This is a genomic window from Nostoc sp. DedQUE12b, assembly GCF_034530835.1.
In the GTDB taxonomy this organism is placed as follows: Bacteria; Cyanobacteriota; Cyanobacteriia; order Cyanobacteriales; family Nostocaceae; genus Nostoc.
Window position 1 is genome coordinate 1 of sequence record NZ_JAVRCI010000045.1, and the last position, 57671, is coordinate 57671.

Consider the following 57671-nt stretch of genomic DNA (forward strand, 5'->3'; position numbering starts at 1 on the left):
TACTCACTCCCGCTACCAGAATCTTGCCATCGTCTTGCAGGGCAATGCTGTAGGCTATGTCAGTACTGCCCAAGTTAGTAGTGACCTTGCCAGCAGTACCAAAGGTGCTGTCGAGACTACCATTGCTGTTGTAACGTACTACAGCAAAGTTATTATTACTCACTCCCGCTACCAGAATCTTGCCATCGTCTTGTATGACAATGCTTCTAGCAGTGTCGGTGGTATTAGTACCAATATCAGTAGTGACTTTGCCATCACTATCAAAGCTGGCATCAAGAACTACAGGTAGAATTGAAGCGTAGGCTGTTATTACTTCTTGCTCAAACGCTAAACGAGGAACAATAGGCGCTGTAGAAACCTCCAGTTCCCAATCACCACCTAATGCAGCACTCCCTGTCAAATCATCAGAGGCCGCTACTACTGCACCTGTCAATTCGCTCAGACAGCGTATAAACAATACACCTGGCTCGGTTTGAGCGACTTTGCAACCATACAGCAGTAGTTGTGCATCTTCACCCAAAGCATTTGCCCAACCCATAAGTTGGGTTGCGTAACGATTGAGCGTTTCGTTGTTGAGTTGACTGTTGCCCAAATAGATGCACCCAGGTGCGCCGTGGGAAACAATGTGCAGACTATTGACTCCCTGATGAGACTCCAGCACTTGACTAATTTGCTCGATGCCATCTTGGTTGGCATCTAAGACTACAACTGAGGTATCTGGTAATACACCCATTACCAAACTTTGGTAGTCATCAACCTGTGGGTCAATAAAAACTAGGCGAGTAGGATACAAGTCTAAAGTTGGTTTAATATTAATGCTGTGAGATATTTTGTGTATAGTAAGGTTTTTATTGCTACTATGCTTTATCATAATTGTCTAAGAGTAAATCCCTGATATTCAGCAAAAATGAAACTTTTTGCAGATCATTTCTTGTAGTTGCTTTCACTTTCAATGTAGGAATAAAATAAATCCTTTCCCTCGGTAAATCCACTAGTTTAATTAATGAAGATTTAGAAATTTTGGGCATAGAAAGTAGCTGAAACTTTTGATAAAAAAACTCAGTACACATCTATATCCCGACGTTGCATATTTGCGGGATGATTTAGCAACGTCCAAAATTTTCCCCCAGTTTCCTCTGCTTGTCTCAATTCATACCACTGTTCTGCAATAGACCTCTTGCAAAAGTTCTTTTTGCACTCTTGTGGGAAAAGGGAAAAGGTTAAAGGGGAAAGGGAAAAGAACAAACCTTTCCCCCTTTCCCCTTACCCTTTTCCCGACAAATGCCAAGAAGTCTAATGCCCTATTTCCAGATTTCCTGTTCCCTCCCTATACAAGTAAGTTCAGGAATCAAATCGGATTCCTATATGATCCGGTAAGTATCGTCTAAATGAAGAGAGATTTATGACGCAAACAATTTCAATTAACGACTCCGGGCGCTTGCAACTCACGCCGTTAGAAATCCCATCCCGTCTGCTGTTGGGGCCAGGGCCATCTAATGCCCATCCCACAGTTCTCCAAGCGATGAATACTTCACCCGTTGGGCATCTTGACCCAACTTTTCTCGCACTCATGGATGAAATTCAGTCGTTGCTACGCTACGTATGGCAAACAGAAAACTCACTTACCATTGCAGTCAGCGGTACGGGAACAGCTGCAATGGAAGCAACCATCGCCAATGCTGTAGAACCCGGTGATGTAGTTTTAATTGGTGTAGCTGGTTACTTTGGTAATCGCCTTGTGGATATGGCTGGACGTTATGGCGCTGATGTGCGAACCATTACCAAACCTTGGGGACAAGTCTTCAACTTGGATGAACTCCAAACTGCCTTAAAAACTCATCGTCCAACTATCTTAGCTCTAGTTCATGCCGAAACTTCCACGGGCGCACGTCAACCGTTGGAAGGGGTCGCTGATTTGTGTAGTGAATTTGGCACTTTGTTATTAGTGGATACGGTGACAAGTTTGGGCGGCGTCCCCTTGTTTTTGGATGCTTGGGGAGTTGACCTAGCTTATAGCTGTAGCCAAAAAGGGTTAGGTTGCCCACCTGGCGCTTCTCCTTTTACCATGAGTGCGCGTGCAGTTGAGAAATTGCAACAGCGGCGAACGAAAGTTGCAAACTGGTATTTAGATATGTTGTTGCTGGGCAAGTATTGGGGCGCTGAACGCACCTATCACCACACAGCACCCATTAATTTATACTATGCATTGCGGGAAGCACTACGTTTGCTTGCAGAAGAGGGATTAGCCAATTCCTGGCAGCGGCATCAAAAGAACGTAGAATATCTCTGGGAAGGTTTAGAAAATTTAGGACTGAGTATGCACGTTGAGCAAGAGTATAGACTGCCAACGCTTACCACTGTCCGCATTCCACCCGGCGTAGATGGTAAAGCGATCGCTCGACAGTTACTCAATGAACATAATATTGAAATTGGTGGTGGTCTTGGCGAACTCGCGGGTCTTGTTTGGCGCGTGGGATTGATGGGCTTTAATAGTCGAAAGGAAAGCGTTGACCAACTTTTAGCAGCACTGCGGCAGGTTTTGCCTAAGTAGTTTTGATATATGGTGCGTTAACAGTAGCTTAACGCACCTGAGAAAAAGAGCATCGGGCTAACTTCACTGCGAGAAAAAACCAACAACCAGCAGAGGCAAAAGTATTAAGACAGATACAATCAAAACGAGGGTTGCCGGCTCAATTTTAATGTGGTTATTTTGTGGATCGCGCATTTGGCACTATCTCGAACAATAAATATATTAACCAAGCCTAAATGATGGTTACTTTTTTTCCAACCCCAATCAGGTTTAGAAGTGTAAACTTTTTAGCCCATCAGCTTATTTCTTCCAAGGCAATTTAGTCCCCATTTCAGTTAAGGCTGAGAAGATAAGATAAAGAATGAGTAACCCAGCAGCCGCAAAGAAAGCGAGTAAATCGTTATCCATAAATGCCCCACGCTAAAACTTTGCTAATCATAGCGGAATCATTTAATCTTTAGCATTTTTCTGAGTCTGCAATCTTTGATTTTCTGGGTGCAAACTGTACCAGCCATACCAGTGACGAACTGCTAGCCAAACCGCTGAAAGCAAACCCGCTAAACTAAGGGTTAGTCCGCTAAACGGTACTAATAATCCAAAAATAGGTAGCACTGCTCCAGCAATAGTGGCGACGATCGCAGCCAGGGAAGCACTGCGGCTAGCTCCCAATCCCCATGTTAAAATTAGTAAAATGATGGAAATTAAAGTCCAAGCCAACTGAGCATTGATAATGCGAGTTAGATAGGTCAAAGTCAACAGACAAGCAAAGAAAATACTACCAGCGATCGCAATATTTCTAAAACTCATTGGCAGTGACAAATATAACAATAATATCCACCACAAAAATATTGCCGGGGCTAGTAATAAAAGCCGGGGAATGATGCCAGTATGACGAATGGGTTCGGTGTTGGTAAAGACTCCAAAGGGATTTTTGACTGAAACATTATCGTCAAATATCCAAGTAAACTGAGTACTGCGTCCGTTAACTTTAATCTCATTTGGTACAACACCACTAGCAAAATCAGCCGGAGCAAAGTTGGCAATTGCTGTGAGGCGAAAATTAGAAAGCAACTGTCCTGCGGCGCTGTAAACCCAGCGAGGCCCGCCTTGAGCCTGATAAGTAACTCGAAAGGTAGTTTCTTCTCCCGGTTGCAACTGGAAGGGAAAGCCATAGTCTCCCGGATTAGTTTGTTGTAGCCTATTACCGTTACGCTCTACTTTGTAGCCAGCAAGCAGTGTGTAGCCGTTAGGCGGCGATGCTTCAAAAAAGAAATTATTAATATCCTTGAGTTGGTTAACTACTTTATAATCAGCAGTGTATTCCACGCGATAAATTGAACTGCGACCTGGAACATCTACGCTTTGGTCTAGCTTGACTTGAATTTGCGAACCACCCAGCGTTAAAAAGCGGTTAATCTCTCGCGTATCATTGACTTTGACTATTTTGCCATTGGCTTGCGTGGTATAAGAGTATGGTTCCTGGATAGTGTAGCGGACTTGTGGGGCAGATTGTTCGAGCTTTTCACCTGCGACACTTTCAGCTACTTGAGCCACCTTTGTTTGTTCCCAATGGTGATAGCGATTGCTCAAAGTTGAACATAGAAAAAATCCCGGAACTAACAGGACTAATACTAGAGTTAAATGCTGTAATCCCCGCAACAGTTGGGAATAACGAACAGCCCATTCGCCAATGAATATAAATTGTTCCGGCTGGCTGCGACGCAGAGAAAAACTGATAAGTGCGATCGCAACTCCCAAAGCTACCACCAAAAATACTAATAACAGTGAAGCTTTGAGTGCCTGGGTTCCAAATTGAACAAGCTCAACTGGATGCGTCAAATCGGGTAATCCGGGAATACCTTGAGCAGAAGATGACATTGGTTAATTTTTACAGAATTTGGAGAATCAGACCAATAAAATCTCTTAAAAGTTTCTGGGCAATAGTTTTATTTGATACGCAACCAGTTTAAAGAAGTGCTGCGTTGGCGTAGCCAGCCCTCTGTCCCTGACTTGCTCGCCTGGAACTTGGTATAAACACCAAAAACCCGGTCTTTATGACCGGGTTTTTGAGGGAAAACAATGGGGATATATTCCCCGAAGGTTAGTTATAGAGGTTCAGTATAATATCGATGTTCTGATATTTACTACCACGCCATTGTTACCCATTCCGGAAAATTAGCTAAGAATTTTTGACTAGTCTTCTTTGATCTCCTAAAATACAGCAATCTACTACTGGTAGCATCAGCGTGTAGGATTGATAAATATTAATTTTCCGGCTTTTGGCTGATGAACAATGCATTTGGTAGCTGGCAAGAATGGCTAACAGTATTCACCTATCTAGGTTTTACCGTCTTCATTATCTGGCGCGTGTTTATCGCCGAGAAGAATTAAAAAAGCTGCATATCATCTCACCAGGGCCTTTTTGCTCAAAAGGCAAAACAGTCCCAGTTTGTTGAAGCTTGACTCGTTCGCGACAATTGTAAACCTCTGTAGGTCTTTTTATGCCATCTACGCTAACAATTGCTTTGTATTCCCAATAATTTTTGGCACTTCGGCTGATACTGAGAATGCAAATCTGGTGGCGTAGACCGTCGTAAACAGCGTAATTGCGGCATACAGATGCAAAAGCCGGATGTACCACGGAGAAAGGTAGTATTAATAGCAACAGAAATATTATGTATTTAATCCAGCTCATAAAAAATTGTTTAACATTATTTGGAAATATTATTAGATTTTTCAACCCTTTGAGTTGATTCAATTACTTTTCCTAGTTTGACGGACGAGAGATTGCAACCCCATAGCATACAATGCATGAGTTAATTGAACGTGAGTTCGACAAGTCTTATTTGACCTCTCCCCCAACCCCTCTCCGACACGGAGAGGGGAGCAAAAAGCTGAATTTTTCGTTGCTCCTCCCTTTCCGTTTCGGAGAGGGAGGCTGGGAGGGAGAGGTTCATCGAACTCACGTTAATTGAGAAAGTCAGATTACATCTGGCTGGGTTCCCACCATTTGTATCTGTAGTCTGATTTTGGAAAATTGACATAACAACAAATGTGCAAAAAAAGTCAGTCGTAAGGACGATAAAATTGCAACCAAAAACAAAATTTGAGCAATCTGGGATTACACGCTGTTTTGCAGCAATACTGCTCTTTGGTCAAGTGTGGCTACATTTACTCCAAGGGAAAACCTACTATCGCAAGATTTTGCAACATCTTGTTACCGCTGGGCCAGGTTCTATCTCTCCAGTTCTCCTTGTCAGCGGTTTTGCAGGAATGATTTTTACTATTCAAACAGCGAGAGAATTAGTGCGATTTGGGGCTGTTGATGCAGTAGGAGGTGCTTTTGCCTTAGCTTTTTGTAGAGAATTAGCTCCAATTTTGACCGCTAGTATTATGGCGGGACAAGTAGGTTCTGCTTTTGCAGCAGAAATAGGTGCAATGAGAGTTACCGAGCAAATTGATGCACTTTATATGCTCAAAACCGATCCAATTGATTATCTAGTACTTCCTAGAGTAATTGCTTGTTGTTTGATGGTGCCTTTGATGACGATTTTGGCTTTAGTTACGGCATCATTGGCGGAGTTTTTGCCGCATCAAAGTTCTACCAAATTATTCCCGAAACATTTTTAGAATCAGTCAGAAATTTTTTAGAACCGTCAGATTTGTTTATTATTTTGCTAAAAGGGTTTATTTTTGGAGTGCTGGTTGCTGTCATTGGCTGTAGTTGGGGTTTAACTACAAGAGGGGGAGCAAAGGAAGTAGGAGAATCGGCAACAAAAGCAGTTGTTACTAGTTGGGTATCAATTTTTATTATGGATTTTTTCCTCTCTCTACTGCTGTTTGAACAGCCTGCATTTTGAACCCAAGTAAGTATTGAACCAACCCAACTCAGGCATCGCTTCCTTTTTCGGGTATACTTCATCACGTCAGCGGAATTTGAGAATATATGAACTTGTAGATTAGCGCACCCAAAGCTAAACCTCCCAATGAAAAGATAGAGGCAGTCGAAAAAGCTAACCCTTCCCTAAGTCCCGCTCTTTGAAAATCTATCCTGACTAATATAGTCGCTGAAATGATGAGTAAAGTATCAAGAAATACCCGAAACCAGGCAATCATAATAAAGAATAAGAAAGCTGCTAAGACGGCAACGCCGAAAGACCTGGTATTTGATTGCAGAAAAAGGCTGTAATAATATGTCATCTTCGGCCAAGGAGCGGTCAACGTTATGATTAAAAGCAAGATAGCAATTACAGTTGCCACCCACACAAATATAGGAGCACGTGTTTCTGATATTACCCAGCCCAAAGTACTGTAACTCAGCAGTACTAGCGCCAGGGACACCCAAGGAACTCTTTTCAAAATTGACATGGGTTTATATTTCTAGTACAGGGTTAAGGTCTTATCGCATAAATTAAGTGTAGTAACTCAAGACTTTATTTTGCTTGAGGACTTGCTCAGTTTATGATAATTATCCTTCCTTAAGGATATCCCAGTATCAAAGGAGTTTTTTCCGATATGGGTATCTGTGAGACAAGAAACCAGAAGTTCTTAGAGATAAAATTATGTAGATTTTGAATATATGGCTTAAACTAGTAAGTTTAGCATCATATTTTTATAGCTTTAATCAACAGACTTTTATGCTGTTCACAAGAAAGCCAAACAAGTTTGTCGAGAATTGCGGTACAAAGTAGTTAAAGATTTGTAAACTGTTAGCAGCCGAGTAGCCGCGTGTCACATCTTGTTAAGGAATTATCATGAAACAACTTATTATTGCTGAACGCGTATGCCTCATTGGTCATATCGCGTCAAAAGCCTTTGGACTCGTAGGGATGCTACTGGTAGTACCTAATGCCGGAATAATTTTCAACTTATCGCAGGTAGGAGAAACTGCCGTACAGTTAAGTATGGCTGGCGGTGGTGTAGTTGATATCATCTTAGGGACAGTAGCTGTCTCTATTTATGCCTACCGGACGTTGGGATTAGGAACTTGGCTAGCATTTATGCTACCAGCTATGTTTATCTCTTTGGGAAGTGAACTACTGGGAACTAGTACAGGGTTTCCATTTGGTGATTATAGCTACTTGAGTGGCTTGGGTTATAAGATTGGAGGGCTAGTTCCTTTCACAATTCCTTTATCTTGGTTTTATGTTGGGCTGTCGTCTTATGTAATTGCGAGAACTGGTTTGCAAGTGGCTCAAAAACCCAGTTGGGGTCGCCATATTGCTGCGATAGCCGTTGGTGCTTTGCTCTTCACTTGCTGGGACTTTGCCCTTGAACCGGCTATGAGTCAAACTTCTCTGCCCTTCTGGTATTGGGAACAACCAGGAGCTTTCTTTGGAACACCTTACCAAAACTATGTAGGTTGGTTTGGTACTAGCGCTCTGTTTATGAGTGTGGCAGGATTATTGTGGAGAAATGCCTCAATTAAATTAGAGCGATCGCAACTCAATCTGCCATTAGTCGTTTATTTAACTAACTTTGCATTCGCCGCCGGACTCAGCTTGGCAGCCGGATTCTCTATCCCTGTATTACTCGGCTTATTGCTAGGTGTGGTTCCGGCTGTGGTGCTGTGGTCTAGGAGTTCAACCACACCGGCTCAAGTTACTGTTGAGCCAGCAACCAAAGAAGTATCAGTAGCAAAGGTTGAAGTTGCCTTGAAATAAGCCTAGAAATTAGGGAGTCGGGAGTGGGGAGGCAGAGGGAGCAGGGGAGCAGAGGAGCAGAGGAGAAGTTGCAGTAAGTCTTTCCCCTCTGCTTCTATATCCAATCCCATACCCAATGCCCAATGCCCCATACCCAATGACTAATGACTAATGACAACGCTTTGATAGCAGAAAACGCTATCTCTCTTTTGTTGCTACTTATCCAAGTACCAGCAACGGCGATTCTGTTTTCGCGGCTGCTAAAGGGGCCAAGACGCCATCCTCCAATAGAACCACAACAGCCAACACCTGAACTTTTGGGTAAGGTTAGCATAGTTGTTCCTACACTGAACGAAGCACTTCGCATTAGCCCTCTGTTGGCTGGTTTAAGTCAGCAAAGCTATGAAGTTCGGGAAATTATGGTTGTAGACAGCAAATCCAGTGATGGCACCCCCGACTTAGTAAAAGCCTCACAGCAGAAAGATCCGCGCTTTCGCGTGATGACAGATGATCCCTTACCCTCTGGTTGGGTGGGGCGTCCTTGGGCCTTGCATAACGGTTTTCTATATAGCTCCGAGGCAAGTCAATGGTTCTTGGGGCTGGATGCTGATATCCAACCGCATCCTGGTTTAGTTGCTGGTTTAGTGAAGACAGCCGAAGCACAAGGCTATGATTTGGTTTCTCTTTCACCCCAATTCATCCTCAAATATCCTGGGGAGTGCTGGCTACAACCTGCTTTGTTGATGACTTTGCTTTATCGATTTGACCCGGCGGGGATCAATACAGAGCAACCAGAACGGGTAATGGCGAATGGCCAATGTTTTTTGTGTCGTCGCTCCGTTTTAGCTGCTGTGGGTGGTTATAGCAGTGCAAGTAATTCTTTTTGTGATGATGTCACCTTGGCACGCAATATTGCTATCCAAGGTTATAAGGTCGGCTTTTTAGATGGTGCCAAGGTATTAAAGGTACGTATGTATGAAGGGGCGATGGAGACGTGGAAAGAATGGGGGCGGAGTCTCGATCTTAAAGATGCAACTTCTCGCTCTCAGTTGTGGGGAGATTTATGGCTACTCACATCTGTTCAAGGTCTACCCTTTTTAATCGTCCTGACTTTTTTGTTGATTACTCCCACGCTCTCATATTCGTCCACTCCCCCACTCTTGCTGCTGGGACTGAATTTATTCCTGTTGGTGATTCGCTTTGCGATGCTAATAGCGATCGCACCTTCTTACGATCGCACAAACGCTAAAGGCAGCTGGTTGTTCTGGCTTTCCCCTTTGGCTGATCCCTTAGCTGTGCTGCGAATCTTTTTATCTGCATTCCGTACCCCGCGCGAGTGGCGAGGACGCAAGTATAGTGCTGAGTTGTGAGTTGTGAGTGCTGAGTAGAGAGTAGGGAGTGAGCAGTGAAGAGTTTAGAGTGAGGAGTTAAAAATTCAAAACTCAGCACGGGCTAAACGCCCCGCTATCACTAACAGCTACTCAGCACTCAGCACTCAGCACTCAGCACTCCCTACTCCTCTTCGCCTCCTACTTGATCCCCGCGTTCCAATTCCCAAAGAATTTGATTTCCTTCACGGCGTACCCGTGACACTATCCAGTTTCGCCAGCGCCATTGATCTCCACGGCTGGTGACAGCGCTGGCGTGGACATCCATCAAGTCTGCTAACTCAGAACTGGTGATTAAGTAGCCTTTTTCAGAAATTTCGTCAGCTATACGCAGAGTTTCGACCAAGCTGCGGAGTTGCGAAACCCTCATTTCTGGCGGTTTTTCATCGGTTACGGCCGCAGTTGGCCCGGTTGATGGTTCCATAACGGTTATTTCTGGTGCAGAAGTACTGATTTTTTGCGGATTTTGGTTAGTTATTCTAGAGTTTTTTTCATAATCAGCTACTTTTGCTACATTTATTTCATTTGTGGAAGGTAAAGATTTATAAAATTCTGTAGAAGATAATTGTTGTAGAGCAGGGGTTTTGCCACTAGCATAAGTGCGAGCGATCGCATCACAACGTTCGTTACCTATGTTACCAGAATGTCCCCGAACGTATTGCCATTTTACTTGTTGGGTATTGAGTTCATCTAAGATTTCTAAAAGGTCTTGGTTTTGGACGGGTTTACCATCTGACTTTTTCCAGCCTTTATTTTTCCAGCCTTTCACCCATTTGGTAACGCAGTTAATCAAGTATTCGCTATCGGTATGAAGGGTAATCGGTTGGGCTTGTTGAGATGTTTGCAGAAATTGAAGGGCGGCGATCGCAGCTTGCATCTCCATTTTATTATTAGTGGTATGAGGGGATGCATCGCCCATTTCGTGGATTGAGCCGTCGCTGAAGTAAACGACAACACCCCAACCGCCAGGGCCAGGATTACCGGTGCAAGCACCATCGGTGTATATGCTTTGAATTATAGGTTGGGTGGACATGTTTAGGGTATCGAACCGCGAAGGTAAAAGTTATTAGCGGCGAATTTTTTAACAATATCCAGGCTATTATACTGATAAATTTTTACTTTAGTTCTGAAATCGCTTTGATGCTGCCTCTTACTCACTCTTACTGATTACTCAGAACGATAAGCAATGCGGAGACTTTGGATTAAAATCACCAGAGATGCGATCGCCATTAACCCGCCCCAAAACCAGTAAGGTAAAAGCAAATATCGCTGCATTTGCGCTGTATCAGAAATTCCCAGGGAGCCAGCAGAACTACTAAATAGATAATCAAGTTGATGATACGTACTTACACAAGCTTGTACACCCAAAAATTGAATGACAAACCCTTGTGTCCAACGAGGTGCTCTTAAGGCAATACCTAAGATTATTAAACCTAGTAAGGGAATTGCCACCAATCCAAACCAGGAACGCACCCAAATTAATGTGGAAAACAGCAAAAAACCTCCCAAAATTTTCAAACAGAGGGTTGCTGCTGTAAAACTGCGGGAAGCCAGAATTAAAGCTGCACCAGCAAGAGGTGGCCCCATTGGCCCGGCTGCGGCGATTATTGCCGGGCCAATTGGCCCGAATGACGACCGGATGCCATAAGTTGCGACACCAGAACCATTGCTAAAAATCTGCAACTTCTGAAACTGTCCCCCTAATAGCAGTGCCATTAAGCCGTGACCCATTTCATGAAACCAAGTTGCCAGAATTGTAAATGGGTATAAGATATAATCCCCTCCTGGTACTTGCCACAATAAAGCAGTGGCGATCGCTGCTGCAACTAGCCAGGTTAGTCCCATGCGTTCAACAACTGGCGGGGCTTCTTTGGTCAGCAAGGTTTCAAAATTTTTGTTTGATTCCCTCATAGGTCACTCATTGGCAGTGTATTTCCATCCATCCTAGTGTAATTGTTAAGGTAATGGAGTTGCTAGACAATGCAACAATTCGCACATCAAAGCGACGGCTGTCAACTATGGCGCTATCAAGAACAACATAGTTACCCGTCGCTTATCTGATGCAGTTCATTTGTTTCTCCTCCAAAATGGATGCCGGAGGATGGGCAGAAAATACTTAGACTGATGTCACAATTTAGCAAGAATCAGTTAAGCAAGTTGAAAGAGGAATGTCATCAAGTCTCCTTTACCCAAGCTGATGCGATCGCCTGGTCGCAAGCGATGACGGTTCCCTGGTAAAAGTGGCAAATTATTGATGTAAGTGCCATTAGAACTTCCCACATCCTCTACATAATGGGCATCCCCCTCGACGCGAATATCTGCATGAATCCGCGAGACAATTTCGGAATTGGGAAATCCTGAAACATCTATATCTGGAGGAATCCGGTCATTGGGCTTGCCGATATGAATCACAGAGAAATTTTGCGGCAATTCAATTAAGCGATCGCTTTGAACGTGGAGTAACCGCGCTGTAACCTGCTGCAATTGCGTTCTGGCAGCAGTTGCAGTTGGTGCTGGTGCTGCTGGCGGGGATACTTCGGCTTCAGAGGCTGGTGCTGGCTCCACAGGTGGTGGAGTCGGAATACTACTTTGTCCAGAGACTACGGGTTGAGCTACAACGGTTGACGCTGCCTCTGGGGGACTACTGACTGTAACAGGTAACTGTGGCGCTGGTTCTGGCGGAACTTCCACCTCTGTTGGTGGTAAAGATGATTCGGGAGGACGGGAGTTGGTAGAACCGCTCATTCCCAAGGCATCTGGTTGTAAAAGTTCTAATAGTGGATCGGGTGGAACTAACGCTGGTACTTCCACGGGAATATTGGGAGTGACTGTTGTAGCTACTGCGGGATGAACGTGTGGAACTCCTGCGGAGTGAAGGTTATAGCCACACTGACCACAGAATGCAGCATCTGCCTGCACAGTTGCCCCACAACTGGGACAATTAGTAGTCGCAGGTAACGGTGTATAACAAGCTTCACACTGAACAGCGCCGTCAGGGTTGGGATGATTGCAATTAGGGCAGACGATCATCGATATTTAGCCTTTGTTCAAGATCATCATAAATATAGTTAGGACTGGCAAGCAGAGGGCGGCCCTAGCTTTAGATTCTAGCAATTACTGCTAATGGAACAATGAATTGGACACTCTTATGCGGGAAAGGAAAGCAGGGGAAGCAGAGGGGTAGGGGAGCAGAGGAGCAGAGGGGCAGGGGAGCAGAGGAGCAGAGGGGCAGGGGAAATAATAGTAACTCCTAACTAACTCCTAACTCCTAACTCCTAACTCAGCACTCAGCACTCAGCACTCAGCACTCCCAATTCCCCATTCTTCAATGTTGAAGTTCCAAACCTGCTGCCGCATCCAGCAGCCACCAAAGTTCTCCTTGGGGCTTAATTAAGCGGGATGGGTAAGTGAAGTCATCAGCTACAGGTGCAAAGACTTGAGCTAAAGCTGGTCGTTTATTAGCACCAGCAACCAGAAAAATCACGCTACGAGCAGAGTTGATGAAGGGATATGTGAAACTTATCCTGGGGTTTCCGTCTTTGTTACCCACAGTTATAAGGCGATCGCGTACTTTAAGAGCCTCTGTATGGGGAAACAAAGATGCGGTGTGTGCATCATCACCCATTCCTAGTAATACTACATCCAAGGAGGGAAACTCGACCCCAGAAGAATGGAAAAATTCTTTGAGATGTTGTTCATACTTGGCAGCAGCCAGTTCTGGATTGGCTTCTAAAGTTGGTACGGGGTGAATGTTAGCCGCTGGGATGTCAACGCGATCTAGCCACGCACGACGCGTCATCAGTTCATTGCTATCGGGGTGATCTGGTGGTACGTAACGCTCATCTCCCCAGAATATATGAATTTTATCCCAAGGTAGTTTTTGAGTAGCAATTGCTTCGTATAACGGTTTAGGTGTACTGCCACCAGACAAGGCGATGGTAAACCGCCCACGCTGCTCAATCGCAGTTTCTAACTTGGACAGAATTAATTCTAGCGCTCGTGCAACCAGCGTCGGTTGATCCGGTAGAACTTCAACGGTTTTATTCATGGCTTCATCATCATATTGCTGGCTTCTGGCAATACAATACCGAACTTATTACAATCCCCCTTTTTAACTTTTGAAACATTTAACATCGTGGATTAAGTAGACTGGAAAAACATAGATTTCCTTATCACTTTCAAGGGTAAGTTTTCAGTAGTCAGTCATACTAACTACTGTCATGATTATTTTTATTTACATCCAGTTACTGGATACTTTGTTGATTAACACCATAAAGGATACATTTATTAATTCTTATTAAAAATTAATAAAACTAATTAATCACAAACAACGTTTCCCAGTTAGGGATCGCTTCACGTTGGGCAATTAACAATTCCTGAATTCCTTTTTGGGCGACATCTAGCAGTTGATCTAGCTGAGTGCGGCTAAAGCTGCCTTCTTCGGCTGTTCCCTGGACTTCAATGATTCCCAGATGGTGATTCATCACCACATTAAAATCTACCGTTGCAGCCACATCTTCAATATAGTCTAAATCCAAAAATGGCTCTCCCTCCAGTAATCCTACGGAAACTGCTGCTACCTGTCCACACAAAGGCGATCGCTCTAATACGCCCTCTTGCAATAATTTAGAGACTGCATGAGCCAACGCCACAAACGAGCCTGTAATGGCTGTTGTTCGAGTTCCGGCATCTGCTTGTAACACATCAGCATCCACAGTCAGGGTACGTTCTCCCAGTGCTTCAAAATCCACTGCTGCGCGTAAGCTACGTCCAATTAGACGTTGAATTTCTTGCGTCCGTCCAGATAATTTCAATAATTCCCTTTCTTGGCGTTTTTGGGTAGCTGATGGTAACATCCGATACTCAGCAGTTAGCCAGCCTTTACCAGTTCCTTCAAGAAACTTTGGAACTCCCTTATTAACACTAACAGTACAAAGTACTTGCGTATCACCGCATCTTGCAAGAACAGAACCGGGGGCAAAGCGGGTGAAACTGGGGTGAAAGCTAATCGGACGTAGTTCATAAGAAATCCGACCGTCAGGACGCTGCCAAGCCATTGGAGTTGCCTCAAGTTTTACAATACTGCCTTAAGATTACTTTAGTGTTATTGGGCATTGGGCATTGGAAAGAATTCTTCCTAACTCCTCACTCAGCACTCAGCACTCAGCACTTCTCACTCAGCACTCAGCACTCCTCACTCAGCACTCTTCAAGGAACTGAAAGCAGAGTCAAAATATTTTGCTGTACCATTTCTGGTGATTGGTCGCCGTTGATGGTCAACAAGCAGCGACGACGGTCGTAATATTCTAGGATGGGAATGGTGCGATCGTAGAATAATTCTACACGGCGCTGTACGATTTCTGGTTGGTCATCTGGTAGCGATCGCCCCAAGGATCGACTAACCATAACTGCTTCCGGGACTTGGAGATAAATTGCCCAATCTAGCTTTTGCCCTAAATCATCCAATAAAAAATCTAATTCTTCAGCTTGGAAGGCAGTACGGGGATAGCCTTCTAACACCCAATCGCAATTAATATCCGGTTGTCTGAGGCGAATTCGGATCAATTCAATGATCATTTCGTCTGGAACTAACTCCCCTTTTTGCATGTAGGGTCGTGCGTGGTAGCCTAGTTCACTCAAGCTAGCGTAAACCGAAAGAGAAGTCCGGGGATCGGCTTCCAACCATCGAAATTCCGGCAGGGGCTGATTGCCAGATATTGCTTCTCGTAAAATCTCACCTGTGGAAATCAGAGGAATATCAAAGTATCTGCAAAGCCTCTGTGCTTGAGTGCTTTTCCCCGATCCTGAACCTCCCAGAATCACCAATCTCACAACGATTTACTCCTCATCGTGTCAAATTCACTACTAGCTAAGTCTGTTTTGCCCAAACAACCGACAAATTTAACATTTAGCGATTTTTAGGCGTTGTGCCTAGCTTTTTTAAATAATTGGAACTAGAGATTTTATGTTTTCATTTTTACAACTCATTACAGAGGAAAGACGAAAACTTACAGCAGTTAGCGGTTTTATAAACTACATCTAGAGACGTTATATGCAAAGTCTCTACAGGCTTTCGGGTTTTGTCTATGTACTTCATTTACCTGAAATCTGCTGTAAATCAAGCAGAACTCTTGACTTCAATACAAACCTAGTGTTGACTAAGAATGCAATTTGCCAAATCCACCATACCTGTGAAAAACAGATTGATTATACAGGCAAATTTGTCAGTTTTACTGCCAGTAATAACCCTTTACTTATTGTATTTTTTTGAACTTAACTTTATGGTTGCCCAGCTAGAAACTCAAAGTATCAATTCAACCCCAACTCTACCATATCCAGTTGAAGGTCTAGTACAAGTTTTCACTAGCTCACATCGTAACTTTTTTACGAGCGTGATGGCTCAATCACTGAGAATAGCTGGACAAGGAACCCCAGTATTAATAGTACAGTTTCTCAAAGGAGGTATCCGCCAAGGACAAGATCGACCTATACAATTAGGACAAAATTTAGATTGGATTCGGTGTGATTTGCCTCGTTGTATCGATACACCACATTTAGACGATACAGAAAATCAAGCCTTACAAAAGCTGTGGCAGTATACACAACAAGTTGTGTGTGCGAGTAAGTATTCTCTCGTGGTGTTAGATGAGTTAAGTTTAGCGATTAACTTTGGTTTAATTCCTGAAACAGAAGTTTTAGCGTTTTTGGCAAAACGCCCTCCCCACGTCGATATTATTCTCACAGGGCCAGAGATGCCAAAATCCCTCTTAGATGTAGCAGATCAAATTACAGAAATCCGTCGGAGTTATCGACCTTAAACAAAAGACTCAATTCAGGATATCCTAGTAATTCCGTTTGAATTAGCTGTGAAGTTGTGATTAAAAACGATATCTGGATTACTGAAATGGCTCAACAGGGTTTAATTTCACCCTTTGAGCCAAGTTTAATCCGAAAAGTGCAAAAAGATGGATCGGTAGCAGTTAAACATGTAATTAGCTACGGTTTATCTTCTTATGGCTACGATATACGCCTTTCTTCGGCCGAGTTCCGCATTTTTCGTCACATTCCCGGAACTGTGGTCGATCCCAAAAACTTTAATCCTCAAAATCTGGAGCCAACAGCACTGCATACCGATGCTAATGGCAGTTATTTTATTTTACCTGCTCATTCCTATGGACTTGGGGTTGCTCTAGAAAAACTAGAGGTTCCTGAGAATATTACTGTAATTTGTATTGGAAAATCTACGTATGCACGTTGTGGCATAATAGCAAACCTAACGCCTGCTGAGGCTGCATGGCGAGGTCATTTAACTTTAGAATTTTCCAATTCTTCTAGCGCAGACTGTCGCATTTACGCTCATGAAGGAGTGGTGCAATTGCTATTTTTAGAAGGCGAACCCTGCGCTATTAGTTATGAAGCAAGACAGGGGAAATATCAGGATCAGCTAGAGATTGTAACTCTAGCTAAAGTCTAAGTGACAAGAAACTAATCTTGCCTTACTTAGATCCTGCTTTGCTAACTATTGTGCGATCGCTCTAAATCATACCCAAAAATCAAAGTGCGATCGCTTGCTTTATCCCACTGCAAATTCTGTCAGCTTTCGCATATAAGGAGGCTGATAAGCCAGCACTATATCTTGCTTAGGAATACCATACTCTATTAATTCATTAGCCACGCCAATCTCAGTCCCATCATACTGAATCCAAATCTTACCATCTCGAATATCTAGATGAATTAAACAGCCATAAACTCGACAGCGATTTTCCCACCCCGTATTCACAACTTGATAATGATTTTGTTGCACATCAAAAATAGTTTGTCGTTCGATTTCACCATAGGCAGGTTTAATCTGAGCATGAATTGTCAAAACTTGCTGGATGATTTGTCTATACTTTGCTAGTTTATCCATCGTACAATTACCTCATTTTCCGGGTCAAATACTAGCAGTTTCAATTGATATTCATGAATACTCAGTTGTGGCAATTGCCGTGAGAAAAAATCTTCATAAGTTGCTAGCGGAACTGCTAAATAGAGAACTCGCTCTGGTTCTTTTAGTTTTAGTGCAACTCGATAATTTAAACATTGTCCTAAAGCTGTATGAAATTCTTAAATTGCAGAAGGAGCAACAAAACTCTTGATTTCTACAGCAATTATTTCGTCTTGTTTTTGGGCAGCGATTAACCGTTCTGCACCCAGATAAATTTGCAATTGTCCATCTGCTAAATGAATAGACAGTGGATCGTGTGTAATTGTCCAGCCATCTTTTTGCAAAGCCAATCTAACTAAATTATGGAAAATATCTCTTGCAGACATTCATTAAAATTTTAAGTGTAATAACTCGAAAATTTTATAGTCTAAACTTTCATCATATTCTAGCTCTCAGGCAGGAGTTGGTGCGATCGCTTGCTTTATCCTACAAAACATTCCGTAACTCTTGAATTGTATTTGCTACAACAATCTTGCGTAAAATCTCTTTCAATTGTCCTAAGTCAGAAATTTGCGAAATTTCCGACATCAACTCCAAACCATCGCTGCCAAATTTCGCCTCTAAACTTGTTTCGATGCTAGAGGTTATTCCACGTACTTCTCCTCTTGCTTCTCCTCTTGCTTCTCCTCTTGCTTCTCCTCGTGCTTCTCCTTCTGCTTCTCCTCGTGCTAGTCCTTCACGTAAAATTTCTTGATACCAAGGTGACTCTCTTAAGACTGTCATATCCCACCTCATGATCTCCTGAACTAAAGTACTTTCTAATACAAAGGTTGCAAAAAATGCCAGAACTGTCTCAAGTTGATTTAATTGCTCGTCAGCACGCAGCATTCGCAATGCTTCCCTAATTGTAGACTCGTTTTCTCCGCCTTTAAGAATTGGTACAAAGGGAAGCAGCGACGGTAACGGCGTCTCAAAAGCAATATTTACGTCAACTTCCCAGAGATTGATTACGCGGTAATCTTGAATTGCTCTTAAACCGATAAAATTTGATGCAAAGCTTGTAGGTATTTCACTGTTGCTGATTTTGAGAATGTTAATCAGTACAGGGTAGGTTTGTAGTTTATATTTCTCTTCCGCAAGAGCCGCATAAGCACGCATCCGACGCGGCATTTCTGATGTGTGGCGTAATTGTAACTCATTGAGGATGAGAAATTTCCCATATTGGGGACTTTCAGCCTGAATTACAACATCGCTTTGTCGGCTAATCCATTGAAATTCTGTATTTAAGATTTCGCCTGTAACAATGTCGGGAATTCCTGTTACCCATTTTGCCCAATTATTTGGTGCAAGGCTGATTAATTTTTTAGTGCTAATATCGACAGCTTTGTTCATCAAAAAAAATAGATGCGATCACCCTAAATTAAACCCAGTAAATCCGAGGATAATCGCTTCGCCTTATCCTACCGCAAATTATGTCAACTTTCAGCCATTATCTAAGGTGCTAACCTGGCTTTACCTAGACGCTGCTTTTCATACCATTGTGCGATCGCAGGTGCCCAATCTTCAAAATGAGGCCACATCATTTCACATAACTTTTGAATTTCCAGTTGAGCATCTTTCTTATTTCTCAGGTCACAAAAATGTAAGAAAGACCTTAAATTGAAACTAACTACAAAATGCTGGCGATAGTCAAAAGGCACTTTACCTCTAGCGTGTTCTTCAGACATTCCACCCTCAAAATCAGCTTTATATCGTTTAGCTGCTTCTAAACACCACTCCAAATCTGCTGCTCGTTGCTCTAGTGAATAGTGATACTTTTTACCTTGCCTATCAGTGTAATAACCAACAGGACGTAGATAAAAAACATCTTCTATGTCTTTCTTACCTTCTACTACGTCAATAAATTGGTTGCCTGTATACCTAAAAGATTGTACATCAAATGATACAGAAACGCGATGAGTCCGCGCCTGCTGCATCACACTGTGGGGAAAGTAGCCACAATTGAAAACAATCTGGGGATGCTCTAAAGGCCCATAGTGTCCCCTCTCACCCGCTAAAAGCCGCTTAACAATAACTTCACCGCTTTGTGATTCCGAGGGCCAGGAGTCGCGCTCATCAAACACGAACCCATCGGTATAGTCCTGGTGCATCGCGGCATAAATCACCTGCTGCGGATTTGGTGTTTTGGCAATAACCTCTACTCGAAATCGATGCATTAGCTGTTGGGGAATGGATTGGTGACTGGGATTGCTTAGACAGAGTACTTAGACATGGCTTTGAACTCGATTCATCATCATATCTCTTCTCTGGCTTGGACTTCTACTCGATTAGATGAAGATACTTTACAAATGTTAATAATTTTGTTACAGTTATTTACATAAACAGAAGACAGGAAAAAATCCATGCGTACAAGCACTGCTATCATTGACGACCAAGGCAAACTGAACAACTTTGCGATCGAGCCAAAAGTATATATAGATGAGCAAGGCGATCGCACTGGTTTTACTCCTTATGCAGAAATGCTCAATGGTCGTTTAGCAATGATTGGTTTTGTCTCTCTGATAGCATTAGAAGTATTCACAGGACACGGTATTGTTGGTGTTTTGGCAAGTCTGTAAAAACTAATTTATTTAACATAACTCTCAAAAAATCATCAGAGACGGTAAATTTACCGTCTCTTATTTTATGGAAAACTTAGTGCTAGAGTGAAAATATACTGATAACAAAAACCGTTAATTATCAGCGTAAAAATATTGGGTGAACTATGGCTTTAACTGCTTCAACTATGTTGCCGCTAGGCACTAAAGCGCCAGATTTTAATCTACCGGAAGTAGTATCTGGAAAAGCAACTTCACTTTCTACCTTTGCAGATAAAAAAGCACTGTTGGTAATGTTTATTTGTCGGCATTGCCCGTTTGTAAAACACGTCCAAAACGAATTAGTGCAGTTAGGAAGAGATTATTTTACAAGTGATTTAGCGATCGTTGCTATTAGTGCTAACGATGCAAAAAATTACCCAGATGATGCGCCAGAGTCGTTACAAGCATTTGTTACAGAACAAGGGTTTAATTTCACCTTATGCTACGACGAGAGCCAAGAAACGGCGAAGGCTTACACAGCAGCTTGCACACCAGATTTTTTTATATTTGATGACCAACGCCAACTTGTGTATCGAGGACAATTAGATGATAGCCGCCCCAGTAACGGTAAACCTGTAACAGGTGCAGATTTACGCGCAGCTATTGAAGCAGTGCTAGCGGGTAAACCTGTTACAAGTGAGCAAAAGCCGAGTGTTGGTTGCAATATTAAATGGAAACCAGGAAACCAACCCAGTTATTTTGGTTAAGAAAGATTAGGCATCGAGATTAGGGGAGAGGTGACAGGTGACAGGTGATAGGGAATAATCTATACCCTGTAAGCTGTACCTTGTTATCTTCTTCACTCCCCACACCTATCAATGTTTAATTTCCAAATTCAGTATGTAGCATCCTAATTGGACTTTTTCCGCCCACAATTCATATTCCAGCCGCAAATTTTCTGGCAAAGGATGTCCGCTGAGAGTTAAGGTACGAGTAAAATTTCGTAAACGAATCGGGTCGTTAGGTTGCAATGACTCAGTTGGCAACCAATAGCGACTAATGCCATAAACGCCCTGTTCCCAAAAGTGACGGTAACTCACTTGAGCGTTACCTTGCATAGTCATGATGACTCGATAAGGGGAAATCTCCAGCCATAAAATTCTAGGACTGTTAGGGGCGTAAGCTTTGCTCTTACTTTGGGGAAGTGTGTCTTCTGGACTTATGACACTCTCTACTTCGCAGCTAATTAAAGGCGGTGCGGTCATCAATAAATGGAATCGATTGGTATCTTTTTGATACAATGTCGCGGCAGTTTCGACAACAGACCAGATCGGTAGGTCAGTGGAAATAAGTGATAAGCACACGGGCTTGCGGTGATGGGTCAGCATGGGAGCGATAAGGGCTAAAAGCTATTGAACAAAGTGAAATGAACACTCTAGCTGTCTAATAGGTCGGGCTAAGAAACTAAATAGTAAAGCAGGCTTAATATTAATGAATCCGTTGATTTGTTAATAAGCTACACAAATCTAGATGAAACAGGTAGAATGTCAGCTTACACAGCAAAAATGGTACTTTTATCTAGAGAGAGCTAATTCGTAAGTAAAGCTTGTAAATATTCTAAGGCTATAGCCTCAAAACAGTGGCAGTCGTTTTAGATGCTAAAAACCTTCTTCAGAGAGACTTACCGTAGATTGGAGTAAGTTTCATACAGCCAAAAGCAATAGGATACTAGGAAGGAAGTCACCAGAAGCGACAAACTAAGTCGCTGATCAACTTCCAGTGTATTCAAATGCCAGTGTATCCTAATGTCGGCTTCTGTTATATCCGTAGAAACTCACGAAAATCTTTCTCAGCAAAATATTGCTGAGTAAAAAGTAAAATTCATTGAGTCAGCAATACTTTGGTCTGCCCATTACGCGTCTCGCAGAGGCTGAAGCTTCATAAAAAATCATTCTGATTTATTTTTATTCATTACCGATGCCATTGCACCTGTGAACAAGTCATGAGTGTTACAGGCTGGTACTTATTTGGGAATACTTTTATAGGAGTGATGAGAAAGGCGATCGCACTAATAATTGGTTGACATATCAGTAATCATTGGCTTTGAAAAAGGACAAAAAAAGTGGCTCTGCAACCAGCAGAACCACCAAAGTTTTCACAAATCTGTTATAAATTAACGAACTGCCCCTTGAGTAGAAACAGTATCAATTGGTTTCATCAGGTACAGCCGCAATAACTGCCAGCCGTTGGAGATGTAAAGTGGCAGTTTTTGGAAGAATTGCAGGAATTTGGGAGTGCTGGAGTTAGCGATCGCACCCAACTTCTCATTATTGCTTATACAAACATCCAAGCGATCGTAAAACTCAGGATTCTCGACATCCAGCATCAGTGGGAATACCCGACCTGCGTTTTCGTTGGTCTTCTTAATTACATGGATATCGTATTCTCGCGCATCCAATCCCAGGGTGGCATAAAAGTCCTTGCGTTGGATGTCATTGAGATACATGGTCGCAAACACCGACAATAGGAAGAACCGACTCCACAGCCGTGCTTTCCAATCATTCAACATTTGCGGCTGGGATTTCATCACCGCATCAAAGAAATCGCCGTGACGGTTTTCATCCTGACACCAGTTTTCAAAGAACCGGAAGATTGGATAAACCCGGTCTTCGGGATGTGCTTCTAAATGGCGATAAATGGTGATGTAGCGCCAATAACCGATCTTCTCAGAAAGATAAGTAGCGTAGAAGATGAATTTCGGTTTAAAGAAGGTATAACTGCGACTCTTAGTCAAAAACCCTAAATCTAGGGACAGATTAAAGTCCGACAAAGCTTTGTTCAAAAAGCCAGCGTGACGCGCTTCATCCCGTGACATCAGGTTAAAACACTCAGCTAAGACGGGGTTTTTGCCTTTCAAGCGACGACCAAGTTCTTTATACAGCAAAAAGCCGGAAAACTCTGCCGTACAGGAACGTTCTAGAAATTCAACGAACAACTTGCGAGTTTCACCGTCAATATGATCCCAGGATTGTTCAAACTCGGCATCCCGAACAAAGTGATGGCGGTTGTAGTCAGTGCGGAACTCTTCGAGAATGGCTTGTAACTCGTCTTCGTTGACGGAGATATCCATCCGGGCCATTTCATCAAAATCGGTAGTATAAAACCGAGGTGTTAACAGGGTTTCTTTTGCCGGGACTTTAATCCCTGGCCGGATTTCTTCAAAGCCTGGTTTTTTGAGGGAATCTACCATGTCTTGATTTCTCTTTCGTCTTTATTATCTTAAGTAGACCTTTCGGGTGACGTTCCTACGTCCCTACCGCTACGGTAGCGGCAGTTCCTTATGGGGAAACCCCGTTGGCGCTATCCTCTCCCTTTGGGAGAAGACCGGGCTGTCTTACCAGAAATGCTCTGGCAAACCGTAACAGCCCACAATAATCCAATTGTATAAAGTTCAGTCTACCAAGGTGCGGGTGAGAAATTTCTAAGCAAAACATTAAGAGTTGCAACAATCATTCAATATTTGCGGAATCAAAAATCGCGGATTGGTAGTCAAATAAATATAGTTCAGCAAGCAGCATTATCTCGTTCAAGTGGAGTAGCACTCACCTCTTGATTCTCAAAGCATTAGTATCTCAGTAATTTTCTGTGGTTGTTACTACAATAAATTCATGGGGTTCTATTAATACGTTGGGCAGCTTAAAACTAACAATCCATGAGTAGCATAATTACTGAAAAATCTAAGTACTTTAGTTATTTTTTGCATCTTTCTCAATAATTATAGATTAGACAATGCCCACAACTTCAAATCAGAACAGCAGTGTCTATTACAAAAATTGTTAGAAAGCAACTGGTGCAAGATGTGAGTCTAGCTATTAGCACTTAGTATAAAAAACAGTCCGAAAAAACCATCTTAAACAACAAAAGTAAATCCAAAAGGTTGAAAACAAGATGAATCTTGAAAACAATCAGCAGCATAAAGACCGACTTCTTGTCTCTTATATCTTGTGTGCAGTCGGATTTATCGGGGTAGGAGGATTGCAGCGTTTCTATAATGGCAAGATCGGAACTGGTTTGTTATGGCTGTTGACTGGTGGTGTGTTTGGTATAGGGCAGTTTGTGGATTTGTTCTTTATCCCCAACATAGTTGACGAATACGAACACAACTTGAGATTAAAAGCGGGTGTATCTCCCTTTGGTGTGCCGTTGAATCAAGCAGTGGTTACTTCTCAAGTCCATCGTCCAACAGGCAACCAACTCATGGTGAAACTGATTGAAGCGGCGGAAAGCAAGGGTGGTGTTTTAACTGTCACTCAAGGCGTAAAGTTCACGGGAGCTAGCTTTGCTGAAGTGGAAGCTACTCTCAAAGAGATGTACAAATCAGGTTATGTAAAAATTGATAACGACCCCAATACTGGAGCCGTTACCTACCATTTCCACGAGCTTTAATTATTAGTCATTTGTCCTTTGTCATTTGTCATTTGTCATTTGTTAAAAACCAATGACCAATGACCAATGACTAATTTCTACCTAACCACTTTTGACCGTCCAAGCGCTGAACTAAGCCATATACCAACAAATCGAGGGTAATTTTGCGCTCATCGATTAAGAATGACTCAAGAGTACTAGGTTTTTTGCCTTCATTACAAGAAAATCCCTTTTTTCCTTGAATATCTTCATCGGGGAAATACAAGTTAAACTGTCGCTTACCAATTTCTGACCAACTGCCGGTAATTTGCCAGCATTCTTCAGCGGATTCAAAGCCAGTGATTGGCATCTTCTGCTTGGCAAAAGACACCTCTAAATCTTGCACACCTTTTTGAGCGATCGCTTTTTGTAAAGCTGGCAAGTAGTCTTGCTCAATGAACTCTACGAATGGCTTGTCTTCAACAGATGGGGCTTTTTCCTTTTTGGCGGCTTTAGCTGCGGCGGGTTTTTCTCCCTTGGGTGATGCAGCAGCTGGTTTAGCAGCATTGGGATTATCTTCGGGGTTTGCGGCTTTAGGATCTGGCGCGTTGGCAGTAGGAATATCTGTGGCTTCGGGTGAGTCTGTACTAGGAGCGTGTTCTTCAGCCACACTGGGAGCTTGCTTGTCGACAGTGCTGGGAGCTACTTCTCCCGCTTGATTGTGATTGGTTGGGTCTGCCATTGCTCAGGTCAATCCTTTAATCTAGCTTTGGGAGCGATCGCTCACCTTGTTGTATCGAGTATTTTTATTTTGACATACTACTACTGCAAGGCGGAATTCGTAAATCGTAATTCTTAGACTATGACGGCCAAAAATTCCCCTATGCCTAAACCGAAACCTCCCATATTCATCATGGTTTCTGTTGGAGGTTGAAGGATAATAGTTAGGATAACGCCAACAAAAGCTGCGATCGCACCAAAAAATTCCCAAATATTTACCCGTTTTCTCAATACCAGACTGATAGAGCCAAAGTTAGAGGCGGTTCCAAGCGTCCCACCAAGATGACATTGTTCACCCCTGTGAGTGCCAGTGCCTGGAAAATTAAGCCAGGGGCTAACGCTCCTGATAAAATAGCTACTGCTGTTAGACTAGCCCAATTTTTCCTTGAGAGTTGTTTCACATTCGCTTATTGTTCGCATTACGATGTGATTGTTGCCATTAAGAAAGGTAAGGTAACTAAATTTGAACACAGCGAAGTGAAGTAATAATAAATCCAGTTTCTAATTAATATTTTGCTAAAACTAGAGGAGCGATTTTATTGCATATAGGTTGCAATATATGAAGAAAAGCCCGGAGTCACGGAAGTGTCTCCGGCTTTATGCTGTGCATTTACGCTTGAGCGAAACTCTGATTTAGTCCTTCTCAAAAAAATATTAATTTTATGGAATATCGGGTCAAATGGAAAAGTTAAAATATGAAACTTTTTTGCTCTTAAACTCTTATTTAATTATTTTCGCTTTAGGTATTTTACAATGAGGCTTTTAAAAGCGATCGCCTGCGAACAAAAATTGTTTAATAGCTATTAAAGCAATTATTCTATGCTACCTCATAGGTCGGTAGCAGTTCCAGATTAAGGTAGTTAATTATTTTCCTTTTTTGAAAGAATATAAATACTATATAATACAGTGAAAAAACTTAGCAAAAACTAAATCTTAACCAAGATGCTATTCAACCTTAATGATTAGGAGAAATATTCTTAACATTATTCAAATATACTCTTGCTAAGATAACTCCAAACACAGATTACAAACTGATTTTTTGACTTTTAACGGGCAAATGAAAGATACTTAACTCTCGATTCATTGTAATCAAGTTTTGAAATAATGGCTTCCAAAAAAATGTGTGAAAGTGTAGCTAAATGTAGTTTTGAGATTTCTACATTCGACATCAAGTTCTCACATATCCTAATTTCACAACTTGAGCAAATAGTAATTCCAAGAATCTTGAGTTAAGTTTTCCTAGCCTGTTTACAGTCAAAAGTTTAGTAGTATTTCAGTTTTGCAAACTTCTCGGCTATATAAGCAAAGTAAGATAACGCAAACTAATCTTAAATCTCACCCTAGCAAAGTTAGCTTTGTTTGTGTCGTACAAGCTTTTAGTCAGATAGCAATTTGCATATTTGGAGTGTTCCCAAAAGTTTTACAGTTTGAATAAGGATAAAATTCTCATGGCTCTTTACGGCTATACGATTGGAGATGCGGATATCAACCCTAACCAAGGTGGAGAACAATTCGCAGTTTACCGCTTTCCCATAAGCTCCTTCAATGCTACTCCCCAAAAAGTAGGCGAAATCAATGCTGGGAATATTCCGAACGCAGACCTAGAAGGTTTGGGAACTAACCCCACTACCGGAAGGGCAAGTGCAATTAACGAAGCACGTGCCTCTGGTTCTACAACAGCTGGTTCTGTTATTCGGGTAAATAATGTAGATCAGCCTTTTGCTCCAGCTAGTGCCTCACCTACACCTACACCATCTGACCTACGTCGTTTTGGGTTTGACTCAGGTGCTGACTTTGGACGTGACTATTCAGTAGCTGGTCAGCCAATTGTTCTGTACAACATTTCAGGAAATAATAGCAGCAGTAATGGAGGTAGCTCTCTTTATAAAGTTACTACAGCTAATCCTGGAACTATTAGCCTTGTAGACGGCTTTGGGCCAGCTACTACTGCTGCACAAAGACAAGGAACTCAAGCTACCAACCCTGGAAAATTTGCCGATGGATTAGCTATCGACAATCTCAATCCTGGTAGAACTCGCGCTCTTGCTAGTGATTTCAGCACTGCTGATGGAGATGGAGCGCAGCTTTACAAAGTTGATTTGCTCACTGGTGAGCTATCTGCGCCGATTACTGTGAGAAATTCATCAGGGCAAGCTCTGAGTGTTAACGCAGATTCTGGATTGGCGTTTACTAACAGCGGATCTCAAGGATTGTTCGCTTTCCTGGAAACTGGTGCCGTCTATCAAATCACAGGCTACCAAGATGAACTTGCTGCATCAGGTCTAGGTTTAGGCAGTGCCACGGGTACTAATGGGGCTGGCTTTGCAACCGCCACCTTAGTTGGTAACGTTAATTTACCAAGTGCTGCAAGTGGAGCTATTGATTATGAAGGCTTTACGATTGTTAATGAATAACAGTCGTTGGTAGGATACTCTTTCTTCAACTCTTGTAAAAGTAGTTTTTATAAGAGTTGAAGAACGGAGCTAAAGATAAAAAAAGTTTTATTTGCCAAACTACCTGTACTTTTTGTCAAGACTAACTAAATTTTTATTTTGAAATTTATAAAAAAAGAATACATACGTCAGTCGCCATAATTCAGAATTGGGTAACGGAGTTTGTAGTAAGCACTCTAGTCCTTAGATAAGGGCTACCACCATTTAAAGTTCTATTCGATGAGCCATTAGAGCCTAAAGTTAACGTTTCTCTCAAAATTAATTTATTGTTATCACTCGATAGACAAATATCTGTTCCTTCAATGACTTTCTTTAAAAATTTTGCCAACTTGTAACCATGTTGTTTTCTTTTTTGGTCAAAGTTTGGAATATTATCTTTCAATATATGGTAAATCTGATTTACATAAATACCACCTTCTTTAAGCTGACTTAATTGCTCGATATTTTGCTTTAAATCTTGCAAAACTTTATTAGTTACTATTAAAATATCATCATTTAATAAACTTTCGCTAGTTACTTCATTAATGGAAATATCCTCTATTGTTACCTGGGGAGTAGGTATAGGTATAAAGCAATCGCAAACAGACTTGAGAATACGATTAATTTGTCCTTCATAAGCGCATCCAATTACAGCCTTCCCATATTCATGAAGCTTTTTAGCTAAAGCGGCAAATGCACCATCACCTGATACAATAACAAAAACTTGCAGCATAGGACGACTTTGGGCTAATTCCATAATATCAATGGCTAGTTGCATATCTGCTGCATTCCGTTTGTGACTATAATCAAAAATTTGAATTGCTTCGATGCCAAGTTCTTGAATCTCATTCTTGAGTGGTCTTAATCGAGAATCACTCCAGTCAGCATAAGCGCATTGGATAGCTATTTTATTAACTAGGGTAGTGTTTTCCAGATTTATTTGAATTTCTTTTAGAGAAAAATTCAAGTTAGGGTTGTTTCTACCCATTGTTAAGTTTTCAATATCATAAAAAATAGCTGTATTGAACTGCCCAGTTTTAGGTGAAATGTTAGCTGTAGTAGGAAACTGCTCTACACGAATCTGACGTTCCTTTAAGTCTTTCAACTCAGCTATTAAAGATATTATCTCTATCCTTGATTCGGAATTACCTTCTTTCTGTTTTAACTCTGTAATTGTTGTTTTTAAGTCATTGACTTGCAGCTTTGCTTGTTGTAACTCTTCTTGTAATTGCTCAGTTAATATATTGATTTGAGTCTGGTTTTGGATAGTCTGTTCCCGAAGTTCCCCAATGGTTTTGGAAAGAATTTGCTGGCGTTGCTGATAAGCTATTACCAAAGCTTTCTGGACGACATCCGATTCTTGGGGGAAAGCCTGACGGGTACAGACTTGCAAAACTGTTTCATAACCTGCGATTGCAATTTCTAAATTACTAGCAATGTTCCCTTGTTCAAACTCTTGAATAATAGTACTCAGTTTAATAATAACTCTAGCTAAATTAATAGCAATGGTAGGTTCTTTGGCAAAGCGATCGCTTACCCATTTTCGCAACTTTAAAGCTAAATTCTCGTTGAGTTTACTTAAGTTATGTTGCAGAATTGGATATACTTCCTGATTTTGATAAGTCGTTCTTAATAAATTAATCAAGAAGTCTTCCTCCTGGTTAGCAGCTTTATTTTGCATAGCTAAATCCCTGACAATACACATTTAAGTTTAGTATTCCCAAGTTTTCAAGCTATTTAACAATTAAAGCGGCGTAATCCAATAAGTAATGCCTCTAAGAGCTTGTTTTTTAAAACCAAACAGAGGTAAGTTTTCTTCAGATAAACCCACATAAGTCCAATGTGGAACATCGTTTTCTACAGTTTGAAACCAACCATTTTGATTAAGAGCTTTTCTCTGCTCTTTACTACCTATGCGTAAATCAATGGCTAATCCCCAGAGATGTTGTGAAGTTCCGGGGGGTGCAACTAAACCGAGAATTTTTGTTTCTTTACCTTGTTGAACATTTGCTAAAACTCGATCGTTAGCATACTTGTGCCAAAATCTTAAATTCGTGTTGAAAGTGCGAGTACAATCACCAGAACCATAACCAGATTTTAGCGGAATTTGTTGCTGGACTCGCGCTTTATTTAAAGCATCAGCCGCCGATTTTTGTAAATAACAGTCGTTAGTACCATTAACATGACCCATTGTTAAAGTAGCTTGAAACTCTTTGGTTTCTTGTTCATTAACAAAGATATTTTTTTGTGGCAATTTAATCCCAATATCTGGATTTACGAATACTGCACCATAGCTTCGCAGCAAAGTATATTCATAAGTACCAGGCTGGGGAATTGTAGATAATTTTCTAGCGATCGCAGATAAAAAGCGCTGTTGAGGATTTAATTTAGGATCGGGAATAAATGGTTCTGATGTTGTATTTTTATAGGTATTTATACAAGGTAATGAATTATTAATCAAGCATTCTTGTAATGGTTGAGCAGTTATAGCAACTTTGTGGTGGGTAATCTCATTGCTAGCTACTAATACGAAAATCATCAATATCACTATAGTGATGAAACTTGTCTTTCTAATAAACCTAGTAATGTTTTTTTGATTTCTGAGGGTGAGTTTCATTTTTAACTAATTGCTTGGTGATTATAAAATTAATAAATTTTTGAAAAACTTTTATTATTGATAAATTAAAATTACAGATTATCTATCAGCGTTGAGCTATAGTTTCATCCAAGTTAAAGAAAATATCTACTATATCCCAGCTATAAATTCATTTGTGTTGACTAACGATATGAACAATAGCTGCAATTGACAAACCGGAATGTTGTCACAAATTGAAAAATAATATTTTCAATTACTAATAAATTTAAAAAAATAGAACCTTGGCTTGAATTAAGTACTAGTAAGTTTGATAACTTTTTTATCAGAAAGTTACATCCATGAAACCACTGGAACAGCTAAAATTGATAAAGAACTCTAAGCTTGCCGATCCTGTAAGTATGACCATGCACAATTCCGTTGAATTCCAAGACGCTTTTGATGTCATAGTCGTCGGTGCAGGTCACTCCGGTTGCGAAGCAGCTCTTGCCTCTGCACGCCTCGGTTGTCGTACCCTGTTATTGACGCTCAATTTGGATAAAATCGCTTGGCAACCTTGTAACCCAGCAGTGGGTGGTCCGGCGAAATCCCAATTGACCCATGAGGTAGACGCACTCGGCGGGGAAATTGGTAAAGTAGCAGACCGCACCTACTTACAAAAACGTATCCTCAACTCTTCACGGGGGCCTGCTGTTTGGGCATTACGCGCCCAGACTGATAAGCGCGAATATGCAGCGGTGATGAAAAATATTGTTGAGAACCAAGAAAACTTGACAATCCGTGAAAGTATGGCAACAGATTTGGTGTTGGGCGCTAATGATGAAGTCATTGGTGTTGAAACTTATTTTGGTGTAGGGTTCCAATGTAAAGCAGTCATCTTAACAACTGGCACCTTCCTGGGAGGCAAAATTTGGGTTGGTAACAAATCAATGCCAGCCGGACGGGCTGGGGAATTTGCGGCTGAAGGATTGACACAAACCCTAAATCGCTTGGGATTTGAAACCGGCAGACTTAAAACTGGAACTCCAGCACGGGTAGATAAGCGATCGGTAGATTATGGTAAAATGCTCATCCAGCCAGGAGATGAAGATGTGCGCTGGTTTAGCTTTGACCCACATGTGTGGGTAGAACGGGAACAGATGCCTTGCTACATCACCCGCACAACCGCCGAAACCCATCGTTTAATTCAGGATAATTTGCACCTGTCGCCAGTTTATGGCGGTTGGGTGGAAGCGAAAGGGCCGCGTTATTGTCCCAGTATTGAAGATAAGATTGTCCGCTTTGCCGATAAAGAAAGCCACCAAATCTTTATTGAACCGGAAGGAAGAGATATACCCGAACTGTATATCCAAGGATTTTCTACAGGGTTGCCAGAAAATTTGCAGTTGCAAATGTTGCGGACTCTCCCTGGTTTGGAAAAATGTGTGATGCTGCGTCCCGCTTATGCAGTGGAATATGACTACTTACCAGCAACTCAGTGTTACCCCACACTGATGACCAAAAAGATTGCCGGACTGTTTTGTGCTGGGCAGATTAACGGCACCACAGGTTATGAAGAAGCTGCTGCTCAAGGGCTGGTGGCAGGAATTAACGCCGCTCGATTTGTTCGCTCTCAAGAAATGATTGTCTTTGCCCGCGAGCAAAGTTATATTGGGACGCTAGTTGATGACCTGTGTACAAAAGACCTACGAGAACCTTACCGGATGCTCACCAGCAGGTCAGAGTACCGATTGCTATTGCGTTCTGACAATGCCGACCAACGTCTGACACCCTTGGGAAGGGAGATTGGTTTAATTGACGATCGCCGCTGGGATATGTTTACTCAAAAACAGGGTAATATCACCACAGAAAAACAAAGATTGCAAGCCACACGAGTTAAAGAACATGATGAAATTGGAATAGCGATCGCATCTGATACCCAACAAGCAATTAAAGGTTCGATTACCCTCAACGACTTGTTGCGGCGTCCAGGATTACATTACGTTGACCTCGACAGGTTCGGACTGGGAAACCCCAACCTCAACCGGGCCGAGAAAGAAGGTGCAGAAATTGACATCAAGTATTCTGGCTATCTCGCTAGGCAACAAAATCAAATTGACCAAATTGCCCGCCAAGCTCACCGCCAGTTACCTGGGGATTTAGACTACACAACAATTGATACTCTTTCTAAAGAGGCACGGGAAAAGCTGACTCACATAAAACCACTCACCCTTGGTCAAGCTGCACGTATAGGTGGTGTAAACCCAGCCGATATTAACGCCTTATTATTATATCTAGAATTGCGTAGAACCAAGAGCCAGTCAGAGTTTCCAGCGTTAGCTTAACACAAGCTTGATAAAGACTGAGTATAGTAGTAGGGAGAGAGATTGGTATGATAGATGACATAACTATTAGTACTGGCATCATCAACAATCCCCAGATGGAAGTTGAGTTTAATACCAACACTCAATCAACTTATCTCAATAAGATAGGGGATTGGATGTTTCATTATTCAGGAGGCAGGAGGCAGGAGTAACCCACGCAGCACAACTGCATAGGATTGGAGCAAGACCGGAGGCAAAGCGGCTCCACTCTTTGTATCTTGCCTGCACATCTCAATACAATTCTTCTTTTGAATCAGGGTAATCACTCAAGGCTAAAGTTTTTATTCATACTTATTTCTTTTAGTAAGAACTGCCTCTACTTGCTGCCTCCTCTGATAATCCTAATTTCCAGGCAGTCTCAATGAAATAAGTTTCACCACCAAGTATGAAAGAGGGACTGGGGACTGTAAACTGGGAACTGGTATTTTTACTCAGCACTCAGCACTCAGCACTCAGCACTTTCAAGCCAGTAGGGGTGGCGTTTCCTCGTCCAAGCAACAACCCAGAACGTCTATGTTACAAGAAGCCAGCACCCGTCTCATAGTACCAGAACCATCAGAAGACTTAATCACCAACGAGCCTTGGTCGATAGAAAACTATGCTGATGGCCTAATGGATGAACTCTTTGCCGATATCGACTACATTCTGGATGCTAGTGGTAATCTACCTTCTCAAACTGTTAAACACAGTAGTCAGAACAAGTCGAGCCACTCTGTTGCTGGAGTTTCCGCCCAAGCTCAACGCCAATCGCCTCCAGAATACGTGCCTCTGCAAACAGTTACGATACCACAGATTATCTTACCAAACACCCTGAACCAAGGAGTACAGTCAGTTGCTCAAAATAACCACAAGCAATTGAGTACCGTTGTATTTGACACCTCTACTGTTAAATCAGTTAGTAGAAAGCGTCAAAAAACTAGTTCGGTTTTGGGCAAACTGCTGATTGTAGGAACAACTTTAGGCGTGGCGATCGCTAGCACGATCTACTTGGTGCAGTCTGGAGTCGTATATCTTTTAAATAACAAATTGCCTGAGTCAGCGCTTCTATTGCCGCAATCGCAGTCACGGTTGCCCGTAAAAACGGAAATAGAGGCAGAATTAGTTGACTATATGCTCCAATCGCTGGCTGTTATAGATAAGCAAGGAGCAAAGAGCAATCAAAAATCTTTCAATCCAGGATTCTCCAGTCAGGCAAATACTAACCAAATAGCCCTTGGTCGTGAGCAAAGAACTGGTAATCTACCAGCACTTCCACTTTTAGCTAATAATACACCACCAGCCCCCAACCGTTCTGGAAGCGTTGTTGAGCGCATCTACGTCCCCGTTTATCAAGCGCCGTCACCAATGCGCTACGCCCTTCCAGCCATTCCGGGGACTCCCACACTTTTACCACAAGTTGCCAGTGCGTTACGGGTATCTCAACCTAATGTTGTCAAAACTGCCCTGAATACAGTGCAACAAGCTGCCAAGCCTGTAACTGTCAATATGTTAGCTGCGGCTGTACGAGCCGAACTCAAACCGATGGCAGCAAAAACTGCACCCATTACCGTGCGGCAAACACCCAAACCTCTGCCTGCATTACCAGTAGTTCCATTGCGTGCTGCACTCGCACCAGAGTCAGAACCAACTATTACCCAGGAACAAGTATATCCGGCAACTGCGATCGCAGTAGCTCCAAGTAATACCTTAGAGGGATTGCTAGAGTTGGGCAACAAATCTGCCGCTTTGTTTAAAATTGATGGTGTGACTCGCCGCATCAATATGGGTGAAAGTATCGGCTCCAGCGGTTGGACACTAGTAGATGTCAGTAATGGCGAAGCAGTCATCCGACGTAATGGCGAAGTGCGCTCGATTTATGCAGGACAGAAACTATAAATTTTTTAACCATTAATAGTACTGCGACCAGCAATAGTTGATTGAAATAATTTGATTGCGTCAAATATTCCTCTGTCTGCACTATTAGGATTGCCTGCTGATATATAGCCTAACTAATGCGATCGCGTTCTAATACCTTTAAGATTATCAGCTTTATTGATAGCAAGATCGCTTTTACCTCCAGCATATTCTAGTAAATATTAACTGAGATTACTTATTTGATAATTTGCCGATTTATTTTGGTAAATTTTCTACTTTCAATGCCAACTTGTGTAAATACTTAAAAATGCAATCGTTTAATAAATAATTCGCCAAGCTTTTACCGTCCCTTTACCAATTTCGCTATCAACAGTTTGACCTCCTTCTAAGACTAGTCTGATATTTAAGTTCTCATCTGAAGCATTTTTCAAAGCAGTGGCTAATTCTTTACTGATAGCAAATGTGCCATTGGAACCATCTAATTGAAAAACTTTTTCTCTGACCTTGAGCAAAAGTTTATCGACTTTTTTGGTCGTGACAAATCTAAGATAGTCAGGTCTGGGATACACACGACCTGCGGTGTAGAAAGAAGACCTTGCTTGACCCGAATTTACTGTTACGAGTACTCGAATGCTCGAAGGAGTCCACAAACTAATAACTTGCTTTGAACCCTCACGGTACAAATAGCCACCTAAAGAATTGCGATCGAAAACTCCAACAAACTCCCCTTCGAAGGGGTCAACAATTCTTACGGCTTTCGACCAAGGCACATCCATTTCGGGGGACAGTCCAGCCGATTTGACCATTGGCAAATCGCTTGATGCTTGAGCAAGAATAGCTATTTCTTGAACAGTTAAAGCAGCACAAACTTCAGGGGAAATTACAGCCAAGCTAGCCCCAAAAAGAAGAACTGGAATTGTTTGCGGTAACTTCATGATAAGTTAGGGGTATAATCTTCAAATGGTTCTTAGTGCAAAACAGTTTGCCTCACTTCAATTGGTTCACCCGTCAAACTAAAAGGACGAACTTCGGTAATTTTTACCTTCACTAACTGCCCTTTGAGTTCTTTGATGTCACCGCTAAAAAAGGTCAAACGATTACCGCCAGTGCGTCCCATTACCTGGGTTGGATCTTTAGGATTTTGGTCTTCTACTAAAACTTCTTCAATGCGTCCAAAGTAACGTTGCGATCGCTCTGCTACTTTCAAGTTTCCCAGATGATTGAGCCGTTGCAGGCGATCGCTTTTAATTTCTTCACTCAGTTGATTGTCCCACAAAGCGGCTGGTGTCCCTGGACGCGGCGAATATGCTGCTGTGTTCAACATATCAAAGCCAATATCTTCCACCAGTTTCAGAGTATTTTCAAACTGTGCTTCTGTTTCCCCAGGAAAACCGACAATTACATCGGCACTAATAGAAGCATCTGGCATATACCGCCGAATGGTATCAATAATCCGGCGATATTTTTCATGGGTATAACCCCGCGCCATCGCCTTTAAAAGTTCGTTATCCCCAGATTGAAAGGGAATGTGGAAATGTTCGCACACTTTGGGTAACTCAGCACAAGCTTGAATTAATCTCTCGGTAAAATAACGGGGGTGACTAGTAGCAAATCTTAATCTTTCAATCCCCGGCACATCATGCACGTAATAAAGCAAATCTGTAAAATTGTGCAGATGCCGACCTTCTGGTGTCACTCCAGGTAAATCTCTGCCGTAAGCATCAATATTTTGACCGAGTAGAGTAATTTCTTTGTAACCTTGCCGTCCTAATTCTTCCATTTCAGCCCGGATAGCTGACGGCGTGCGAGATTGTTCGACACCGCGCACATTGGGAACTACGCAATAGGTGCAGCGTTCGTTACAGCCGTAAATTACGTTTACCCAAGCGGTGACTGTACTATCTCGTCGCGGCTGGGTGATATCTTCAATAATGTGAACTGCCTCAGTTGCGACAACTTGGTTGCCCTCAAATACTGACTCCAACAAGTCTTTCAGACGGTTGGCGTGTTGTGGCCCCATTACCAAATCTAATTCTGGCACTCGCCGCAACAGCGCTTCTCCTTCTTGCTGGGCAACACAACCAGCAACAATGAGGGTTAAATCAGGCTGCTCATGTTTACGCTTTGCTTGTCTGCCAAGGTAGGAATATACCTTTTGTTCAGCATTATCCCGAATGGTGCAGGTATTGTAGAGAATCACATCTGCATGATTCGGATCTGGACACCACTCAAAGCCCATGTCTTCCAAAACGCCAGCCATGCGCTCTGAGTCAGCTTTATTCATCTGACAACCGAAAGTAGTAATGTGATATTGGCGTTTAGAAGTGGTCATGGGCAATTATGCTGAATCAGCGTAATGTATGTCAGGTTTATTTCTATTCTATAACGCTCTACACTGCTTCAGGAGTGCTGAGTACCTTGGCTCAGATTCCTTTTGATATTTCTAATATAAAAACCTCAAAAAGTTACAAGCTGCAAGCATTAGCGGTGATGAAATTCAACTTCTGTTTCCAGAATTTTAATATCATAGTTGCCAAAGAAATCGTGACCTAGTAGCCCGATGCTTGCTTTTGGGGCGATCGCTACTTGAAGATTATTGGCTGTAACTCCACCTACTGCAATAGATTTTACCTTACTGGTTGAGAATTTTACTTCACTACCATCAGCAATTTGGGCTTGCATTGTACCTGTAGCCTGTAGTTGCAGTGTATTCGCCATATCTTGAGTGATAATGGTTCCACTAGCACCTGTATCTACAATCATTTCAAAGGTTTTTTTATCGTTGAAGGTGACATCAATCACAGGAGTTCCACCAAAACGGCGTTTGATTGAGACTCGAAAAACTTTATTGTTTGAAGGTGCGGCTATGATATTGCCACAAATTCTTCCCAATCCAACGGTTTTACCAGAGGAAGTTATCATGTAACACGCTCCTGGATCGTCTGCTGTCGCCCGATGAGAGAATGCTAAAGATATCAGCGTTGGCATTAGTGTGAGCGCAGCTAGATTAACGCTGGTAATCCAACGCCTCCAAGCATTCTTCATGTTATACTGCTCTCCAATTTTTTTGATTCTTATTAATAGCTAAACTCATCATGCGGCTGTAAAACATGGTATTAAAAGCACAGCTTTTTGATATAAAAAATTAAATATATGTGTTTAATAGGTATTGCAACGGTTTTTTTAGTTTTAAATTACCTGATTTTTTTATAATATGTATCTCAAAAATATGAAATCGCATCTTACTCAATATATCTTACCTAGAATTACTGATTGATAAATTAAAGATTAGGTAAAGACATGATAAAACTACTTAGAGCAGTTTCAATCTGACATCCTAAGAAGTTGGATAAGAGAAATTTGTTAGCTTACTCAAAGTTTACTGCTGCATTTACAGCAGTTGCGATCGCATTTTTTACAGCAACATCTCTTTGTTCTAAGATGATATTTTCACCATCACTACGCGAAGCAACTACACCGCAAATAGCGGCAGCAGCAAAATTATACACTCCTGCCATTTTAAATAGTGTGCCGCATTCCATCTCGTAATTCAAGATATTTAAGCGCCGATATTCTTCTGTAATGCCATGCAGCGATCGCATTAAATTTGGATTTGCTGAATCAGTGCGTTCTTGTCCTTCGTAAAAAGTATCAACTGATGCCGTAATTCCGATGTAATGTTCAACCTTTAATTCTCGTGCAGCTTTAACTAAAGCGACTGTCAAAAAAGGATCGGCTGCGGCTGGATATTCCACTGGTGCAATGTCATTCGCTGCACCTTGGCGACATAATGCTGCACTGCTAATAACAACACTACCGACTGGTATATAAGATTGAATAGAACCGCAAGTTCCAATGCGAATAATTTGCCGAATTCCTATTTGTATCAACTCGTTGACAACAATACTTAATGAAGGCGCACCCATACCACTAGTAGCTGATAAGATGCTGCGACCATTCGGTAAGTATCCTACGTAGCTATTGAGTCCGCGATTTTCTGACAACACGCGTACATCTTGTAAATAAGTTTGAGCAATTAGGTGCGATCGCTCTGGATCGCCAGATAATAGAGCAATGCTGGGAGGCGATGAACCTAAATCGTCTTGCCCAAAGCCAATGTGATAGAAACGTTTACCAGTCATAGAGTTGAGAGTAGCGATCGCCCTACATATTTACCTAAATACTTTTACTGAGGTTTTTCCGTATAAATTACGTTAATTTGAGACGTTAATACCAAACTGACTCAGTGATTCTGTGTTTGCTAAAGCCTTAAAGTCCCAACAAAATCAAAATGTACAAAGCTTATCCGAAGTTTCGCCTATAGGTAAAATCTGGGACAAACATAGAGTTAATACTGATAAAGTTTTCCATTATTACGCTAAAGCAGACGAACATTGCTTTCAGCAGTATGCTTGGCGAGTGAGAATGTGTTCTGAGTTGCTGAAGTTTCAATTAGTGCCAGACGAATCAGAAGGTATTCTCAAGTTAAAGCTATCAGATGCCCGATTCTGTAGGGTTCGTCACTGTCCGGTTTGTCAGTGGCGGCGATCGCTCATGTGGAAAGCAAGAGCTTATAAAATTCTCCCACAGGTTGTTACTGATTACCCCAAGTACCGTTGGCTATTTGTTACTTTGACTGTAAGGAATTGCCAGATTGAGGAACTCAGGGAAAACTTGGATTCGATGAATAAAGCTTTTAAGCGATTCACTGAATTGAAAGCATGGCCTGCGAAAGGTTGGGTGAAGTCCATAGAAGTAACTAAAGGTAGAGATGGAGTCTCAGCACACCCGCATTTACATATTTTGGCAATGGTGCCGCCTTCGTATTTCAGTTATGGCTATCTTTCTCATGCCAAATGGGTAGCGTTCTGGCAGCAGTGCTTACGAATTGATTACCAGCCAATTATTCATACTAGCGCGATCGCTAAACATCATAACCCGTCACGACTCATCCCAGAAATTCTCAAGTATCAAGTGAAGGAGTCAGATTTGGTGGGTGATAGAGAATGGTTTTTAGAGTTAACCCGTCAGCTACATAAAAGTAGAGCGATCGCTGTTGGGGGTATACTCAGGCAATATATGCGCGAATTAGAGGAGAAAAACCAAGACCTCATTAATGAAAGTGAAGAGACAGATGAGGTGAATGGAGAAAGTTTGTATTTCCGATGGGAGCGCAAGTTACAAAGATTTAAATATAGAGTGACATCAGCGATATAATAACAGCCCCATAATCCTTACATGAAAAGGATTACATAAGTTTAGAACTGTAGAAACTGTGGCTTAATCCGGCGAAAGGACAAAGACCAGCGATCAGATACAACTGGAAGTAGTTCATGGAGAATACTAGAATCAAACTGGATAACCTGACCATCTTCAAGGTGATATTCCTGATTATCAATGCGGAAAGTAGCACGTCCAATATTAACTAATGCTACCAGAGGTTCAAAAACGGGGTGGTCACGGTGTTCTATCATGCCACCACCTGGACGATAATGGCAGAGTAAGGCACAATCCCATCCTGGAAGAATGCGATCGCCAAGCCGATTAACCCTCGCATCCCAATTGCCTGGATTAATTACCGCATTAGGCAATAGTATTACCTCATATCCAAACCATTTGTGAGTTCGATCAAAAGCAACCCGACTAGAAGCCATTGACTTCATACTAAATTGATGATTACACCAATCATGAAGACTTTGAATATCGATACGAACGTGTCCAACAGTTTCAACTAAATTCATTATTAACTCCTGAAAGTTTTAACTCTGCAAATCAAACTAATTACACCTACCCTCAGCGCGAAGCGTTCAAAAAAAAATATTTAAAGTCTATTCCACTCCACGACTATTGGAGTACAACTCTTTAATATTCATTCTTACTAGGCGTTAGCCTATTCTTTATTTCTTCAGCGCGAAGCGTTCAAAAGAAAATATTTAAAGTCTATTTCACTCCACGACTATTGGAGTACAACTCTTTATTTATTTTCTTCATATACTTGTAGGCGTTAGCCTAGTTAGCCTATTCTTTCTTTAACTCAAAAAGCACAAAAAAATACCAGCCATCTGCTTTTCAGGTGACTGGTATTTATCAATTGCCTTTACTTGAAGCTAGTAAATAGCTTCGATAATTAAGTGATTTACTAGCTTTTTACGAATGATTTAAGATTTATCTATAAGTGTTTAACTGTCATCTAGCTGGAGTAGCGATCGCCCCAGTAATATAATCCACTAGGACATTTTTTAAACTTTACCTAAAATCTCCTCCTTCCCATATCTGAAGTTGTCTTTCAGCCGCAACTATGCAATTGAGATATTTGGGTGGATAGAGAAAACGATCGTAAGCTAATGCCATCTGTCTAGCAGCTTCAGTGTATGGCACTCGTCCTATTCCCGTACCCAATCCAGGACAGGCAATGGTGTTAATTTTTTGCTTAACGTGTTGATTATGGTGTCGAACTGACAGCAGCATCGCCCACATCGCAATATAAGGAATATCTGTCCCAGCAATAATCATGGGAACTCGCATAGTCGGTGTATGAGCCAAAAAAGGATGTTTGTGATCGCCTGTTTTCACAATCATTGATGTTCCCGCAGGTTGTTCGCCCAAATAATCCTCAAGAATGCGCTGCTGGACTCTTGCCATTAAGTAAGGGCCGAAAAAACGGATAATTGCCGCATCTATGCCACCATCCATCATTCCGAAAGAGTTAGCAGGGCTGACCATACAATCAAAATCTGGCAAGCACTCGAAATAGTTATTCACTATTTCTACATTGGGTAAGTAATTAAAATGCTGTTCAAAGGCTGCACACAACAAAGAGTCGGGAGCTACCAATATCAATTTCAAGCTTTCATTTCCTCCGCTTGAATACCTATTTTAAACGTCAGCGAGGGCGAATATCAACTGTTTATCTGACTTTTCGCGTCAGCTAGAAAGACCCACGAAAAACCTAACCCCCTTCCCGCATCGGGAACTACGGTGTACACACAAGTCTGAAATAGCTGATTAACCAGGGTTTTACCCCACCCTAACCCTCCCCTTGTAAAGGGGAGGGAACCGGATTTTTCTTGTTTCCCCCCTTTACAAGGGGGAACTAAGGGGGGTAATTCGACTTGTGTGTACACCGTAGCGCATCGGGAAGGGGGAAAATTCAAAGTCTCTCTCCTTTTAGGAGAGAGGTTTTCCAGATAGCGTGAAAAGCCAGAACGGTTTTTCTGTATTATCAGCCTTTTATTTTATTTATACTACATATATAATACAAAATATATCACCACTCAGTTGGTGACTGTTTGTAGCTTAAACAAAAGGAAATTTTATGATTCCCCGAACACGCATCCGAAATATTGGTATCTCTGCCCACATCGACTCTGGTAAAACTACGTTGTCAGAGCGAATTCTCTTCTACACGGGCAGAATCCACGCTATTGAGGAAGTGCGGGGAGGCGGTAAGGGTGCAACGATGGATTTTATGCCAGAAGAAAAACTACATGGTATAACCATTACTTCTGCTGCTACCACCTGCCAGTGGCACGATACCCAAATCAACCTGATTGATACACCTGGACACGTAGATTTTACAATTGAAGTGGAACGCGCCCTGCGGGTATTGGATGGGGCAGTGATGGTGCTGTGTGCTGTGGCGGGCGTGCAGTCCCAGTCGATTACGGTGGATCGGCAAATGAAGCGCTACCGTGTGCCGCGTTTGGCGTTCATCAACAAAATGGATCGGACGGGGGCAGATCCATTTCGTGTAGTACAGGGAATACGCGATCGCTTGCAACTAAATGCGGTATTACTCCAGTATCCTATCGGCAGTGAAGACCAATTCCAGGGAGTCATTGACCTGGTAGAAATGACTGCTGACTACTTTGAGGATGAAAACGGGGAAAACTGGGTGAAAAAGCCAATTCCCGAACCTCTTAGAAATGAAGCACAACAGGCACGGGAGAAGTTGCTAGATACTTTGTCACTGTTCTCAGAACCGATGACCGAGATGCTACTGGCGGGTGAGGAGATTCCTAAAGAATTAATTTGGCAAACCATCCGACAGGCAACCTTGAGCCTAGAATTCACACCTGTACTGCTGGGTTCGGCATTCAAAAATAAAGGAGTGCAAAACTTATTGGATGCAGTTGCGCTTTATCTACCATCTCCCGTAGATAGAGAAGTGGTCAAAACCGCAGAGTCGGTTAGTGTCTATCCTAACCCCGATGCTTCCTTGGTGGCATTGGCATTTAAACTCACCGTTGAATCCTTTGGGCAGTTGACCTATACCCGGATTTACTCTGGGACGCTCAAACCCGGCGATACCGTCTACAACTCGCGGACTGAACAGCGAGTGCAAATCGGTCGCTTGGTGAGAATGCACGCCAATAAGCGAGAAGAGGTAAAAGTTGCCGTTGCTGGGGATATTGTGGCTCTGTTGGGTGTGGATTGTGCTTCTGGTGATACATTCTGTTCTGGAGAACCACTGGTATCTCTAGAGAAGATGTTTGTGCCGGAACCAGTAATTACGCTGGCAATTACGCCCAAGAAACAGGAAGATAGCGATCGCCTTTCCAAAGCACTCAATCGCTTTCAAAGGGAAGACCCCACCTTCCGGTTGAGCATCGACCCCGAATCAGGCGCAACTCTGATTTCTGGGATGGGCGAACTCCACTTGGAAATTTACCTGGAGCGCATCCAACGGGAATATAATGCCGAGGTCTACGTCGGTACTCCTGCGGTGGCGTACCGGGAAACCATTAGGCAACAAGCTACCTTTGACTACCGATTCAAGAAACAGTCAGGCGGCCCTGGTCAATACGCTCATATTACTGGATGGATTGAACCCACAGATCAGCCGTTTGTCTTTGAGAATCGAGTGGTTGGAGGCGCGATTCCCAAAGAATATATCCCAGCGTGTGAGAAAGGTTTCCGTGAGGCGATGCAATCAGGACAGCTGGAAGGCTATCCGGTAACTGGGGTGAAAGTCGTTCTGGATGGTGGTTCTTATCACCCAATTGACTCTTCAGAATTGGCTTTCCGGTCAGCATCTCATCAAGCAATTGAGGGTGCGATCGCCAAAGCCAAACCCTACATCCTGGAACCCATCATGCTTGTAGAGGTGGAAACACCCCACGAGTTCATGGGAAGGGTTCAAGGTGACTTATCCTCTCGTCGGGGTTTGTTGTTGGGTTCTGAGACAATGCAGGGATACACGGTGGTTCGAGCCGAAGTACCGCTAGCGCGAATGTTTGGGTATTCTACAGAATTGCGATCGCTTACTTCTGGCATGGCTACTTTTTCAATGGAGTTTGCCTGCTATCGCCAGTCCTAGCATCTTGAAGTAGCTTTTAGGGACACAGTTAGGCTGTGTCCCTTTCAATTATCACAGGAGGTTTTTGTGCCTATTTTGAGAACTCTGCAACCTGGAGATGAAGTATCGCTGGAAGCATTTCTCTTGCAACACACTGATACTTCTATGTTTTTACGCTCTAATTGGCGAGCGGCGGGACTGCTTGACCAAGGTGCCAGATTTCAAGGAACTTACATAGCGGCCTACATAGATGGAACTATAGTGGCAGTTGCAGCCCATTTTTGGAATGGGATGATTGTAGTCCAAGCCCCTGTACATCTGCCAGACGTGGTACAAGCAGTTGTGGCACAATCTGGACGTGCCATCTCTGGAATTAGTGGCCCAGCAGCACAAGTTGAAGCGACAAAAAGTATTTTGGGACTTAGCAACCGACCAACTCAGCTTGATGAGGCTGAGATATTGTTTTCTCTAGCACTGCAAGATTTGCAAATACCTGAAGCTTTAGCATCGGCAAAGGTGCAGTGTCGTTTGCCACATCCAGAAGAGCTGGAGTTACTGGGCGAATGGTGTACTGCTTATAATCTGGAAACTTTAGGACGAAAAGATACTCCCAGTTTAAGACCTGATTGCGATCGCATAATTGAGGCACGTCAAGCTACGGCTATGCATTGGGTTTTGGTAGCAGGAGATACCCCAGTTTCCTACTCTGCTTTCAATGCTAGCTTACCTGATATTGTGCAAATTGGTGGAGTGTGGACACCGCCAGAACTGCGGGGTCAAGGCTACGCCAAAAGTGTGGTAGCAGGCTCATTGTTAGATGCGCGATCGCAGGGGGTAAAACGTGCCATCCTATTTACAGGTGATAATAACCAAGCAGCTCAAGCAGTTTATCGAGGAATTGGCTTTTTGCCTACTGGCGAGAAGTATGGCTTGGTCTTATTTGAAGAGACTTAGGCTTGAGAAATATTGGGTTAAACGTTAGAAGTGCAACACCTTACGCCCTTGCTATCCATTTATATTTCAGCTGTTTCTGGATTTGCTGGAATTGATTTTGTAGTTTTTACCGAATTGATTGTAATACTTGAACTATGAGCCAGTATCGTTTCAAACAGTCATTCTCTGATGATCCCAGCTTAAGCGATAAGCTTTTTGACTTGATAGAAGTCACATTTCCCGGACTCAGCAGTTTAGCAGAATGTGCAAGACAACTAGGTGCATCCTGGGAAACAGCTTCAACTCCGTTTATGCGCTTTCATGATGATATAGCTATTACCCATGTGGGAGTGTTAGAAATTCCCATGCAAATTATGGGACAAAGGCTCACTGTCGGAGGAGTTCATGGAGTAGCTACCCGTGCAGAATTTCGCCGGAGAGGGTATTACCGTGAAGTGATGGAGGAAGTGCTAGGGTATTGCGATCGCCTTTACGAAACCCTGGTACTGACGACACCACAACCGGAGCTTTACTTACCTTTTGGTTTTCGTGTTGTCGAAGAACACATCTTCAAAGTTAAGTGTAACTCTACAGGTGGCACTGATAGGTTCCGAGTACTGAATTTTACCAATACTAGAGATTACACATTGCTACATAGACTTTTAGAAACACGCATTCCTGTCTCTAATATAGTTGGCGTAGTCAACGAAAAACCTGTGTTCTGTGTCAATGAAGGAAGTCGTCCCTTATATTATGCAGAAGATTTAGATTTAATCGCCTGTATGGAGATAGAAGATAACCGACTTCATCTTTTCGATTTAGTGACAACGCAGATATGCCCTTTAAAGAATATTATTAGTAAGATACCTCAACCCATCGAAGAAGTGGTGATTTACTTTAGTCCAGAACTTCTGGATGTCAAAGATGTGCAAGCATTCAGCCATACTTTTGATGAAACTGTGCTGATGGTTCGCGGCAAATTTGCGGCGGAGGGCGAGAAATTTATGCTACCCCGTTCTGCAAGGTGTTGAGTCACTCAAAAACAATTGAATCATAATAGAACTGAAAGTTTCATCATTAGGATTGCTTTATGATGTATCAAACTGACCCGCCGCGATCGCCAAAAGATGTATTGCCAACCATGTACGATCTTCCTAGCGAAGACCCAGAGGAGCCTGGTTTGCCCGATCAGTTTCATTTATTACAACCTCGTCTGTTAGACGAAACCTTTCGTCCACCAAATTATCCAAGCGACGAGATATTTGTTGCTAGCGATCTGAATCTTTATTACGATCCGCGCTATCCACTGTGGTATAAGCGGCCAGATTGGTTTGCTGTTTTAGGTGTTTCCCGTCTCTACGAACAAAGAGATTTACGTTTAAGTTATGTTGTTTGGCAAGAGGGAGTTCATCCTTTTATTGTGGTTGAATTGCTGTCTCCAGGTACTGAAAAGGAAGACCTGGGGCAGACATTGCGAGATATCAAGCAACCACCAGCAAAATGGGAAGTGTATGAGCAGATTCTACGTATTCCTTATTATGTAGTATTTGATCGGTACAAATATAAATTAAGGGTGTTTAAATTAGATGGCGGTCGTTATGCTGAGATAGCACTGTCAGAGTCACGCTTTTGGATACCAGAATTAGAATTAGGCTTGGGTGTTTGGCAGGGACGCTATCAAGATGTAGAACAGCCTTGGTTACGGTGGTATGATTGGACAGGCGGCTGGGTATTGACTTCTACAGAACAAGAAAGTCAACGGGCTGAACAAGAAAGTCAACGGGCTGAACAAGAAAGACAACGGGCTGAACAAGAAAGACAACGGGCCGAACGGTTGATTGCACAATTGCGATCGCTAGGCGTTGAACCTGATATAGATTAACTTTTTGCCTGCCTTATAGCCCTGCAAACCATTCATAGCCCCGATCTTCCCAATAGCCTTTAGTAGGTAACAAATTGCTGACGAATGTAATTTGAGTTACCCACTTGCTTTGCTTGTAGCCCAGTTTAATTGGGGATGCTAGGCGCATGGGCGCACCATTATCAACTGATAAGGGTTGTCCATTCTTTTGATAAGCCATGAGAGTTTGGGGATGTATGGCAGAAGCAAGATCCCAGCTTTCATAGTAGCCATCAGCAGATTTGAAGTAGACATAACGGACGTTTGACTTAGGCTGTACCAGCGCTACTAAATCTCGTAATCGCACACCTCCCCATTGAACGATCGCAGCCCAGCCTTCAACACAGACATGGCGAATTACCATTGAAGTCAAGGGCAGTTTTTGAATATCGGTCATGCTCAATTGCATTGCATTATTGACCTCACCATCAATTATTAAGCGAAACTGTGCCGGATCAATTTGCGGGGTAAAGTCAAAGGTATTTACCAGCAATTTATCTGCTTCTATGGCAGTAACAGGAAATTCAGGTATAGGTTTTTGAGTTAGCAGAAGCGCTTCAAGACTTTGGTTTAATGGCTCAGAGATTTGCCGCAGATTATCTGAGAACAAATTTGTTCCACAGCCACCAAGAAGAAAGCCTACCCCTGAAAGCCCAGATACTTGTAGTAACCGACGACGGGATAGGGTACGTTTGGGAAGAATCAGACTCATAAAACCTCTACAGAAACATAGATTTTACTAATTTGACTAATTCAAGGGTTAAAGCAAAGGTAAAAGTCAATATTTCGCATTTATCTGCCTTGCGATCGTCAACCTAAAGATTGTAAGTTAGTTACACACATAAAAATCCCCACGCATTTATTTTCTACTGATAACGGATATTTAATTTGTCTTAAGCGCTATTTTAAAAACATAAAAAACCTTAATTAGCTACAAATTTCAAATATGTCAAATAACAAAGACTTTTCATCCGAAAAAAGCTCTTCCGTTAAAAATGTCTTGATTATAGGTGTAGCTGGGTATATTGGCGGAGCGCTGTGCCAAAAGTTTTCTCAGACACAAGATTTTGCAGTATTGGCACTTGTGCGTCCGAGTAGTGATATTGAGGGTATAAAGCCTTTCTGCAAGGAAATAATTCGCTCTCAAGAGGTAGCAATTTCCAGTAATGATGTTGCACAAGCAATTCGTAAGCATGATATTACAACAGTAATTAATGTGGCGTGGCACATGCCTCCAGAATCAACCCAAGAAGCTCAATTCGCTTTAGACCGTATAGCATTAGAAGCCGCTTTATACGGTACTAGTGCAGTTTCGCCAGATATTCATGTAATTACAACCAGTGGGAATTTCTCTTTGATTACCGCCAATGGAGGACGAATAACAGAAATACCGCCGCCAAAAGGATATACACTGCCTGAATATTTAGTATGTCTTGACTTACTAGTAGGTGTAAATGTGTTGAAAGATGGGCTAGTAGAAGAATATATCAGTAATGGAGGTAACGCCTCGATTGTCTATCCTTCATCAGTATATGGTTCAGCACCAACTCGTGGCAGTTTCTGGGATTTTGCAATTCAGCAGTTCATTACAAAGAAACCACACCAAGGCTATCAGCCATTTCCACCAGATTTTATGACGGCGTGGATTCATGTTGAAGATTTAGCAGACTGTTACATTGCAGTAGCGCGATTTGGCTCCAAGGGAGGACACTACCTTGCTGCGCCTGAAAATTTTACTATTAGCCAGGTGTCAAAAATGTTTGCCCAGGCTGCTCAAGTAGAATTTATAGCGCCAGTCTTTGAAAACAAAGACAAAGTTATATTTGATGATTCTCATACTAGAGAAGTACTTCAACTTCAATGGAAGTATAAACTGGCTGATGAGATGAAAGGTTGGATAGAGAGAATAAAAGAGTTAGGAACTTATTTTTTAGAGTAAATAAAGGGTAAGTCTAAATAAATGAATCATTAAGGGTTTGACTATTGTATAATCTGCCTTGCGAATCAACCCTCCTTTGCTCCTCAATGTAAGAATTGAAGGCCGTTGAACCATGCTGGAAATTCCTGAATATAAAATTTGGGCAAAAATCCATGAAAGTGCTAATTCACGGGTCTATCGGGGAATTCGTGAACGGGATCATTTGCCTTTAATCTTTAAAATTTTGAAGAAAGACTACCCCACCCGAGAAGAAATTACGCGCTATAAGCTCGAATACGAAATTACGCGCAGTTTATCATTGGAAGGCGTTATCCAGGCTTACGGCTTGCAGCAATATCACAGTACATTTGCGATCATTCTGGAGGATTTTGGAGGGGAATCTTTAACAAAAATTACAGCGGCAAGAAGGTTTTCCTTAACAGAGTTTCTCAAGTTAGCTGTTCAGATCGCTGAGGTTTTAGGTGAAATTCATACCGCAAATATTATTCATAAGGATATTAATCCATCTAATATTGTTTTAAATATAGAAACACAACAACTTAAAATTATTGACTTTGGGATTTCAACCGCCCGATCGCAGGAAAAATTAACTCTCAAAAATCCAACAGTATTAGAGGGAACATTAGCTTACATCTCTCCAGAGCAAACAGGTAGAATGAACCGTTCTCTGGACTACCGAACTGATTTTTACTCTTTAGGTGTCACCTTTTACCAATTATTGACTCATCGGCTGCCGTTTGAATCTAGTGATGCCTTGGAATTGATTCATTACCACCTGGCTCTGGAACCTGTTCCACCCCATGTTATTGATCCAGAAATTCCTGTGATAGTTTCAGAAATTGTCCTGAAACTATTAGCTAAAACAGCAGAGGATCGGTATCAAAGTGCCTGGGGAATTAAAAATGATTTAGAACAGTGTTTAATGGAGCTACAACATAGGGGACGAATTGAGCCTTTTTTGTTAGCGCAACAGGATATTTCTGATAAGTTTCATATCCCGGAAAAACTCTATGGCAGAGAAAGGGAGATTGAGACATTATTAGCAGCATTTGCCAGGGTAGCAGGTAACAGAGATGGAGAGAGGGACGACCTGTCGTCTTCTCAAGTTGAACTGATGCTGATAGCAGGATACTCCGGTATTGGCAAGTCAGTTTTGGTGCAGGAAATTTATAAACCCATTACACAACAACGGGGCTACTTTATTTCGGGCAAATTTGACCAGTATCAGCGCAATATTCCTTACTTTGCGATCGCTCAAGCCTTTGAGTCACTCATCAAACAATTACTGACCGAGGACGACGTACAACTGTGTCAGTGGCGTGACAACCTTTTAACTGCTCTCGCCTCAAACAGTCGCGTCATTACCCAGGTAATTCCAACATTGGAATTAATTGTTGGCAATCAACCAGACGTACCAATTCTACCGCCAACAGAAGCCCAAAATCGCTTTCACCAAGTCTTCCAAAATTTCATTCGCGTCTTTACACAGCCAGAACATCCACTCGTCGTCTTTTTAGATGATCTCCAGTGGGCAGATAATGCCTCGCTGAAGCTAATTCAATTGCTAGCTACCTCCACCGAGAAACAATCGTTGTTGTTGATGGGGGCATACCGGGATAACGAGGTAAATGCAGCCCATCCCCTGATCCAGATGGTCGAGGAAATTCGCCAAGGTGAAGGAGTAGTAAACCAACTTTCTCTCGCAGCATTGAGCCTACCTGATATCAATCAGCTGATTGCAGATACATTACACTGCCAACCAGAAGATTCGCTGCCCTTAGCGGAACTGGTGCAACTAAAAACTGGTGGAAATCCCTTTTTCATCAATGAATTTTTGAAATCTCTCTACACGGAAGGGTTACTGGAATTTGATCGCCAAACAAATAAATGGCAATGGTCGATAGAGCAAATTCACAATCAAGGAATTACCGATAATATTGTGGAGTTGATGGCAGGCAAGATTCAAAAGCTCAACATTCAGACGCAGCAAATGTTACAGCTATCTGCCTGCATTGGCAACTCTTTTGATCTGGAAACCCTGGCATTTGCGGCTGAACTATCTCAACGGGAAGCCGCCCAAGCATTAGGAGTAGCGATCGCTCAAGGGTTGATTCTGCCCATGAGCAATGCTTACAAATCGGTTGAGTTGGATGTGCCCCTTCCTGACTGTCCTGCAATAGAATACAAATTTGCTCACGATCGCATTCAGCAGGCAGCCTATTCCCTGATGCCAGAAGCTAGGCAAAGAATCATCCACCTGCAACTTGGAAAATGCTTGCTACAAAATACTCCAGTCGAGCAACGAGAACAAAAGATTTTTGATATCACTAATCAACTCAACCTGGGTAAAGCACTGATTCAACAGCAGTCAGAGCGAGATGAACTAGCAGAGTTAAATTACTTGGCAGGTAACAAAGCTAGCGCCTCTGCTGCCTATAATTCAGCCCTACAATATTTCCAGACTGCCTTATCTTTGCTAGCAGAAGATTGCTGGCAAAGGCAATATGCTCTTACCCTAAAGCTCTACATTAAGGCGGCAGAAGCCGAATATTTGAATATCCATTTTGAGCAGGCAAATATTCTGGCAGAGATTGCTTTAAATAACGCTGCAAACTTACTCGATCGCGTCAGAGTTTACGAATTACAAATGCAAATTTGTATGGCACAGATCGAACTAGTGAAAGCCATCGAGATTGGTTTGCAAGTTCTAGAACAACTCGATAGTTCTCTAGTGGTTTTAGAAAAAGAAGAAAGCCTACTGATAAAGTTGCCTAGCCTCGCTACCTTATCAGCCATGCCTGTGATGACCGATCCATACAAACTTTCTGCTATGCAGATTTTGATAATTTTGTGTGGGCCTGTGTTTATGGCAAAGCCGGAAAGTTTTCCGCCGCTGATCATCACTATGATTAATCTTTGTCTTGAGCATGGTAACTCATCATTATCTGCATTTGGTTATGGTCTTTATGGCTTGCTGCTGTCTGGAACAGGTAGGGTCGAGGAGGGATATCACGCTGGAAAAATTGCCTTAGAACTGCTCGAAATGTTCAACACCAGAGAACTGACTGCAAAAATTTATAACTTATTCAACTCTAATATTAGAACCTGGAAAGAACATGCAAAAAATAGCATTGCTCCCTTGCAAGAAGCGGTACAAGTTGGGCTAGATACCGGAGATATTGAATGGGGTGGTTATGCGGCTGCTAACCTCTGTAGCTATCTGTTTTTTTGTGAAGAGAACCTGGCCGCAGCTGTTCAACAGCAGGCAATCTACGTTGACCTCTCCATCAAACTTCAACAAGAGATCCCAACTTACTTTACTCAAGTATGGAGACAGCTAGGGTTAAATTTGCGCGGATTTGCAAAAGACCGATGTCACTTAATTGGTGAGAGCTTTAATGAAGCGGATATGCTACCGCGTTTAATTGCAGCAAAAACGGGCACCGTTCTATACATTTTTTATGTTGCTAAGACCATTCTGCTGTATCACTTCGGCGAGTATGACCAAGCGCTAAAACAGGCACACTTGGCACAACAGCAAGCAGGTGCAGCCTTTGGGTTTATGCAGGTGGCAGTTCTCAACTTTTACCATTCCCTGGCACTTTTGGCGGATTATTTGGAAGTTCAGCCTAATTACCAAGAAACTTATCTACAACAGGTTGAGGCAAACCAGAAACAGATGCAGTTCTGGGCACACCACGCCCCGATGAACTATTTGCACAAGTGGTACTTGGTAGAAGCAGAACGGTATCGGGTGTTGGGTCAGGTGGTGGAAGCAATGGATGCCTACGATCGCGCCATTACCCTGGCAAGAGAAAATGAATACCTCCAAGAAGAGGCGCTAGCAAACGAACTAGCAGCAAAGTTTTATCTGGCAAACAACCGGATAACGATCGCCAAAGCCTATCTGCAAGAGGCGAGATATGGTTATTTAAGGTGGGGGGCAACCGCTAAAGTCGAGGAGATAGACAAGCACTATCCCCAATTGCTAGAGATACGCTCAGAAAGAACCGAAAAACGTAAAGTTGACACTACAGAATCGGCTGCAACTAAGTTAGAAATACTGGATTTAGAAACGGTGTTGAAAGCCTCCCAAGCGATCGCTAGTGAAATTCTGTTAGATAAACTCCTGGCAAAACTGATGACCATCCTGATTGAAAATGCTGGGGCGCAAACGGGTTATCTGGTTTTGCCAACACAAGACGAATGGCGAGTTGAAGCGATGGGGTCGATTGGCAATGAGACAGTAGCCGTTTTGCAATCAATTCCCCTGGAATCGAGATCAGCAGATAGCACTCCTTACTTGCCAACTGCCCTGATTAATTACGTGGTTCGCACCCAAGAAAGTGTTATTCTCGACAATGCTGCTCAATTGGGCAACTTTCAATCTGAACCCTGGATTGTACAGCACCAATCGAAATCAATTCTTTGTGCGCCTCTTTTGAACCAGGGAAAACTAACTGGAATTGTCCTTTTAGAAAATAATCTCACCACCAGCGCCTTTACCCCAGAGCGAATTGAAATCTTCAGTTTACTTTCTACTCAAGCAGCCATTTCCATTGACAATGCCCGTCTGTTGAAGCAGCAGGCAGAACTGAATGAATCCTTACGGGCTGAAATTACTGAACGCCAACGGGCAGAGAAAGACCGCGATCGCCTAATTACCATCCTGGAAGCCTCTACTGACTATATTGGCATGGCTGATCCCCAAGGCAATATTCTCTGGAATAACACTCAAGCCAACAAACTAGCAGAAAAGCCTTTAAATAAAGATTCTGCCTTTAGTATCCCCAATTATCATCCTCAGTGGGCATTAGAACTGGTTCAAAATGAAGGAATTCCAACGGCAGTTCGAGATGGCACTTGGGTTGGTGAAACGGCTTTAATAGACAGAGATGGCAGGGAATTCCCAGTTTCCCAATTGATCATTGCTCACAAAGCATCAGATGGCAGCCTAGAATATCTTTCTAGCGTCACGCGGGATATCAGCGCCCTCAAAGCAGCTGAGGCAGAAGTCCGCCAACTGAATACTGAATTGGAAGAACGAGTCATCCAGCGAACTGCCGAATTGCAAGCTGCTAACAAAGCGTTGGAAGCTTTTTCTTACTCTGTTTCTCATGATTTACGGGCACCGCTACGGGCGATCGTTGGTTTTTCGAGAATGATCCAAGAAGACTACGGTGAACAACTCGATGCGGAAGGCAATCGTTACCTAAAAGTTGTGCGGGAGAATGCCAAACGCATGGGTGAGTTGATCGATGATCTGTTGAACCTATCCCGCCTAGATCGTAAGGAAATGTATCTACAGCCCGTCTTGCCAAATGAGATAATTCAACAGGTGCTGAGTGATTTAGCCTCAGATTTGAAGGGTCGTCAGATTGAGTTTGCGATCGCTGATTTACCTATATGTCAGGCTGATCCTTCACTACTCAAACAAGTCTGGATAAATCTGTTATCAAATGCGATCAAGTACACCCGCTATAAATCTTCTGCTTACATTGAAGTGGGCTATGAGGTTATGGATGGGGAAGGAGTGTATTTTATCAAAGATAATGGAGCCGGATTTAATATGCGATATGCCGATAATCTGTTTGGGGTATTTCAACGTCTGCACCGCGAACAAGATTTTGCAGGTACGGGGATCGGACTAGCGATCGTGCAACGCATTATTCAACGCCACAGTGGGCGTATCTGGGCCGAAGCAGCGGTTGCTCAAGGCGCGACCTTTTACTTCACCGTTCCCAACAAAATAAGCCATGACTGACCAACCCATTGATCAGCCCACTGAACCATTTTCTCAGCAACCAACTTTCATTGTATTAGTTGAAGATAATCCTACTGATGCCGAGTTAACTATTCGGGCATTGCGTCGCGGCAGAATCAGCAATCAGATTCAACTGCTCGAAGATGGGGCCGAAGCCCTTGATTTTCTCTTTTGTCAGGGAAATTATGCCCACCGTAGCATGACGAATCAACCCAAAGTCATTTTGCTGGATTTGAAACTGCCAAGGATAAGTGGATTAGAAGTTTTACGGCAACTCAAGTCTGATCCACGCACACAAATGATTCCGGTTGTGGTGCTGACTTCTTCTGCTGAAGATCAGGATATGATTGAGAGTTACCAACTTGGGGTGAATAGTTACATCGTCAAACCTGTTGATTTTGAACAATTCAACGAAGCAGTCAAACAGCTTGGTTTTTATTGGGTCTTGTTTAACCAATCGCCATTATTGTAATAATTAACCTGAGTTCGGGATAAGGAAAAGGACAAGGTTTAACTTAAGTGTAATCGTGCTGGGATTAACAGCAGTAATTTCTGAGTAACGGGCAAAATCACTAATATTAAACGTAAGGATATGGGTCAGCCCATGCACTAGCATAGCCGCTGTCAAGCGTGCATCGTGGACATTAACCCCTTTTATCTGATACTGCATAACAAGCCGCTCCCATTCGTCGTAAATGCTTGCGGTATCTGTCAGAAAAGTAAAGAAAGCTTTCAACCGGATGATTTCTTCTCCAGCTTCAGAGGCAGTGTGACCCAGCCCATTTTTATTAGCTGGACGGGTATACACGTTCCAAAACTCAATGAGATTCTGTGGTACGATGCAGAGGATTTCCCCCTGATGACGCAGCAAGGAAATTGCATTGATTGCATCGTTGTACATTGGGTGGTTAGAGTCTGCGCTCCGCAGCAGGACATTGGTATCGAGCAGATAAGCCACTAGAGCCTCTCGTCCTCATACATACTTTCCCGGCTTACCGCATAGTCCGAAAGGGGAGGTGCATCATGGCGGTGACTTGCTGCCCATTCCCGGAAAGCTGTTACCCACTCTGATGCTGTTGCAGTTTCATGGAAGGGACGTTCTGACTGTTTTACCAGTTGCCGCAACAGGGTATCTATATATGGTTTAACCTGCTCTGGAGAAATATTGGTGATGCTTGCCAATAACCGAACTATATTTTCTAACTCGTCTTGATGTTGTTCTTGCAAGTTTTGTAGGTGCTGATAAATCAAGGTTTTCTGAGCATCGCCTTCATCGGTATCTGGATTCATAAGTGTCCTACCGTTGTATGCGCTATTTTCATTATGGGAGGTTTTAAGCCTTTATCAACAAGTATGTAATTACAAATTACGTAGCTTGCTTCTCATGCCTTGGCGAGTATTACGAATTACGAATTATATTAGAATCCTTCAGCACTGCTACAAATTTTTCAATATGTGCTGCTTCATGAGTTGCCATTAAAGATATTCTGATCCGACTTGTGGGTACTGTGGGAGGGCGAATTGCTGGGGCAAAAATGCCAGCATCTCTTAGCTGTTTTCCAGCTTTGAGTGCATCTGTGGCATTAGGCAATTGAAAACATAATATAGGTGACTCAGAAGGCAGCAATTTTAAGTTAGGTAGCTGTTGTTGCAGTAAATTTTTTAAGTAATGTACATTTTGCCACAATTGGGCACGGCGTTGCGGTTCTTGTTGCACTATCTTAATCGCTGCTAAGGCTGCTGCTGTATCAGCAGGTGAAAGCCCAGTGGTGTAAATCCAAGTGGGTGCGCGGTTGCGTAAAAAGTCAATTAAGGCGCTACTTCCTGCCACATAGCCGCCTAAACTACCCAAAGCTTTACTTAAGGTGCCAACTTGAATTAACTGCTTTCCTGTACACCCAAAATGTTCGACACACCCAGCGCCAGTTTTTCCTAGTACCCCAGTGGCATGAGCTTCATCAACCAGCAGCATACAACTAAATTCATCAGCGAGATCCAATAGTGCAGGTAACGGACATAAATCACCATCCATGCTGAAGACAGTATCAGTAAGAATCAAACAGCGTCGGTAATTTTGCCGCTGCTGGTTCAACTGAGTTTTTAATACTGCCATATCACAGTGTGGATATTTCACAACTGCTGCACCACTGAGAATCGCTCCATTTTTTAGACTGGAATGATTGTACTGGTCAGAGAATATTAAATCGCGCTTGCCCACAAGGGCGGTAATTGCACCCAAATTTGCTAAATACCCGGAACTAAATACCAAGGCATCTTCTGTGTGTTTGGTAGATGCGATCGCCTCCTCTAACTCCCTGTGTAACTCTCGATGCCCACTGAGTAATCTAGAACCAGTGCTTCCAGTCCCAAATTCTGCGATCGCAGCCGTTGCCGCTGCCATCAAACGCTCATCTCCAGCCAATCCCAAATAGTCATTGCTGGCAAAATTAATGACCTCTTGCCCAGCTAAAACCACCGTTGCACCCGGACGACCGTGGATTGTTTGTACCGAACGATACCAGTCCGCCCGATGAATTGTTGCTAAGGACTGTTCTAGCCAGGCATAAGGGTCAGTCATTGGGGTAGGGGGCAGGGGGGCAGGGGAGCAGGGGAGCAGCACTTCGGCTGCGCAGTTCGACTGCGCTCACTGTAAACTCAGTGACCGGGGAGCAGGGGAGAATAAGAAATAACTAATGACAAAGGACAAAGGACAAATGACAATTAAACTTGTTCGCTACTGAGATGAGCGATCGCTTGTTTAATCCAATCTTCGACATAGGCATCTTTGGGTAGTCCGATATCTTCACTTACCACATGCAGGGCGTGACTGACCTCATGGGCAGTATATCCCAAGGCGAAGAGGGTCATTTGCACCTCTTCGAGAATTCCTGGTGCTGGCCCGCCTGTGGCGACGAAGAACCCGGCTGATTTGCGCCACTCGACTAATTTGCTTTTCAGTTCCAAACAGATGCGTTCTGCGATTTTTTTGCCCACTCCTGGAGCCTGAATGAGGATTTGTGTATTGCCAGCGATGATTGCTTGGACTAAATCTGGTAGTTCCAGAGTGTCTAGGAGGGCGATCGCTAAGGCTGCACCAATACCTGTGACAGTCAGCAAGTGGCGAAATAAATCGCGTTCGGCTGGTGAAGCAAAGCCATATAGAAAAGGCACTTCTTCACGAATTTGCAAATGGGTAAAAATTTGCGCCACTCCTCCTGACTCTGGTAACTGATTGGCTAGCCGTTGGGGAACTTGCAAATCATACCCCAAGCCATTCACTTCCAGAGTCAGAATTACGCGATTAGCGCCAATTGTTTGGATACCAGCGACTATACCTTTTAAATA

General features: G+C 42.6%; 50 protein-coding genes and 3 pseudogenes (1 of these 53 running past the window's edge). 22 read left to right on the plus strand and 31 right to left on the minus strand.

The features are described from left to right. A partial coding sequence (locus RMY16_RS20675; protein ID WP_322737982.1) for a DUF4347 domain-containing protein occupies window positions 1-871 on the minus strand: 871 nt, incomplete at its 3' end. Window positions 872-1402: 531 nt separating this feature from the next. Here RMY16_RS20675 and RMY16_RS20680 point away from each other — a divergent pair. Continuing rightward, window positions 1403-2551: an alanine--glyoxylate aminotransferase family protein gene (locus tag RMY16_RS20680; protein WP_322737983.1), complete on the plus strand. Its 1149-nt coding sequence runs from the start codon at window positions 1403-1405 to the stop codon at window positions 2549-2551. A gap of 429 nt (window positions 2552-2980) precedes the next feature. On the opposite strand, the gene RMY16_RS20685 is transcribed toward RMY16_RS20680, so the two are convergent. Both RMY16_RS20685 and RMY16_RS20690 read right to left on the minus strand, forming a co-directional pair. Continuing rightward, window positions 2981-4408, minus strand: coding sequence for a hypothetical protein (locus tag RMY16_RS20685; protein ID WP_322737984.1), 1428 nt, complete (start codon window positions 4406-4408; stop codon window positions 2981-2983). A 493-nt stretch (window positions 4409-4901) separates the two neighbouring features. Beyond that, on the minus strand, window positions 4902-5225 hold the full coding sequence (locus tag RMY16_RS20690; RefSeq protein WP_322737985.1) for a hypothetical protein: 324 nt from the start codon (window positions 5223-5225) through the stop codon (window positions 4902-4904). Between the two features lie 392 nt (window positions 5226-5617). Between RMY16_RS20690 and RMY16_RS20695 the strand changes: the two are divergent. Beyond that, window positions 5618-6390, plus strand: a pseudogene (locus tag RMY16_RS20695) (MlaE family lipid ABC transporter permease subunit). Window positions 6391-6451: 61 nt separating this feature from the next. Here the strand turns inward: RMY16_RS20695 and RMY16_RS20700 are convergent. Next, window positions 6452-6898, minus strand: coding sequence for a hypothetical protein (locus RMY16_RS20700; protein ID WP_322737986.1), 447 nt, complete (start codon window positions 6896-6898; stop codon window positions 6452-6454). A gap of 386 nt (window positions 6899-7284) precedes the next feature. Here RMY16_RS20700 and cruF point away from each other — a divergent pair, with 386 nt between their 5' ends. Both cruF and cruG read left to right on the plus strand, forming a co-directional pair. Continuing rightward, window positions 7285-8193: a gamma-carotene 1'-hydroxylase CruF gene (gene cruF / locus RMY16_RS20705; RefSeq protein WP_322737987.1), complete on the plus strand. Its 909-nt coding sequence runs from the start codon at window positions 7285-7287 to the stop codon at window positions 8191-8193. 143 nt (window positions 8194-8336) lie between these two features. Continuing rightward, on the plus strand, window positions 8337-9542 hold the full coding sequence (cruG, locus tag RMY16_RS20710; RefSeq protein WP_322737988.1) for a 2'-O-glycosyltransferase CruG: 1206 nt from the start codon (window positions 8337-8339) through the stop codon (window positions 9540-9542). Between the two features lie 142 nt (window positions 9543-9684). Here cruG and rnhA read toward each other — a convergent pair whose 3' ends face one another. From rnhA to RMY16_RS20740, 6 genes are all read right to left on the minus strand, one after another. Next, window positions 9685-10593 carry a ribonuclease HI gene (gene rnhA / locus RMY16_RS20715; protein WP_322667222.1) on the minus strand — a complete coding sequence of 303 codons (909 nt, stop codon included), beginning with the start codon at window positions 10591-10593 and terminating at the stop codon, window positions 9685-9687. 134 nt (window positions 10594-10727) lie between these two features. Then, a complete protein-coding gene (locus tag RMY16_RS20720; protein ID WP_322737989.1) occupies window positions 10728-11471 on the minus strand; it encodes a M50 family metallopeptidase in 744 nt (247 codons plus the stop codon). Window positions 11472-11708: 237 nt separating this feature from the next. Beyond that, window positions 11709-12590, minus strand: coding sequence for an FHA domain-containing protein (locus RMY16_RS20725; RefSeq protein ID WP_322667226.1), 882 nt, complete (start codon window positions 12588-12590; stop codon window positions 11709-11711). A gap of 295 nt (window positions 12591-12885) precedes the next feature. Continuing rightward, window positions 12886-13608, minus strand: a complete 723-nt coding sequence (gene pgl, locus RMY16_RS20730) for a 6-phosphogluconolactonase (RefSeq protein ID WP_322737990.1) — start codon at window positions 13606-13608, stop codon at window positions 12886-12888. A gap of 265 nt (window positions 13609-13873) precedes the next feature. Continuing rightward, on the minus strand, window positions 13874-14617 hold the full coding sequence (rph, locus tag RMY16_RS20735; RefSeq protein ID WP_322737991.1) for a ribonuclease PH: 744 nt from the start codon (window positions 14615-14617) through the stop codon (window positions 13874-13876). Between the two features lie 151 nt (window positions 14618-14768). Further along, complete coding sequence (locus RMY16_RS20740; RefSeq protein WP_322636905.1) at window positions 14769-15392, minus strand: nucleoside monophosphate kinase; 624 nt, start codon at window positions 15390-15392, stop codon at window positions 14769-14771. A gap of 449 nt (window positions 15393-15841) precedes the next feature. Between RMY16_RS20740 and RMY16_RS20745 the strand changes: the two genes are divergently transcribed. Both RMY16_RS20745 and dcd read left to right on the plus strand, forming a co-directional pair. Continuing rightward, on the plus strand, window positions 15842-16378 hold the full coding sequence (locus tag RMY16_RS20745) for a P-loop NTPase family protein (RefSeq protein WP_322737992.1): 537 nt from the start codon (window positions 15842-15844) through the stop codon (window positions 16376-16378). A gap of 86 nt (window positions 16379-16464) precedes the next feature. Next, the gene (gene dcd / locus RMY16_RS20750) at window positions 16465-17034 is read left to right on the plus strand and encodes a dCTP deaminase (protein ID WP_322667274.1); all 570 of its coding nucleotides are present in this window, start codon (window positions 16465-16467) and stop codon (window positions 17032-17034) included. A 99-nt stretch (window positions 17035-17133) separates the two neighbouring features. On the opposite strand, the gene RMY16_RS20755 is transcribed toward dcd, so the two are convergent. The 4 genes and pseudogenes from RMY16_RS20755 to thyX all read right to left on the minus strand — a co-directional run bounded on the left by RMY16_RS20755 (window position 17134) and on the right by thyX (window position 19703). Next, a complete protein-coding gene (locus RMY16_RS20755) occupies window positions 17134-17469 on the minus strand; it encodes a XisI protein (RefSeq protein ID WP_322737993.1) in 336 nt (111 codons plus the stop codon). Beyond that, window positions 17457-17873: pseudogene (locus RMY16_RS20760) on the minus strand (XisH family protein). The gene RMY16_RS20755 and the pseudogene RMY16_RS20760 overlap by 13 nt, the downstream one beginning before the upstream one ends. A gap of 100 nt (window positions 17874-17973) precedes the next feature. Continuing rightward, window positions 17974-18879, minus strand: coding sequence for an Rpn family recombination-promoting nuclease/putative transposase (locus RMY16_RS20765; RefSeq protein ID WP_322737994.1), 906 nt, complete (start codon window positions 18877-18879; stop codon window positions 17974-17976). Between the two features lie 101 nt (window positions 18880-18980). Beyond that, complete coding sequence (gene thyX / locus RMY16_RS20770; RefSeq protein ID WP_322737995.1) at window positions 18981-19703, minus strand: FAD-dependent thymidylate synthase; 723 nt, start codon at window positions 19701-19703, stop codon at window positions 18981-18983. Between the two features lie 186 nt (window positions 19704-19889). Here thyX and RMY16_RS20775 point away from each other — a divergent pair, with 186 nt between their 5' ends. Then, complete coding sequence (locus RMY16_RS20775; RefSeq protein ID WP_094348273.1) at window positions 19890-20105, plus strand: chlorophyll a/b-binding protein; 216 nt, start codon at window positions 19890-19892, stop codon at window positions 20103-20105. Between the two features lie 146 nt (window positions 20106-20251). Next, on the plus strand, window positions 20252-20833 hold the full coding sequence (locus RMY16_RS20780; RefSeq protein ID WP_322667236.1) for a thioredoxin family protein: 582 nt from the start codon (window positions 20252-20254) through the stop codon (window positions 20831-20833). 108 nt (window positions 20834-20941) lie between these two features. Here RMY16_RS20780 and RMY16_RS20785 read toward each other — a convergent pair whose 3' ends face one another. After that, the gene (locus RMY16_RS20785) at window positions 20942-21454 is read right to left on the minus strand and encodes a hypothetical protein (protein ID WP_322737996.1); all 513 of its coding nucleotides are present in this window, start codon (window positions 21452-21454) and stop codon (window positions 20942-20944) included. 785 nt (window positions 21455-22239) lie between these two features. Beyond that, window positions 22240-23316 (minus strand): magnesium-protoporphyrin IX monomethyl ester (oxidative) cyclase, encoded by a 1077-nt coding sequence (gene acsF, locus RMY16_RS20790; protein WP_322737997.1) that lies wholly within the window; start codon window positions 23314-23316, stop codon window positions 22240-22242. Window positions 23317-24014: 698 nt separating this feature from the next. On the opposite strand from acsF, the gene RMY16_RS20795 reads away from it, so the two are divergent. Next, window positions 24015-24512 carry a TM2 domain-containing protein gene (locus RMY16_RS20795; protein ID WP_322737998.1) on the plus strand — a complete coding sequence of 166 codons (498 nt, stop codon included), beginning with the start codon at window positions 24015-24017 and terminating at the stop codon, window positions 24510-24512. A 70-nt stretch (window positions 24513-24582) separates the two neighbouring features. On the opposite strand, the gene RMY16_RS20800 is transcribed toward RMY16_RS20795, so the two are convergent. Next, the gene (locus RMY16_RS20800) at window positions 24583-25212 is read right to left on the minus strand and encodes a DUF2996 domain-containing protein (RefSeq protein WP_322667247.1); all 630 of its coding nucleotides are present in this window, start codon (window positions 25210-25212) and stop codon (window positions 24583-24585) included. 119 nt (window positions 25213-25331) lie between these two features. Next, window positions 25332-25657, minus strand: a pseudogene (locus RMY16_RS20805) (EamA family transporter); the annotation flags it as partial. 1041 nt (window positions 25658-26698) lie between these two features. Here RMY16_RS20805 and RMY16_RS20810 point away from each other — a divergent pair. Further along, a complete protein-coding gene (locus RMY16_RS20810) occupies window positions 26699-27664 on the plus strand; it encodes a hypothetical protein (protein ID WP_322737999.1) in 966 nt (321 codons plus the stop codon). Between the two features lie 181 nt (window positions 27665-27845). Here the strand turns inward: RMY16_RS20810 and RMY16_RS20815 are convergent, their stop codons facing one another. Next, window positions 27846-29327 carry an NYN domain-containing protein gene (locus RMY16_RS20815; protein WP_322738000.1) on the minus strand — a complete coding sequence of 494 codons (1482 nt, stop codon included), beginning with the start codon at window positions 29325-29327 and terminating at the stop codon, window positions 27846-27848. A gap of 99 nt (window positions 29328-29426) precedes the next feature. Beyond that, the gene (locus RMY16_RS20820; protein ID WP_322738001.1) at window positions 29427-30299 is read right to left on the minus strand and encodes a D-alanyl-D-alanine carboxypeptidase family protein; all 873 of its coding nucleotides are present in this window, start codon (window positions 30297-30299) and stop codon (window positions 29427-29429) included. A gap of 377 nt (window positions 30300-30676) precedes the next feature. Between RMY16_RS20820 and mnmG the strand changes: the two genes are divergently transcribed. The 4 genes from mnmG (at window position 30677) to RMY16_RS20840 (ending at window position 34513) form a co-directional block, all read left to right on the plus strand. Next, window positions 30677-32599, plus strand: coding sequence for a tRNA uridine-5-carboxymethylaminomethyl(34) synthesis enzyme MnmG (mnmG, locus tag RMY16_RS20825; RefSeq protein ID WP_322738020.1), 1923 nt, complete (start codon window positions 30677-30679; stop codon window positions 32597-32599). A gap of 47 nt (window positions 32600-32646) precedes the next feature. Further along, the gene (locus RMY16_RS20830; protein WP_322667253.1) at window positions 32647-32790 is read left to right on the plus strand and encodes a hypothetical protein; all 144 of its coding nucleotides are present in this window, start codon (window positions 32647-32649) and stop codon (window positions 32788-32790) included. A 233-nt stretch (window positions 32791-33023) separates the two neighbouring features. Further along, entirely contained in the window at window positions 33024-33182 is a 159-nt protein-coding gene (locus tag RMY16_RS20835) for a hypothetical protein (RefSeq protein WP_322667255.1), read from the plus strand. Next, window positions 33152-34513 (plus strand): hypothetical protein, encoded by a 1362-nt coding sequence (locus RMY16_RS20840; protein ID WP_322738002.1) that lies wholly within the window; start codon window positions 33152-33154, stop codon window positions 34511-34513. Before RMY16_RS20835 ends, RMY16_RS20840 begins: the two co-directional genes overlap by 31 nt. 296 nt (window positions 34514-34809) lie before the next feature. On the opposite strand, the gene RMY16_RS20845 is transcribed toward RMY16_RS20840, so the two are convergent. The 4 genes from RMY16_RS20845 to RMY16_RS20860 all read right to left on the minus strand — a co-directional run bounded on the left by RMY16_RS20845 (window position 34810) and on the right by RMY16_RS20860 (window position 38634). Beyond that, complete coding sequence (locus RMY16_RS20845; RefSeq protein WP_322738003.1) at window positions 34810-35427, minus strand: hypothetical protein; 618 nt, start codon at window positions 35425-35427, stop codon at window positions 34810-34812. Between the two features lie 32 nt (window positions 35428-35459). Next, entirely contained in the window at window positions 35460-36824 is a 1365-nt protein-coding gene (miaB, locus tag RMY16_RS20850; protein ID WP_322667261.1) for a tRNA (N6-isopentenyl adenosine(37)-C2)-methylthiotransferase MiaB, read from the minus strand. Window positions 36825-36973: 149 nt separating this feature from the next. Continuing rightward, entirely contained in the window at window positions 36974-37537 is a 564-nt protein-coding gene (locus RMY16_RS20855; RefSeq protein WP_322738004.1) for a retropepsin-like aspartic protease, read from the minus strand. Between the two features lie 323 nt (window positions 37538-37860). Then, entirely contained in the window at window positions 37861-38634 is a 774-nt protein-coding gene (locus RMY16_RS20860) for a nucleoside phosphorylase (RefSeq protein WP_322738005.1), read from the minus strand. Window positions 38635-38746: 112 nt separating this feature from the next. Here RMY16_RS20860 and RMY16_RS20865 point away from each other — a divergent pair, with 112 nt between their 5' ends. Continuing rightward, window positions 38747-39709, plus strand: a complete 963-nt coding sequence (locus RMY16_RS20865; protein ID WP_322738006.1) for a protein rep — start codon at window positions 38747-38749, stop codon at window positions 39707-39709. A gap of 41 nt (window positions 39710-39750) precedes the next feature. Here RMY16_RS20865 and RMY16_RS20870 read toward each other — a convergent pair whose 3' ends face one another. Together RMY16_RS20870 and RMY16_RS20875 are read right to left on the minus strand one after the other, a co-directional pair. Further along, window positions 39751-40233 (minus strand): hypothetical protein, encoded by a 483-nt coding sequence (locus RMY16_RS20870; protein WP_322738007.1) that lies wholly within the window; start codon window positions 40231-40233, stop codon window positions 39751-39753. A 505-nt stretch (window positions 40234-40738) separates the two neighbouring features. Next, the gene (locus tag RMY16_RS20875; protein ID WP_322738008.1) at window positions 40739-41338 is read right to left on the minus strand and encodes a macro domain-containing protein; all 600 of its coding nucleotides are present in this window, start codon (window positions 41336-41338) and stop codon (window positions 40739-40741) included. A 469-nt stretch (window positions 41339-41807) separates the two neighbouring features. Between RMY16_RS20875 and fusA the strand changes: the two genes are divergently transcribed. The 4 genes from fusA (at window position 41808) to RMY16_RS20895 (ending at window position 46605) form a co-directional block, all read left to right on the plus strand. Further along, entirely contained in the window at window positions 41808-43811 is a 2004-nt protein-coding gene (gene fusA, locus RMY16_RS20880) for an elongation factor G (protein ID WP_322738009.1), read from the plus strand. Window positions 43812-43877: 66 nt separating this feature from the next. Next, window positions 43878-44744, plus strand: a complete 867-nt coding sequence (locus tag RMY16_RS20885) for a GNAT family N-acetyltransferase (protein ID WP_322738010.1) — start codon at window positions 43878-43880, stop codon at window positions 44742-44744. Window positions 44745-44878: 134 nt separating this feature from the next. Next, entirely contained in the window at window positions 44879-45754 is an 876-nt protein-coding gene (locus RMY16_RS20890) for a GNAT family N-acetyltransferase (RefSeq protein WP_322738011.1), read from the plus strand. 62 nt (window positions 45755-45816) lie between these two features. Then, entirely contained in the window at window positions 45817-46605 is a 789-nt protein-coding gene (locus tag RMY16_RS20895) for a Uma2 family endonuclease (protein WP_322738021.1), read from the plus strand. A 13-nt stretch (window positions 46606-46618) separates the two neighbouring features. Here RMY16_RS20895 and RMY16_RS20900 read toward each other — a convergent pair whose 3' ends face one another. After that, a complete protein-coding gene (locus RMY16_RS20900) occupies window positions 46619-47335 on the minus strand; it encodes a molybdopterin-dependent oxidoreductase (RefSeq protein WP_322738012.1) in 717 nt (238 codons plus the stop codon). A 234-nt stretch (window positions 47336-47569) separates the two neighbouring features. On the opposite strand from RMY16_RS20900, the gene RMY16_RS20905 reads away from it, so the two are divergent. The 3 genes from RMY16_RS20905 to RMY16_RS20915 all read left to right on the plus strand — a co-directional run bounded on the left by RMY16_RS20905 (window position 47570) and on the right by RMY16_RS20915 (window position 54798). Continuing rightward, window positions 47570-48562 (plus strand): hypothetical protein, encoded by a 993-nt coding sequence (locus RMY16_RS20905; RefSeq protein ID WP_322738013.1) that lies wholly within the window; start codon window positions 47570-47572, stop codon window positions 48560-48562. A 112-nt stretch (window positions 48563-48674) separates the two neighbouring features. After that, on the plus strand, window positions 48675-54326 hold the full coding sequence (locus RMY16_RS20910) for an AAA family ATPase (RefSeq protein WP_322738014.1): 5652 nt from the start codon (window positions 48675-48677) through the stop codon (window positions 54324-54326). Continuing rightward, window positions 54319-54798: a response regulator gene (locus tag RMY16_RS20915; protein WP_322738015.1), complete on the plus strand. Its 480-nt coding sequence runs from the start codon at window positions 54319-54321 to the stop codon at window positions 54796-54798. Before RMY16_RS20910 ends, RMY16_RS20915 begins: the two co-directional genes overlap by 8 nt. A gap of 3 nt (window positions 54799-54801) precedes the next feature. Here RMY16_RS20915 and RMY16_RS20920 read toward each other — a convergent pair whose 3' ends face one another. From RMY16_RS20920 to ruvA, 4 genes are all read right to left on the minus strand, one after another. Next, window positions 54802-55284 (minus strand): type II toxin-antitoxin system VapC family toxin, encoded by a 483-nt coding sequence (locus RMY16_RS20920; RefSeq protein ID WP_322738016.1) that lies wholly within the window; start codon window positions 55282-55284, stop codon window positions 54802-54804. Further along, window positions 55284-55616 carry a hypothetical protein gene (locus RMY16_RS20925; RefSeq protein WP_322738017.1) on the minus strand — a complete coding sequence of 111 codons (333 nt, stop codon included), beginning with the start codon at window positions 55614-55616 and terminating at the stop codon, window positions 55284-55286. The genes RMY16_RS20920 and RMY16_RS20925 overlap by 1 nt, the downstream gene beginning before the upstream one ends. 109 nt (window positions 55617-55725) lie before the next feature. Further along, the gene (gene bioF / locus RMY16_RS20930) at window positions 55726-56904 is read right to left on the minus strand and encodes an 8-amino-7-oxononanoate synthase (protein WP_322738018.1); all 1179 of its coding nucleotides are present in this window, start codon (window positions 56902-56904) and stop codon (window positions 55726-55728) included. 143 nt (window positions 56905-57047) lie between these two features. Beyond that, window positions 57048-57671: the 3' portion of a Holliday junction branch migration protein RuvA gene (ruvA, locus tag RMY16_RS20935; RefSeq protein WP_109007998.1), read on the minus strand. 9 nt of this gene lie beyond the right edge of the window; only the last 624 of its 633 coding nucleotides appear in the window; its start codon lies beyond the right edge, outside the window; its stop codon occupies window positions 57048-57050.

What these genes read in the sequence shown, in the direction of transcription:
- RMY16_RS20680 (WP_322737983.1), top strand. Translation starts at nt 1,403, where the DNA reads ATGACGCAAACAATTTCAATTAACGACTCCGGGCGCTTGCAACTCACG.
- RMY16_RS20685 (WP_322737984.1), bottom strand. Translation starts at nt 4,408, where the DNA reads ATGTCATCTTCTGCTCAAGGTATTCCCGGATTACCCGATTTGACGCAT.
- RMY16_RS20690 (WP_322737985.1), bottom strand. Translation starts at nt 5,225, where the DNA reads ATGAGCTGGATTAAATACATAATATTTCTGTTGCTATTAATACTACCT.
- RMY16_RS20700 (WP_322737986.1), bottom strand. Translation starts at nt 6,898, where the DNA reads ATGTCAATTTTGAAAAGAGTTCCTTGGGTGTCCCTGGCGCTAGTACTG.
- cruF (WP_322737987.1), top strand. Translation starts at nt 7,285, where the DNA reads ATGAAACAACTTATTATTGCTGAACGCGTATGCCTCATTGGTCATATC.
- cruG (WP_322737988.1), top strand. Translation starts at nt 8,337, where the DNA reads ATGACTAATGACAACGCTTTGATAGCAGAAAACGCTATCTCTCTTTTG.
- rnhA (WP_322667222.1), bottom strand. Translation starts at nt 10,593, where the DNA reads ATGTCCACCCAACCTATAATTCAAAGCATATACACCGATGGTGCTTGC.
- RMY16_RS20720 (WP_322737989.1), bottom strand. Translation starts at nt 11,471, where the DNA reads ATGAGGGAATCAAACAAAAATTTTGAAACCTTGCTGACCAAAGAAGCC.
- RMY16_RS20725 (WP_322667226.1), bottom strand. Translation starts at nt 12,590, where the DNA reads ATGATCGTCTGCCCTAATTGCAATCATCCCAACCCTGACGGCGCTGTT.
- pgl (WP_322737990.1), bottom strand. Translation starts at nt 13,608, where the DNA reads ATGAATAAAACCGTTGAAGTTCTACCGGATCAACCGACGCTGGTTGCA.
- rph (WP_322737991.1), bottom strand. Translation starts at nt 14,617, where the DNA reads ATGGCTTGGCAGCGTCCTGACGGTCGGATTTCTTATGAACTACGTCCG.
- RMY16_RS20745 (WP_322737992.1), top strand. Translation starts at nt 15,842, where the DNA reads ATGGTTGCCCAGCTAGAAACTCAAAGTATCAATTCAACCCCAACTCTA.
- dcd (WP_322667274.1), top strand. Translation starts at nt 16,465, where the DNA reads ATGGCTCAACAGGGTTTAATTTCACCCTTTGAGCCAAGTTTAATCCGA.
- RMY16_RS20755 (WP_322737993.1), bottom strand. Translation starts at nt 17,469, where the DNA reads ATGGATAAACTAGCAAAGTATAGACAAATCATCCAGCAAGTTTTGACA.
- RMY16_RS20765 (WP_322737994.1), bottom strand. Translation starts at nt 18,879, where the DNA reads ATGAACAAAGCTGTCGATATTAGCACTAAAAAATTAATCAGCCTTGCA.
- thyX (WP_322737995.1), bottom strand. Translation starts at nt 19,703, where the DNA reads ATGCATCGATTTCGAGTAGAGGTTATTGCCAAAACACCAAATCCGCAG.
- RMY16_RS20775 (WP_094348273.1), top strand. Translation starts at nt 19,890, where the DNA reads ATGCGTACAAGCACTGCTATCATTGACGACCAAGGCAAACTGAACAAC.
- RMY16_RS20780 (WP_322667236.1), top strand. Translation starts at nt 20,252, where the DNA reads ATGGCTTTAACTGCTTCAACTATGTTGCCGCTAGGCACTAAAGCGCCA.
- RMY16_RS20785 (WP_322737996.1), bottom strand. Translation starts at nt 21,454, where the DNA reads ATGCTGACCCATCACCGCAAGCCCGTGTGCTTATCACTTATTTCCACT.
- acsF (WP_322737997.1), bottom strand. Translation starts at nt 23,316, where the DNA reads ATGGTAGATTCCCTCAAAAAACCAGGCTTTGAAGAAATCCGGCCAGGG.
- RMY16_RS20795 (WP_322737998.1), top strand. Translation starts at nt 24,015, where the DNA reads ATGAATCTTGAAAACAATCAGCAGCATAAAGACCGACTTCTTGTCTCT.
- RMY16_RS20800 (WP_322667247.1), bottom strand. Translation starts at nt 25,212, where the DNA reads ATGGCAGACCCAACCAATCACAATCAAGCGGGAGAAGTAGCTCCCAGC.
- RMY16_RS20810 (WP_322737999.1), top strand. Translation starts at nt 26,699, where the DNA reads ATGGCTCTTTACGGCTATACGATTGGAGATGCGGATATCAACCCTAAC.
- RMY16_RS20820 (WP_322738001.1), bottom strand. Translation starts at nt 30,299, where the DNA reads ATGAAACTCACCCTCAGAAATCAAAAAAACATTACTAGGTTTATTAGA.
- mnmG (WP_322738020.1), top strand. Translation starts at nt 30,677, where the DNA reads ATGACCATGCACAATTCCGTTGAATTCCAAGACGCTTTTGATGTCATA.
- RMY16_RS20830 (WP_322667253.1), top strand. Translation starts at nt 32,647, where the DNA reads ATGATAGATGACATAACTATTAGTACTGGCATCATCAACAATCCCCAG.
- RMY16_RS20835 (WP_322667255.1), top strand. Translation starts at nt 33,024, where the DNA reads ATGAAAGAGGGACTGGGGACTGTAAACTGGGAACTGGTATTTTTACTC.
- RMY16_RS20840 (WP_322738002.1), top strand. Translation starts at nt 33,152, where the DNA reads ATGTTACAAGAAGCCAGCACCCGTCTCATAGTACCAGAACCATCAGAA.
- RMY16_RS20845 (WP_322738003.1), bottom strand. Translation starts at nt 35,427, where the DNA reads ATGAAGTTACCGCAAACAATTCCAGTTCTTCTTTTTGGGGCTAGCTTG.
- miaB (WP_322667261.1), bottom strand. Translation starts at nt 36,824, where the DNA reads ATGACCACTTCTAAACGCCAATATCACATTACTACTTTCGGTTGTCAG.
- RMY16_RS20855 (WP_322738004.1), bottom strand. Translation starts at nt 37,537, where the DNA reads ATGAAGAATGCTTGGAGGCGTTGGATTACCAGCGTTAATCTAGCTGCG.
- RMY16_RS20860 (WP_322738005.1), bottom strand. Translation starts at nt 38,634, where the DNA reads ATGACTGGTAAACGTTTCTATCACATTGGCTTTGGGCAAGACGATTTA.
- RMY16_RS20870 (WP_322738007.1), bottom strand. Translation starts at nt 40,233, where the DNA reads ATGAATTTAGTTGAAACTGTTGGACACGTTCGTATCGATATTCAAAGT.
- fusA (WP_322738009.1), top strand. Translation starts at nt 41,808, where the DNA reads ATGATTCCCCGAACACGCATCCGAAATATTGGTATCTCTGCCCACATC.
- RMY16_RS20890 (WP_322738011.1), top strand. Translation starts at nt 44,879, where the DNA reads ATGAGCCAGTATCGTTTCAAACAGTCATTCTCTGATGATCCCAGCTTA.
- RMY16_RS20895 (WP_322738021.1), top strand. Translation starts at nt 45,817, where the DNA reads ATGTATCAAACTGACCCGCCGCGATCGCCAAAAGATGTATTGCCAACC.
- RMY16_RS20900 (WP_322738012.1), bottom strand. Translation starts at nt 47,335, where the DNA reads ATGAGTCTGATTCTTCCCAAACGTACCCTATCCCGTCGTCGGTTACTA.
- RMY16_RS20905 (WP_322738013.1), top strand. Translation starts at nt 47,570, where the DNA reads ATGTCAAATAACAAAGACTTTTCATCCGAAAAAAGCTCTTCCGTTAAA.
- RMY16_RS20910 (WP_322738014.1), top strand. Translation starts at nt 48,675, where the DNA reads ATGCTGGAAATTCCTGAATATAAAATTTGGGCAAAAATCCATGAAAGT.
- RMY16_RS20915 (WP_322738015.1), top strand. Translation starts at nt 54,319, where the DNA reads ATGACTGACCAACCCATTGATCAGCCCACTGAACCATTTTCTCAGCAA.
- RMY16_RS20925 (WP_322738017.1), bottom strand. Translation starts at nt 55,616, where the DNA reads ATGAATCCAGATACCGATGAAGGCGATGCTCAGAAAACCTTGATTTAT.
- bioF (WP_322738018.1), bottom strand. Translation starts at nt 56,904, where the DNA reads ATGACTGACCCTTATGCCTGGCTAGAACAGTCCTTAGCAACAATTCAT.